This window comes from Pseudomonas sp. (assembly GCF_040514055.1).
Taxonomy (GTDB): Bacteria; Pseudomonadota; Gammaproteobacteria; order Pseudomonadales; family Pseudomonadaceae; genus Aquipseudomonas.
This window is the reverse complement of record NZ_JBEVDL010000026.1, coordinates 56153-113823: the sequence shown is the minus strand read 5'-3', so window position 1 is coordinate 113823 and position 57671 is coordinate 56153. Positions and strand designations below refer to the sequence as shown.

Genomic DNA, 57671 nt, shown 5'->3' with positions numbered 1-57671 from the left:
CATCAGCTCGATGGCGGTAATGCCCAGTTCGGCCAAGCGCTGCAAATGCGTCTGCACCCCCTGAAAGCCTCCCAGGGCTCCGACATGCAACTCGTAGAGCACTGTTTCGGTCCAGGGCCGGCCTTGCCAGTGGCTGTGGCGCCAGGCGTAGGTGGGGTCCACCACCAGACTGGGGCCCTGCAGGCCGCCAGCCTGGGCGCGCGAGGCGGGATCCGGAACCCGCAGTTCTTGATCGATGCGATAGTGGTAGGCCGTGGCCGCGCCACACGGCAGCTGACAACTGAACCAACCGTCCGCCTGCGCCTGCATCGGGTGACGCGCACCTGATTTAAACTCGACCTCGACCTGCCGGGCATTCGGGGCCCAGAGGCAGAATTCGGTAAGATCCTTTCGCAACAGCCGTGCGCCGGCGTGCAGCTCCTGTGGTGCCGGCATAAGCCTATCCCTGACGCAGTAGTTGGAGCGGTGCCGCGCTGAGCAACTGGTCGTACAGCCGGCTGTACGGCTGGATCGACACGCGCCAATGGTAAGGCGAGGCCATCGCCCGGCAGCGCATGGCGCGAAACAGCTCGGGGTGGGCGTAGACGCGAAACGCCCGGTCGATGGCGCTGCGGTAGCTTTCGGCGCTGGAGTCCTCGAAGAGGAAGCCGGTGATGCCGTCTTCGATGCTGTCGGCCAGCCCGCCAGTATTACGGGCGATCGGCAGCGAGCCGAAACACTGGGCGTACATCTGGCTCAGGCCACAGGGTTCATAGCGCGAGGGCATCAGCAGAAAATCGCTGCCGGCAAACATGCGCCTGGCGTCGGTTTCGTTAAAGCCGATACGGGCTGCGATCTGCCCGGGAAAACGTGCCGCCAGCTCGCGCACCGCGGCTTCGACCTTGGCTTCGCCGCGTCCGATCAGGGCGATCTGGCCCCCCTGGTTAACAATGTGTTCCGCCACTTGCAGGGTCAGGTCCAGGCCCTTCTGATGCACCAAACGCGAGACCACGGCGAAGATCGGCCCGTTCGACGGGGCCAGACCGAAGGTCATGCGCACCTGCACCGCATTGGCCTGCTTGCCGGCCCAGTCATTGGCGGCAAAACCCTGGATCAGGTGGGGATCGGATTCCGGCGCCCAACTGTCGTCGATGCCGTTGAGAATACCGGTGAGGCAGCCTTGTTGTTGTTTGTCCCCCAGCAAGCCCTCCAGGCCGCAGCCAAAGGCCGGGGTGGTGATTTCCTGGGCGTAGGTGGCGCTGACCGTGGTGATATGGGTGGCGTACAGAATGCCCGCTTTGAGAAAGGACACCTTACCCGGCTCGTTTGACTCGAGACCGTTGACCGGCAGCCCCAGCTCAACCGAGCAGCGCGCATCGCACAGGCCCTGATAGGCCAGGTTGTGAATGGTGAAGATGCTCGGAGTCGGTTGGTCACGCCAGAACAGGTAGGCGGGGGTCAACGCCGTCTGCCAGTCATTGAGGTGCAACAACTGCGGTGTCCATTTGAGCCCGGCCCTGCCGGCGGCAAATTCAGCCGCCGCCAGGGACAGGCGGGCGAAGCGAATATGGTTGTCCGGCCAGTCCACGCCCTCGTCATCGCCGTAGGGCGTGCCTTCACGGTCGTAAAGCTCGGGGCAGAGCACCACGTAGATCACCAGACCATCGTCAGTGTCGATGCGGCCGATCTTGCAGGCGGGCAGGGCGGCATAGCCCTCGACCTCACCAACGACGCGAATGGCATTGCCACTTTCGAGCACTTGGCGATAACCGGGGATCAACACCCGTACGTCATGGCTGGCCTGCATGGCGCGGGGTATCGCGGCGGACACGTCGCCCAAGCCGCCCACCTTGACCAGGTCGGCAATCTCGGCCGTCACGAACAAGGCCTTTTGCCGCGTGTCGGTACGGGTAACGATTTTCACATGCGGGGCGACTTTTTCGGCCTCCCGGTAGCATGCAGTGATCCTCTTGGATAAGGCCGCATCTCCCATTACATTCTCCTGCGGGATGAATCATCCCTAAGTTGTTCCAGCACCCATCACACCAGCGTCATAGTTTTTAAGGGACGGCCAACGGACAATTTCTACGTTTTGCGTAGCTCTATAGCGGCGTGCCGTCCTAAAAAACTGACTTTTGCGATTCGTATTAGTTTCAGGTTTTTTATGGCGGAACATGGCTAGCTAGACTGCATCAGTTCGCATGCTGAATCGGCTATAACGAGATGTTTTAGTGATATTGCAAATTGCATGACAATAATGCGCTGCTCATGCATTTTGCATTGCCGAAAGCCAGTCGTTGAGCTGCGAGTCAGGCGCCATGGCCATTCCAGGCCGAGGATGATTGGCCTGCGCTTTGCAGAGCGTACCCTCGCTTTGAAAAAACGCAGCCTGTTACTGACTTTTTTGAAGACGCTTGGTGGGCGCTTTGAATAGGGGGAAGTGCCAGGTCAGGCGCAGTCTTCAAAATCATGCTGCGGCGTTTTATATATATGAATCGCACCCGGATTGCCCCTGGTAGTTACCAGCGGCCTAACTAATGTCTGCCTGGAACGATGTCGCCGCACAGGGGGCTGTAATTGCCGCCGTCCTCGTCTCTCTCCCCCCGAAAGTTCACTGCAGCCGTGCGGCTGCCTGCACCGGCTTGTGTCTGCGCTGCACGCTGTACGGCCGGGCGAGCGGTCCAAACGCGCCGCATTGGATCGAACCCAGCCGGTCGGCGACGGTCACACCCCCAAGCGAGGCTTACTGAATTCGGTCACCTTTCCCGAGGAAGCCACACCATGTCCCACGAGCACACCGAGGCACGGGCCCAACAAGTGACGGCCTTTCGCGCCGCCGTTCTCGACAAGTTGACCTATTCGGTCGGCAAAGACCCCGACCATGCGTTTGACCACGACTGGTTCGAGGCGATTGCCCTGGCGGCACGGGATCACCTGGTGGACCACTGGATGGACGCCACCCGCCACAGCTACCGCAAGGGGCAGAAGCGGGTTTATTACCTGTCCCTGGAATTTCTGATCGGCCGGTTGCTGATCGACAGCTTGAGCAACCTGGGTCTTCTCGAGGTCGCCCGCGAGGCGCTGAGCGACTTGGGCGTGGACTTGAATCGCATTCGCAGCCTGGAGCCCGATGCGGCGTTGGGCAACGGTGGTTTGGGCCGCCTTGCGGCCTGTTTTATGGAAAGCATGGCCACCCTGGGGGTGGTTGCCCATGGGTATGGTATCCGCTACGAACATGGCTTGTTTCGCCAGGCGATAGTCGACGGTTGGCAGCAGGAACACACCGAGACCTGGCTGGACTTCGGCAACCCCTGGGAGTTCGAGCGCCCCGAGGTCAGCTACCAGATTGGCTTCGGGGGTGGGGTGGTCGCCCAGAGCGACGCCAGTGGCGCGCTGATACAAGTCTGGAAGCCCACCGAGACCGTCCGTGCCATCGCCTATGACACGCCCATCGTCGGTTGGCGCGGCGCCGGGGTGAACACCCTGCGCCTGTGGCGGGCGCGGGCCGAGGAGGACTTGCACCTGGAGCGGTTCAATGCCGGTGACCATCTGGGCGCGGTGGCTGAAGTGGTGCGGGCGGAAAGTATTTCCCGGGTCCTGTACCCGGCCGACAGCACCGAAGCGGGCCAGGAACTGCGCCTGCGTCAGGAGTATTTTTTCGTTTCAGCCTCGCTGCAGGATTTGCTGCGTCGTCACCTCAATCAACGCGGTAACTTGCACTCATTGCCCGAATTCGCCGCCATTCAGCTGAACGACACCCATCCGTCGATCGCCGTGGCCGAGTTGATGCGCCTGTTGGTCGACGACCACGGCATGGCGTGGGACCAGGCCTGGGAGCTGACTGTCGCGACGCTGTCCTACACCAACCACACCCTGTTGCCCGAAGCCCTGGAGACCTGGGCCGTGGCGCTGATGGAGCGCCTGCTGCCACGGCATATGCAGATCATCTACCTGATCAATGCCCAGCATATAGACGCGCTGCGGGCCCAAGGCCTGCACGATTTCGACTTGCTGCGCTCGGTTTCGCTGATCCAGGAAGACAATGGTCGGCGGGTGCGCATGGGCAACCTGGCTTTTCTGGGATCGCACAGCGTCAATGGCGTTTCGGCGCTGCACACCGACCTGATGCGCGCCACGGTCTTCACCGACCTGCACCGCCTGTATCCGCAGCGGATCAACAACAAGACCAACGGCATCACCTTTCGCCGCTGGTTGCACCAGGCCAACCCACGCCTGACCGAGCTGCTGGTCGACACCCTGGGCGAGACGGTGCTGGATACCCCGCAAACCGCGCTGCGCGCCCTGGAGCCGTTCGCCGAAAAAAGCGCCTTTCGCAAGCGTTTTGCCGCCCAACGCCAGCACAGCAAGGCGGCCCTGGTGGCCCTGGTGCAGGAGCGCCTTGGCATCGCCCTGGACCCGCGGGCGCTGTTCGATGTCCAGGTCAAGCGCATCCACGAATACAAACGCCAGTTGCTCAACCTGTTGCATACGGTGGCGCTCTACCAGGCCATACGGGACGAGCCGGGTGTTGATTGGGTGCCGCGGGTCAAGATCTTTGCCGGAAAGGCTGCCGCCAGTTATCACCAGGCCAAGCTGATCATCAAGCTGGCGAATGACATCGCCCGCACCGTCAATGACGACCCGACGGTGCGCGGGTTGCTCAAGCTGGTGTTCATTCCCAATTACAACGTCAGCCTGGCGGAGGTGATCATTCCGGCCGCCGACCTGTCCGAGCAGATTTCCACCGCCGGCCTGGAAGCGTCCGGTACCAGCAACATGAAGTTCGGCCTCAATGGTGCGCTGACCATCGGTACCCTGGACGGTGCCAATGTCGAGATGTGCCAACAGGTGGGCGCTGACCATATGTTTATCTTCGGCATGACGGTCGAGCAGGTCGAGGCGCGCAAACGCAACGAAGAGTGGAATGTGACGCACTTGGTGGCCGCCAGCTCGCGCCTGTCCGAGGTGCTGCAGGCGATTCGGGGCGGTGTGTTCTCACCGGACGACCCGGGGCGTTATGTGGGGCTGGTGGATGGCCTGCTGGAACATGACCGTTTTATGGTCTGTGCCGACTTCGATGCCTATTGGACGGCGCAGCGGCGGGTCGACGCGCTGTGGCAGACGCCGGAGGCCTGGTGGCGTGCGGCGATTCTCAATACGGCGCGCATGGGCTGGTTTTCCTCCGACCGCACCATTGGTGAATATGCCCGTGAAATCTGGGGCGTCATGCAGTGATTATGGCGTTTTCCGGCTATCGCCTGGCCACACCTGCCCGCTGGACTACGCTTTGCCCTGACGTCGGTGGTAAACCAGGGGGCGAAGAAGGCGATGAGGTTATGCCGCAAGGGAGTCGCACTGCTGGTACTGCTGGTAGGTGGCCTGCTGACAAGGGGGTTGCTCGCAGCCGAACCGGCCAAGACGCTGCGTCTGGCCAGCCTCGAGTGGTTGCCCTACGTGGGCGCGCAACTGCCGGCCCAGGGCTTGTCGGCGAATACCGCGGGTCGTTTGTTCGAGCAGTTCGGGAAGACCCTGGCGGTCGACTATTTCCCCTGGAAGCGGGCAATGCAGATCGGCGGCAGCGACCCGGCCTACGCCGGCTATTTCCCGGCGTACTACACCGATGAACGCGCCCGCCAATGCTATTTTTCCCAGGCCATGGGGCACAGCACGGTCGGCCTGGCTTACCTGAAACAACAACCGCTGGTGTGGCACGACCTGGACGACTTGGCCGCGGTCAAGCTGGCGGTGGTATTGGGTTACTCCAACGGCGAAGCGTTCGACCAGCGGGTCGAGCAGGGGCAGATGAACATCGAGGCGTCGGTCAACGATCGGCTCAACCTGAAAAAACTGCTGGCCTCCCGGGTGCGTGCGGTGGTCATCGACAAGTCGGTGTTGCGTTACCTGTTGATCAGCGATCACGAGTTGAACCTGCAGCGCGAGTCCATCGAATTTCATCCCCAGCCCCTGGCCCTGCTTTCCCTGCACGTGTGTTTCCAACGCACCGCCGAAGGGCTGGAGCATCAACGTCGTTTTGACGCGGCGTTGACCCAGGCTGATCTGGACCGTTGGGAGAGCGAGTATTTCCAGGCCTGGGAAAGCTCATCCCCGGCGGCGGCCGGCCACCCCACGCCGCGACCCTAGGCCAGTGCCTCGCGGGCGTCCATGGAGCATGTAAATGGTCGAGGATAAAGCGCAACGCCAACCCCTGCAGGTGGGTTTGCGGGCGTCGATCGTGCTGGCGGTGGTGGTCGGCTTGACCATTCCGGCGTTGATCAGCAGCTTCCTGACCCTGGGCTATCGCGAACAGGCCCTGACCGAGCGCCTGGCGTCGGAGCAGCTGCGCCTGGTGGATATACTGGCGCTGGGCATGCAGGAACCGCTGTGGAACTTCAACGTGGTCAGCGGCCGGCCCTTGTTCGACTCGCTGCTGGGCGATGAACGTATTGTTGCGATCGAGGTGTTGGACGACGGTGGTCAGGACTTTCTGGTCAAGGAGTTTCCCGAGCGCCGCAAGGGCGCGCAGTTGAAGGTACAGCGCGCGGTGGTCTACAACGACAAGACCATCGGCAAGGTGCAGTTGGAAATCGACAGCGCCCTGCTGGACCATGAAATCGCCATCGGTCGGCGTAGCCTGGCCGCCACCGTGCTCGCCCAGCTGCTGCTGAGCCTGGTATTGATCGTGGCCCTGCTGCAAAGGCGCCTGTTGCAGCCGATCCGGCGCCTGACCCAGGAGTCAGAACGACTGGCCCAGCGCGATTTGTCGACGCCCTTTATCTGGCACCGGCGTGATGAGCTCGGTACCCTCGGCGGCAGCCTCGAACAGACCCGCCAGGCCCTGCAAACCCTGTTCAACCAGATCGAAACGAAAAACCTCGAGCTGCAAGCCGACATCCTGCGCCGTACGCACACTGAGCGGGAGCTGCAATTGCACCGCGACCACCTCGAGGAGCTGGTCAAGGAACGCACCGCCGAGCTGCTGGCGGCCAAGGAGCGCGCGGATGTGGCCAACCAGGCCAAAAGCACCTTTCTGGCCAGCATGACCCACGAGCTGCGCACGCCGCTCAACGCGGTGCTCGGTTATGCGCAAATCCTCAAGCGTGACAAGGGCCTGAGCGAGCGCCAGGCCCTGGGCCTGAATACCATTCAGCAAAGCGGCGAGCATCTGTTGATGTTGATCTCCGACCTGCTCGACCTGGCCAAGATCGAATCGGGCAAGTTCGAGTTGTCGCCCGAAGCGGTCAACCTGGCGGCATTTCTCACCGGCATCGGCAATATCATCCGGGTCAAGGCCGAGCAAAAGCACCTGCGTTTCAGCCTGCAGCTGGCCGACATGCTGCCGCGCACCGTCCTGCTGGACGAAAAACGGGTGCGACAGATCCTGCTCAACATTCTCGGCAATGCCGTGAAATTCACCGACCAGGGGCAGATCAGCCTCAGCGTCACGCTGACCGAGGCGACGCCGCCGCGGTTGCGTTTCGAGGTCCAGGACAGTGGTGTGGGCATGACCGGCGAGCAACTGGAAAAAATCTTCCAGCCCTTCGAACAGGTCGGTGAAGCCCACCGCAAGTTCGGCGGAACCGGCCTCGGCTTGTCGATCAGTCGGCAACTGGTACGCCTGATGGACAGCGACATCGAAGTGCACAGTCAGCACAGTGTTGGTAGCCTGTTCTGTTTCGAGTTGTGGGCACCCGCGGTGGACGGCGATATTGCCGCGCACGACGAACAGGCCATAGTGGTCGGCTACCTCGGACCGCGGCGGAGCATTCTGGTGGTGGACGATGTTCCGGCCAACCGTGAAATGCTCAAGGACCTGCTGGAGGACCTGGGGTTCGAGGTGCGTTTGGCCAGCGATGGCCTCGAGGGTCTCACCCTGGCGCAGCGCCAGCCACCGGACATGGTCCTGATGGACATCGTCATGCCGATCATGGACGGCCTCGAGGCGACCCGGCGCATCCGTGCCACCCCGGGCCTGCAGTCCGTGCCGATCATCGCCATCTCGGCCAGCGTGGCCCGCGAGGACCAGCACCAGAGCCTGCTCGCCGGTGCCGATGATTTCATGCTCAAACCCGTCGATCAAAACCTGTTGCTGCAGAAGATCGGCGTGCTGTTGGCACTGCAGCTGCGCTATGAGGCCCCGGCCGAGGTCGCGACTGTCGCCAGCGGCGCGGTCACCGCCCCCCCTCTGGCGCAGATGCGCGACCTCTACGAACTGGCCTTGGTGGGCAACATGCACGACATCCGTCGCCGGGCCGATGAGATCGAAGCGCTGGACAGCCACTACCAGGCGTTTGCCGAGCGGCTGCGGCAGTTGGCCAAGGACTACCAGTCCAAGGCGATACTTGAATGGGTGCGACAGCATATGGATCTGGGAGAGCGGCCATGAGTGCATTCCTGCTACCGGCCTTGCAGGGGCATACCGTGCTGATCGTTGACGATACGCCGGCCAATGTCGCGGTACTGGCCGACTACCTTGAGGAGCAGGGGCTGCGTGTGGTGGTCGCTCAGGACGGCGAGGAAGGTATCCAGCGTGCGTGCCGGGTGCAGCCGGACCTGATCCTGCTGGATGTGATGATGCCAGGAATCGATGGCTTCGAAACCTGTCGCCAATTGAAGCTGATCGATGCGGTCAAGGAGATCCCCATCATCTTTATGACCGCGTTGACCGACACCGAGAGCGTGGTCACCGGTTTTGCCGTGGGAGCGGTGGACTTTGTCACCAAGCCGATTCGGATCGAAGAGGTGCTCGCGCGCATCAGTACCCACCTGGCGCTGCGGGCCATGCACAAGCAATTGTCGAGCAAGAACCTGTTGCTGCAGCAGGAGATCGAGGAGCGCCTGCGTGGCGAGGAAGCGCTGCGTGAGGTGGGCGTGGAACAGCAGTCGCTGATTCAGAAATTGCAGAATGCCCACGAGCAGCTGTTGCAATCGGAGAAGATGGCTTCGGTGGGCCAGTTGGCGGCGGGCATCGCCCATGAAATCAACAATCCGGTCGGCTTCGTCAATTCCAATATGGGCACCCTGGAGCGTTATGTGCGCACGCTGCTGCAAGTCATCGAGGAGATGGAGGCAACGGTGCGGCGCTCGAGCGCCAGCGTGGAGCTGTTGCCGGAGTTGAACCAGATCAAGCAGCAGGCGGAAATCGACTTCCTCAAGGAGGATATCTTCGAGCTGTTGAGTGAGTCGAACGAGGGTTTGGTCCGGGTCAAGGATATCGTCCAGTCACTCAAGGACTTTTCCCATATGGGCGAGTCGACCTGGGTCGAGGCGGACCTGCACCATGGCCTGGAAACCACGCTTAACATCGCCAATAACGAGATCAAATACAAGGCCAAGGTGATTCGCCAATTCGGCCAGATCCCGCCGGTGAAATGCATCGCCTCCCAGCTCAACCAGGTGTTTATGAACCTGCTGATCAATGCGGCCCAGGCCATGGAGACCCCCGGCACCATCACCCTGCGCACCGGTTGCCAGGATCAGTGGGTCTGGATCGAGATCAGCGACGACGGCAGCGGCATCCCCAGCGAGACACTCAAGCGCATCTTCGAGCCTTTTTTCACCACCAAACCCATCGGCAGTGGCACCGGCCTGGGCCTGTCGCTGTCCTACGGCATCGTGAAAAAACACGGTGGGCGGATCGAGGTGACCAGTGAGTTGGGTAAGGGCACTTGTTTCACCGTCCATTTGCCGGTCAATCCCCAGGAAGCGGCCTAGGGCCTGTTGCGAATACCCGCTAGTCAGGCTGTCCGCGCAGCCCCAGGCGCTTGGCCAGGCGGTGCAGGTTGGCGCGGTCCAGCCCCAGTTCACGGGCGGTGGCCGCCCAGTTGTGACGGTGACGGTCCAGTGCTGCAGCGATCTGCAGGCGTTGAAACGCATCCACGGCCAGGCGCAGGTCGCCACTCGCCAGCGTCAGGGCGGGGCCCGGCGCGCTCGGGGCGCCGCCGGTCGCGGTTGGTAGGTCCAACTGGGTGGCGCAGATGCTCAGGATGCGCGGGTGCTCCGCTTGCGCGGCCAGGGCCTTCAATCCGGCGCGGCTGAGCAGGTGCTCGAGTTCGCGCACATTGCCTGGCCAGTCATGGGCAAGCAGGGCCGCCTGTGCCCGTGGTGTCAGGCGCAGGCCTCGCACGCGCAGCCGCGAGCGGTTTTGCTCGAGGAAAAACCCGGCCAGCAGCAATACGTCCCGGCTGCGCTCGCGCAGGGCCGGAACCCGCAAGGGGTAGACGCTCAGGCGGTGGTAGAGGTCAGCGCGGAAGCGGCCGCTGCGCACCTCGTCGGCCAGGTCGCGATTGCTGGCTGCCAATACCCGCACATCGACCCGATGCTCGCGGTCAGAGCCCAGGCGTTGCAGCTGGCCGCTTTGCAGCACCCGTAGCAGCTTGGCCTGCACGGCCAGCGGCAGCTCGCCCACCTCGTCTAGCAGCAGCGTGCCGCCATTGGCCAGCTCGAACTTGCCGCTGCGCTCGGCAATGGCGCCGGAAAACGCCCCGCGTACATGGCCGAACAGCTCGCTTTCCACCAGGGCTTCGGGCAGGGCGGCGCAATTGAGGCTGATCAGGGGTTGCGCGGCGCGTCGCGACGCCGCGTGAATCGCCTGGGCGACCAGCTCCTTGCCAACCCCGGTTTCGCCGCTGATCAGCACCGTGAGGTCACTGTCGGCGACCAGGGCAATTTCGCCGAGCAGGCGTTTATGCGCAGGGCTCTGGCCGATCAGTTCGCGCGGCGCGGTCAGCGCCTGGCGGTAGTGCTCCGCCAGGCGGTGCTCCTGGTCGGCCTGCCGACGCAAGCGCTGCAGGCGTTCGGTGGCCTTGACCGTGGCGGCGGCGAGGCGGGCGAAGGTTTCCAGGTTGTCCAGGTCGGCCTGGGCGAACTGCGCCGGGTTGAGGGCGTCGAGGGTCAACAGGCCCCAGGGCAGACCGTCGATAAACAAGGGGCAACCCAGGCAGTCGTGCACCTCCAGGTGCCCCTGAAGACCGTCCACCAAGCCGTCGTAGGGGTCGGGCAGGCCGCAATCGGCGGCAAACCGGGTCGGGCCCCGGTGCGCCAGCAGGGCCGCGAACCGTGGGTGCTGGTCCAGCTCGAAACGCCGCCCGAGGGTATCCGTACTCAAGCCGTCCACTGCCAACGGCACCAGTGTCTGACCCTCCAGCCGCAGCAAGGCCGCGGCATCACAGGCCACAAGCCCTCGCAGCTGTCGCAGCAGGCGTCGGTAGCCTTCGTCTTCGGGCAGTTCACGGGACAGGTCGTCCACCAGCGGTAGCAATGCGGCGAGCAGGGTGGAAGTGGTCATTTAGACATGCCGTTGTCGCCATGACACCTATTGTCCGCTGTCATAATGACTCCTAATAAAAAATGCTATTGATTTTAAAGGGGAAATATCCTGGCACGAGTCTTGGATTGAGTACAGCGCTTAGGACTGTACCACCTGAGCCCACGCCCGCCCGCTTTGCGTGCCGGTCGGCGCTCCCCCCAAAAATCCCCGTTGGAGAATGCCTCATGTTGTCTGCCCATCAGCGTCACCTCGTGCAGTCCACCGTCCCGCTGCTGGAAGCCGGCGGTGAACAGCTGATCACGCATTTTTATGGTTTGTTGCTGGCCGAGCATCCCGAAGTGCGGGTGTTGTTCAACCAGACCCACCAGGTCAGCGGCGACCAGCCACGGGCCCTGGCCAACGGCGTGCTGATGTATGCCCGGCATATCGACCGACTGGACGCCCTGGGTCCGCTGGTCGGGCAGATCGTAGCCAAGCACGTGTCGCTGCAGATCCTGCCGGAGCACTACCCCCTGGTCGGCGGGTGTTTGTTGCGGGCGATCCGCGAGGTGCTCGGCGAGACAGTGGCCGACGCGGCAATGCTCGAGGCCTGGGCCGCCGCCTACCAGCAACTGGCCGACCTGCTGATCGGCGCCGAGGAACAGCAGTACGCGGCCAACGCCGCCGTGCCGGGCGGCTGGCGCGGGGCGCGGTGGTTCAAGGTGGCGCGCAAGGTGCGCGAAAGCGAGGAAATCTGCTCGTTCTACCTGCAGCCCGAGGATGGGCAGGCAGTGCCGGGCTATCTCCCGGGCCAGTACATCGGTCTGAAGCTGAACCTGGACGGCGAGGAGGTTCGACGCAACTACTCGTTGTCGACGGCCCCCAATGGCCGGGAATACCGCATCAGCGTAAAACGCGAACCCTCGGGGCGCGCCTCGGCGCACCTGCATGACCGGGTACGGGAGGGCGATCGCCTGGAGCTGTTTCCCGCGGCAGGCGCCTTTGTGCTGCGCGACAGCGGCAAGCCGCTGGTGCTGATCAGTGCCGGGGTCGGGATCACCCCGACCCTGAGCATGCTGGAGGCGGCTTTACCCTCGGGGCGCCCGATTCACTTTATCCACTGCGCGCGTCACGGTGGCGTGCATGCCTTTGGCCCGACGGTCCAGGCCCTGGCCGATCAGCACCCGCAATTGCGCCAGTACGTCTGCTACAGCGAGCCGCGTACCGGGGATGCGCCGGACGCCAGCGGGTTTCTGAGCCGCGCGCTGCTGGCCGACTGGTTGCCCGAAGACCCGGACCTGGAGGCCTATTTCCTGGGCCCCAAAGCCTTTATGGTCCAGGTCAAGCAGCACCTGGCGGCGCTGTCGGTACCGCAGCAGCAGAGCCACTACGAATTCTTCGGTCCGGCCTCGGCACTGGAGGGCTGATCGGTCAACGTGGGGGACAGCAGCGCAGCAGCAGGGCGTACTGCAGGTCGAACTTCCCGGCACCGGCAGGTAGCGCCCATGGCCATCGCCCGGTGCGCTCTGCACCAACTGACCACCGGGGGTTTCCAGGTGCTGCCCCCACAGTTCCAGCTTGCCTCCCGGGCCATCGATTCCAGGTGGTCGCCGACGGCAAAAGTGGTTCTTGACCCGCACTTCGACCAAGCCCCCGCGGCGTTCGCCGGTCAGCTTACCGACGGACTGTCGGCGTTCGGACTGCGAATACCCGGGTTGAGTGTTCTGGTATTCGTCATGCGCATGGCGGCGGTGCAGGAAACCTTCGGTGTAGCGCTGGACCAGGGGTGGCAGGTCATCCATCAGGCTCCGTTCGAAAGATTGCAGGCAGCCGGCGGGCACCGGCAGTTCGGGACCGGGCAAGGTGATAGGCAGGGGCGAAATGGCCGCCGGTCTAGGGAGGCCGGCCCACAGGGGCGTTGATCCGGGTCTATGGCGCGCCGCCCGCTAAGTCGCGGATCCGCGTTGACCGGCCCGCTGCGCCGGGGTTAGAGTCATGCTTCTCACCCAAGGTCATCGGCACCCCATGCCAGCTCTCGTTTTGCGTCAGGCACTCGAATCCAAACGTTGCAAGAAGGACAAACCTTCTCGCGACCTGGTTGCGCCTGGCTGACCCCATAGGTGTTCAACAACCCGGTCGCGATCCCCGCCACCGGGTTTTTTATTGCCCGAATTCAGGAGCTTTCCGATGTTTTATGGCGTTTATACCGCACTGATTACGCCCTTCCGCGAGGGTCGGCTGGATGAGGCGGCGCTGCGCAGGTTGGTGGCCTGGCAGATCGAACAGGGGGTGCAGGGGCTGGTGGCCCTCGGCACCACCGGCGAGGCGCCGACCGTTTCGGCCGACGAATACCAGCGGATACTGCGCTTGGTCTGTGAGGAGGCCGCGGGAAGGGTGCCGGTGATCGCGGGGGCTACGGCCAATGACCCGCGAGAGGCCATTCGTTATGCCCGCGATGCCGAGGATGCCGGCGCCGACGGCCTGTTGGCGGCGGCCGGCTATTACAATCGCCCCTCCCAGGAAGGGCTGTACCGGCACTTCGAGGCCTTGCACGAGGCGGTGCAACTGCCGCTGCTGATTTACAACATTCCGCCGCGCACCATAGTCGAGGTAACGCCCGAGACCATGGCACGCCTGGCGCTGTTGCCACGTGTGGTCGGGGTCAAGGATGCCAGTGGCGATCTCGGACGAATCAGTCTGGAGCGGCAGCGGATTGGTAAAGCCTTCAGCTATTTCACCGGCGACGACCTGACCGCGCTGGCCTATAACGCGGCGGGTGGTGGCGGCTGCATCTCGGTGACCGCCAATGTGGCCCCGGCCCTGTGCGTGCAGCTGCAGGACGCCTGCCGTCGGCACGACTACGCCTTGGCCCTGCGCCTGCACGAGCAATTGGTGCCGCTGCATGTGGCGCTGTTCGCTGAGCCCAACCCGGCCGGGATCAAGTACGCGGCGTCGCTGCTGGGGCTGTGCGACGACGGCTGTCGCCTGCCCATGGTACCGCTGGCGGAGGCTTCGCAACGGTCGATACGCCAAGCGATGCTCGAGCTGCACCTGCTGTCCTGAGGCGCAGGGCGAGGGCTGGCGCCGACGTCCCGAGGGCGGTTGGTTGACCCTGTTGGCGCCGCGTGTTGTTCGCCATGACTGGACGCGCACCCGGGCTGAGCTAGGGTGAACGGAGGTGAGACGGAACGCGGCGACAGGGATGCAGTATGGAGAATTATCTTGTGTTGCCCTTCTGGTTGGCCGGGCAGCACCTCGCAGTGGCGCTGGAATCGGTCGTCAGGGTACTGCCGGCATTGCTCAGCACGCCCTTGCCCGGCGCGCCAGCGAGCATACGGGGTTTGGTCAATGTACAGGGGCGGATTCTGCCGGTTATCGACCTGGCGCTGCGCTTCAATTGGCCGTCCCCCCCTTTACTGCTGTGGCAGCCCTTTATCTGGTTAAGAACCTCTCAGCGTGACCTCTTGCTGCCAGTCGAGCGGGTCGAGTCGGCCGTCATTTGCGTGGCCGAGAATTTTTCACCGGCCGGGCAACCCCAGGTACCCTCCACCTTGCTCAAAGGCGTGCTGCGCACTGCCGGCGGGCTGTTGCTGATTCAGGATGTCGAGCAGTTGTTGTCGACCGACGACGAGCTGGACCTTGACCAGGCGTTGCTGCGTATGGCGGGTGGCAGCGATGACCCGGCTTGAACCGCCGTGCTCGGCACGGGTTCGCGACGTGCTGGTGCACAAGGTGCACCAGCACCTGGGCACGGACTTTTCAGGAGCGCGTTGCACCGACCTGTTGCGGCGGCTGCAGTTGCTGGCGCTCGAGCAGGAGGTCAGCGCCATCGGCGCATGGCTGGAGGCCTTGGCCTTCGCCGAGTGGGATGAGCGCCTGGTGCAGGAGCTGACACCGGCGTTCAGCGTCGGCGAAACCTATTTCCGCCGTGATGCTGAAGCCTTCGACTGGCTTAGCCAGCATTACCTTCAACCCTTGATCGCCCGTCGCCGCGAGGCCGGCCAACGCTACCTGCGCCTCTGGAGCGCCGCCTGCTGCACGGGCGAGGAAGCTTACAGCCTGCTGTTCCTGTTGGATGAATTGCTGGGCGGCGAGGGGCCTGCCTGGACGATCGAGTTGATCGCCAGTGACATCAACCCGCAGTTTCTGGCGCGGGCGGCGCAGGGTTGTTATGGCCAGAATGCCTTTCGCCGCAACGACGAGGGCTTTCGCAGCCGTTATTTCCAGGCCCAGGACCGGGGCTGGCAGGTGCGCCCCGAGTGGCTCGGGCGAATTCGTTTTATCCCGTACAACCTGGCCAATGGTCCGTTGCCCAACCCGGGTTTGCGTCTGGCCGAGGTCGATCTGATCCTCTGTCGCAATGTCCTGATGTATTTTTCCGCCGAACGCTCGGCGCATGCGCTGCAGCGCCTGCTTGGCTGCCTGACGGGCGAGGGATTGTTGTTGCTCAGCGCGGTTGAGGCGGGCCTGGCCACCCAGGCCGGACTTTGCGGATTCTGGGCCGGTAGCAACTACGCCTTGAAGGCCGATGCCCGGCGGCGGACACGGTCGCCAACAGCGCTCGACGGGCCCCCGCTGCCGGCGGCGCCCAGGCGGGTTCGGCGCGACGCCCTGCCGCCTGCCCTTCGCGCCGCGCCGCAGGCGACGGCCGTGCTGGCGCCCCAGGTCTTGCCCGCGGCCTGCGCTGCCCAGGAGCGGCATTGGCAATTGGCGCAACAGGCGGGTGCACAAGGGCAGCCGCTGCGCATGCGACAAAGCCTGCTGGACTACCTCGCGTGTCCGGGCCTGAGCCAGCACCAGCGGCACCTGGCCAGCCTGGAGATGGCCCGCAGTTGGGCCGACCAACAGCAAGGCGACGAAGCCCAGGATTGGCTGCAGCGCGCCCTGGTGCTGGAGAACACTTCGGCCACCGCCTATTGGTTGATGGCGCTGCTGGCGCAGCAAACGCGGGACAGTGCGGCCGCCCTGTTGGCGCTGCAGAAGGCCCTCTACCTGGATCCGGATCTGATCATGGGGCATTTCCTGCAGGCCCAGCTGTTGCGCGAGGCCGGGCGGCTGCCGGCCAGTCACAAGGCGCTCCTGCTGTGTTGCCGGCTGCTGGACAAACAGGCGCCCGAGGCGCTGTTGCCCCTGGGTGACGGGTTGAGCGGCGGGCAGTTGCAACGTTTGTGCGAACAACAGCTGGAGGGTCTAGCCGCATGTCGGAGCCTATAGATACGGCGCAGCGTTGGGCACAGATGCGCGACCAGTTGGACGCCTTCGAGCAACGTATCGCCGCGGGTTTTACGCCGGACCCGCAGGTCCGCGACGCACGCCTGCGGGCCCGTACCCTGGATTGGGCCACACCGCTGCCGATCGAGCAGCCGGATGCCTGGGTGGAGGTGTTGAGCGTCGAGATCGGTGCCGAGACCTATGCCATCGAAACCGAACATGTGGCCGAAGTATTACCGCTCTCGCAGTTCACACCGTTGCCCAACACTCCGCCTTTTGTACTTGGCATCGTCAACGTCAGGGGCCGCATCGTCTCGGTCGTGGACCTGCGGGTGCTGTTCGAGCTGCCGATCAACGGCCTGTCGGACAAGAATTTCCTGGTGATCCTGCAGAGCGCGGACATGGAGTTTGGGCTGTTGATCGACCGGGTGCTGGGCATAGTCCCGCTGGCCCGCGCCTCATTGCAAAGTGGCCTGGCCAACCTGGTCGGGGTGCGGGCGGAATACCTGCTGGGGGTCACGCCACAGCAATGGACGGTGTTGGATGGGGCGCGCCTGTTGGCGGATCCCCAGCTGCGGGTCGAGGCCAGGCCATAAACCACAAGGAGAACGGCATGTTGGGTACCGTCATGAACCTGCGGATCGGTAGCAAGTTGATCCTGGCCTTCGGGGTCCTGATCCTCGGCTTCGGCAGCCTGCTGTTTGTCACCCTGGAACGATTTGTCAGCCTGCAGCAGAGTGAGGAGCGGCTGTTCCAACGCAGCTACGAGCGAATTTCCGCGGTAAAGGAACTGCGCCTGAACCTGCTGGCCCAGCGTGCCGAACTGCAGGCGGCCATCGATGGAACCGGGACCGCCGACCAGACCCGCCTGGAGGCCGAAATCCAGCGCCTGAGCAGTGCCAACGACCAACTGTTGCAGCGTTTGCGCCAGGGCACCCGCGATGACGACGAAGCCCGTGCCCTGCTCGAGGAGCTGCAAAGCGTGCGCGCCTCGGTGAGACAGACACGGACCGATGAGGTGTTGCCGCTGATCCGTAACGGTCAGCGTGAGCAGGCCCAGGCGCTCAACCAGGGGCTACAGCGTGAGCGCCTGGACAAGATTAACGCCTTGGGTCTGCAACTGGTCGAGCTGACCGACCGGCACGTCGCCCAGGCCCTCGACGAGTCGCGTTTGGCCTTGGAGGCCCTGCGTGAACAGATCTTCAGCCTGAGCCTGGCCCTGGTGATCGGCGGTGCCGCGCTGGCGTGGTTGCTGAGTCGGCATATCGCCTTGCCGTTGGCGCGCCTGACCGGTTGGGCCGAGCAGATCGGCCGTGGCGAAATACCGCGGGAAATCAGCAGCGATGCCCGTCAGGACGAGGTCGGCCGACTGGGACAGGCCTTCGTGCGCATGAGCCAGTACCTGCGCGAACTGGTCCAGGAACTGAACGAGGGGATCGCCGTGCTGGCCTCGTCCAGCGAGGAAATCCTCGCGGCCACCACCCAGGTCGCCTCCAGCACCCAGGAGACCGCCACGGCCATCAGCGAAATCGCCACCACGGTGGAGGAGGTCAAGCAGACCGCGATTCTCGCCGGCAACAAGTCGCAATCGGTGGCCGAGAGCACCGAGCGCACCCGTCAGGTCGCCTATGGCGGACGCCAGTCGGTGGAAGAGGCGCTCAAGGGCATGAGCCTGATTCGTGAGCAGATGCAGGCGGTGGCGGAAAGCATCATGCGCCTGGGTGAACAGAGTCAGACCATCGGCGAGATTGTCGCCTCGGTCAGCGACCTGGCCGAGCAGTCGAACCTGCTCGGGGTCAACGCGTCCATCGAGGCGGTCAAGGCCGGCGAGGTGGGCAAGGGCTTTTCGGTGGTGGCCCAGGAGGTCAAGGCGCTGGCGGACCAGTCCAAGCAGGCGACGGCCCAGGTGCGCGGCATTCTGGCGGAAATCCAGAAAGCCATGACCCGCGCGGTGCTGCTGGCCGAGCAGGGCAGCAAGTCGGTGGAAAGCGGCTACGAGCGGGCCCAGGTCAGCGGCGAGGCGATCCGTACCCTGGGCGAAAGCATCGAGGAGTCCAGCGAGGTGGCGCTGCAGATTGCCGCCACCAGCCAGCAGCAGATGATCGGCATGGATCAGATCGCCATTGCCATGGAGAGCATCCGCCAGGCCAGCCAGGACAATGTCGGCGGCACCCGCCAGGTCGACCTGGCGGCCCGCAACCTGCACCAGCTGGGCATGAAACTCAAGGGCTTGGCCAGCCAGTTCAAACTTTAGGCGCGGCAGTGGGAGACACGGATGATAGCTACCCTCGCAAACCTGAGGATCGGCAGCAAACTGCTGCTGATCTTCCTGCTCTTGATGGTCGGTTTTGCGCTTATGTTCTACCTGACCCTGGAGAGTTTCGCCGGGCTGCAGCAACGCGAAGCCCTGGAATTCACCCGCAGCTACCAGCGGGTCTCCGATGTAAAGGAGCTGCGCATCAATATCATGAATCAGCGCATCATCCTGCTGTTGGCCATGCAAGCGGAAACCCCGCCCGCCGAGCGGAGCGACGTGGTAGCGGAAATACAGGCCTTTTCCGCCAACAATACCCGGCTGCTGGCGCACCTGCGCGACGCCCTGGAGGGGGATGGCGAGGGTCGCGCGGTGTTCGAGTCCCTGGAGGAACTGCGCGGTGCCTACGTACAGACCCGTGATAACGAGACCCTGCCCTTGCTGCAGAAGGGCGACCTGGCGGCCGCTCGCGAGCTGGCCCTGGGCATCCAGGCGCAGCGCATGCAGCAGATCCACCGGCTGGGCCAGCAGTTGGCCGAGCTGACGGAACGGCGGGTCCAGGAAACCCTGGCGCACACCCAGGCGGCGTTGCACGCACAGCGCCAGCAGATCCTCTGGCGTGGCGCGCTGCTGGTGCTGTTAGGCGGTGTATTGGCGAGCTTGCTCAGTCGCCATATCGCCCAGCCCCTGGCGCAACTGACCGGTTGGGCGGAGCGCATCAGTGGCGGTGAGATTCCGCGGGAACTGCTCGGCGGTGCGCGCCAGGACGAGGTCGGTCGCCTGAGCCAGGCGTTCGACCGCATGGGCCAGTATTTGCTGAACCTGACGACCAAGGCGGAGAACCTGGCCGCGGGCCAGTTGGACACCAGGGTCCAGCTGGCCTCGGAAGGCGATGTGCTGGGCCGGGCGTTCGCCACCATGGTAGGCAACCTGCGGGGCGTGGTGCTGGAACTGAACGAGGGTATCGCCGTGCTGGCCTCGTCCAGCGAGGAAATCCTTGCGGCCACCACCCAGGTTGCCTCCAGCACCCAGGAGACCGCCACGGCCATCAGTGAAATCGCCACCACGGTGGAGGAGGTCAAGCAGACCGCGATTCTCGCCGGCAACAAGTCGCAGTTGGTGGCCGAGAGCACCGAGCGCACCCGCCAGGTCGCCTATGGCGGACGCCAGTCAGTGGAAGAGGCGCTCAAGGGCATGAGCCTGATCCGCGAGCAGATGCAGGCGGTGGCGGAAAGCATCATGCGCCTGGGTGAACAGAGCCAGACCATCGGTGAGATCGTCGCCTCGGTCAGCGACCTGGCCGAGCAGTCGAACCTGCTCGGGGTCAACGCGTCCATCGAGGCGGTCAAGGCTGGCGAGGTAGGCAAGGGGTTTTCGGTGGTGGCCCAGGAGGTCAAGGCGCTGGCGGACCAGTCGAAGCAGGCCACTGCCCAGGTGCGCGGCATCCTCGGGGAAATCCAGAAGGCCATGACCCGGGCGGTGTTGCTGGCCGAGCAGGGCAGCAAGTCGGTGGAAAGTGGCTACGCGCGGGCCCAGGTCAGTGGCGAGGCGATCCGCACCCTGGGCGACAGCATCGAGGAGTCCAGCGAGATGGCACTGCAGATCGCCGCCACCAGCCAGCAACAGATGATCGGCATGGACCAGATCGCCAGTGCCATGGAGAGCATCCGCCAGGCCAGCCAGGACAATGTCGGCGGCACCCGCCAGGTCGACCTGGCAGCCCGCAACCTGCATCAGTTGGGCTCGAAACTCCAGGGCTTGGCCGGGCAGTTCAAATTGTGAGGCGGTCATGAGCCTGGATCGCGAAGCACTGCGGCAACGCTTGCTGGCCAGTTTCCAGGTCGAGGCCCAGGAACGCCTGGCGGTATTGGCCGACGGGCTGGCCGGCTGGCGCGAGTCCACGGCGAGCGACGATTCCATCGAGTCGCTGTTTCGCGAGGTACACAGCCTCAAGGGCGCGTCACGAGCGGCCGGGCACACGGCCATCGAGCAGCTCTGCCATGCCTGGGAAAGCCTGTTGGGGGCCGTGCGTCACGGACAGCTGGAGCTGTCCAGCGAACGGGTCGAGCTCTGCCGTCATGTGTTGCGCGCGGTGCAACGCTTGCACGAGGGCCAGCCCACGGACGACTTCGAGCACCATCGGCTGATCGAAAACCTGGAAGCGGCGGCGCTCGGTGACGCGTTCAGCCTGCCCCAGGCCAGCGTCGGCCCGCCGGGCGCGATCAATGTCGTCAGCGGCCCCAGCGACCCGAGCACCGTGCGGGTCTCGACCCAGCGCCTGGATGCGTTGTTGTTCCAGAGCGAGACGCTGCTGCAGCATCGGCTCGAGGCCCAGGCCCATGCCCGCCACCTGCGGGCCCACGCCCTGGCATTCGAGCCGCAGCGGCACAAGCAACTGCTGGCCAGCGGTGCGCTCAAGCAGTTGCGCGACGGGCTCGAGCAATTGCCGCCGGAGGGGCGCGATGGGCTGAAGAACCTGCTCGACTACCTGGACTGGAGCCTGTCCCTGCACGACCGGCAACACTTCGAAGCGCTGCGCCTGGCCAAGGCGGCGACCCATCTGGCGCAGGGCCTGACGCAATTGAGCGACGGCCTGTTCGCCGAGTTGCAGGCGGTGTTGCTGCTGCCTGCCAGCAGCCTGGTGGAGGGCCTGCCGGCCATGCTCCAGGACCTGGCCGCCGACGCGGGCAAACGGGTCGAATTGAGCGTGCGCGGCGAAGCACTGCAGATCGACAAGCGCATCCTCGACGAGTTGCGTCCGGTGCTGGTCCATCTGCTGCGCAATGTCATCGACCATGGCCTGGAGTCGCCGTCGCAACGGCAAGCCGCAGGCAAGGCCGCGGTGGGTCAGTTGCAGTTGGAGATGCTGCAGGAGTCCGCCGACCGGTTCGAGTTGCGGGTACGCGACGATGGACGCGGCATCGATACCGAACAGTTGAAGGCGCGTGCGCTGAGCGCCGGGCTGTTGTCCGTCGAGCAGGTCGCAGCCCTCGGTACTGCCGAAGCGCTGCGCCTGATCTTCACCTCCGGGCTTTCCACCAGCGCCATGCTCACCGACCTGTCCGGCCGCGGCTTGGGCATGGCCATTGTGCAAGAGGTGGTCGAGCGCCTGGGCGGACGTATCGAGCTGGAGTCCGAACCGGGACAGGGCTGCTGTTTTCACCTGCACCTGCCGCTAAGCCTGTCGACGTTCCGCGCGGTCATCGTGCGCAATGCCGAACGGGTGTTCGCCATCCCGGCCCTGGCGGTCGAACGCTGCCTGCGGTTGCCGCTGGCGGCGGTGAAGAACCTGGAGAACCGTCCCTCGGTGGTGTTCGAGGAGGCGCTGTTGCCGCTCTGGAGCCTGTCCGAGGTGCTCGGGCTTGGCGACTCCGAACGGCCTGGCAAGGCGCTGTTGCTGTTGGTGTTCAAGGTCCGCGGCGAGCGCTTCGGCCTGTCGATCGACGAGTTGCTGGGCGATCAGGAAATCACCGTCAAACCGCTCGGCCGCCAGTTGTTGCGGGTGCGTAACCTGTTGGGAGCGACCGTGCTGGGCGATGGTCAGCTGGTGCCGATCCTGCATCCGGTCGACCTCTACCGCAGCGCGCTGGAAACCCAGAGCGTCAGCCTCGGCCGCCAGGAGCAGGTGCGTGATACCCGGGTGGTTCGGCGCCTGTTGATCGCCGAGGACTCCTTCACGTCCCGGGGCCTGCTCAAGGCGATACTCGAGGGCGCGGGTTACCGGGTGACCACCGCCAATGACGGTCTGGAAGCCTGGAATACCCTGAAACAGGGGCGTTTCGACCTGCTGGTCAGCGATGTGGAAATGCCCCGGATGGACGGCTTCAGCCTGACCGGCCGGATCCGTGCCGACCGCGAGTTGAGCGGGTTGCCGGTGATCCTGGTGACGGCCCTGCACCAGGCCGAAGACCGCGCCCGGGGACTGGAGGCCGGGGCCAATGCCTACCTGGTCAAGAGCGGTTTCGACCAGGAAAACCTGCTGGACGCCATCCAGCGTCTGCTATGAATCGGGAGGAGCGCCAATGCGTGTGCTAATCGTGGATGACTCGCCGGTGATGCGCCTGCTGCTGGCTTCGGTGCTGAGCCATGAAGGCTACGAGGTGCGCGAGGCCGAGAGTGGCGAGCAGGCGTTGCAGCTGCTGATGGCCTACACGCCGGACATCATTACCATGGATGTCCATATGCCCGGGATCGACGGTTTCGAGACCGTCGCGCGGATTCTCGAGAAGTATGCGTTACCGGTGGTGATCCTCACCGCCAGCGCCGATGTCACCGCCGCCGCGACCGCCATGCGGGCGCTGGAAGTCGGTGCCCTGGCGGTGCTGGAAAAGCCCAGCGGCCCGGATGCGGCCAATTTCAGCCAGCATATCGACGGGTTGCTGCGAACCCTGCGGACCATGGCCCAGGTCAAGATCGTCCGCCGGCCCCGCAAGCCGGTCCTCGCCACCGGCGCGCTGCTGGACGATGCGCAAGACTCGACGCAATGGGTCCGGGCGCATACCCAGGCCTCCACGCAACTGGTCGCCATCGCCGCTTCAGCGGGCGGGCCGGTGGCGCTCAAGACGCTGCTGCAGAAACTGCAGCCGCCCTGTCCCTGGCCGATGGTGCTGGTCCAGCATATCGCCAGTGGTTTCCTGCCCAGTTTCCGTAGCTGGCTGGGCAGCCTGTCCGCGGTGCCGGTGTTTATTGCCGAGCAGGGCCAGACGTTGCTGCCCGGTGCCCTCTACCTGGCCCCGGACGCCCAGCAACTGGGATTTTGTGCGCAGCGCCAGGTGCAGTTGCGCGCGGGTGTGCCGGGGGAGGCGCTGTGCCCTTCGGCGGACCATCTGTTCCGCTCGGTCGCACGGCATTTCGGCCGCCAGGCCATCGGTATCCAGCTCTCGGGCATGGGCCGCGATGGCGCCGAAGGTTTGCTCGAATTGCGCCACAGTGGGGCCCTGACCCTGGTGCAGGACCCCGCCAGCGCGGTCATCGACTCGATGCCGCAAACGGCAATCACCTTGCAAGCGGCGCAGCAGGTGTTGACCCCGGAAAACATCGCCGCGCTGTTGAACACCCTGGCCACCCAGGTCGGGGTGCGTCACACGGAGAAAGGAGGCCCTGAATGCACATCGACGCCGACATTCTGATCGTCGAGGACAGTCCGACCCAGGCGGTCGAACTGCAGTTTCTGCTTGAAGCGGCGGGTTGCAAAGTGCGTGTGGCGGGCAATGGCGTCGAGGCGCTGGCCTGCGTCGCCGAGCAACGACCGACGGTGATAATCAGCGATATCGTGATGCCGGAGATGGACGGCTACGAGCTGTGCCGGCAGCTCAAGGCCCGCGAACAGACCCGCTCGATTCCGGTGATTCTGGTGACGTCCCTGGCCGACGCCCGTGACGTGGTGCATGGCCTGGCTTCGGGGGCGGACAACTTCATCGTCAAGCCCTACGATCACAAGTACCTGCTGTCGCGGATCCGCTACTTCCTGGTCAATATGGAGTTCCGTTCCCACGAGCGTGTACAGATGGGGGTCGAGGTGGTGCTCGAGGGCGAACGGCATTTCATCACTGCCGGCCGCCAGCAGATACTCGATCTGCTGATTTCCACCTACGAACAAGGCGTGCGGCTCAATCATGAACTGCAGGCCAAGCACGACGAGTTGGAGAAAAGCAATTCGTTGCTCAACTGCCTGTTCCACTTCACCAGCAGCCTGACCGATGCCAAGAGCGAGCGGCATGTGCTGGACGCGGCGCTCAAGCGCCTGCTGGAGTTTCCCGATGCGCTGGGGGCCTGGCTGTTGATGGCCAACGGCAGCGGAATCGACCAGATCCCGCAGGTGGTGGGTGTGCGCGGGCGTGGTCCGGACTTTACCGGCGAAAAACTGGCCGCCTGTGCCCAGGGCTGCGCCTGCCGGCATGCCTGGTTCAGCGACGGCCTGAGCGTGCCGAGCAATGTGGCGGGCTGCCCGGCCTTGGCGCGCCATGGTGGCGAGCAGGTGCATGCGAGCATTCCACTGCTGTTGGGCGGTGAGATCATCGGCATGCTCAATGTGGTCAAACTGGGCGCCCAGGCCTGGTCGAAGGAGAACCTCAACGCCCTGGCCTCGATCGGTAAGCAGCTGGCCATGGCCCTGGGCCGCGCCCGTCTGTTCGAGAGCATGGAGTTGCTGGTGGCTCAGCGCACCGAGGCGCTCAGTCGCAACGAGGCGCTGCTGCGCAATATCCTCGACAGCTTGCCGGTGGGGGTGATGGTGGCGGACCAGCAGGGCCAGTTGATCATGAGCAACCCCGAGAGCCGGCTGATCTGGAACGGTGGGCAACCGGGGCGGGCGCTGGGCTGGTGGGCGGATACCGGAGTGCCGCTGGAGGCCGCGGACTGGCCCATGCAACGTGCGGTGCAACAGGGCCTGGCGTCGCGAAACGAAGTGATCGACATCCAGACCGCCGACGGCGCGGACAAGACGCTGCTGAATTCGGCAGTGCCTTTTCACGATACCGCCCAGGCGATCCTCGGTGCCATCGTGGTCATCCAGGACATCAGCGAACAACGTCGGCGCGACCTGCAGACCCGCACGCTGATTCGCGCGGTGGAGGCCAGCGTCAACGCGGTGGTGATCACCGACCACGAGCAGGCGGATCAGCCGATCGTCTACGTCAATCCGTCCTTCGAACGCATCACCGGCTACCGGGCCGAGGAGGCGATCGGGCGCAACTGCCGTTTCCTGCAGGGCGGGCACCGCGATCAAGGCGGCCTGGAGTCGATCCGTCGAACCCTGGGGGCACTGGAGGAGGGTGGTGCCTTGCTGCGCAATGTGCGCAAGGATGGCTCGGAATTCTGGAACGACCTGAAACTCGCGCCGGTGATCAACGACCGCGGCAAGGTCAGCCATTTCGTCGGCATTATCCAGGACATTACCGAGGCCAAGCGCTATCAGGAAGAACTCGAGCATCAGGCCAACCACGACAGCCTCACCGGTCTGGCCAACCGCAACCTGCTCAACGACCGCATTCGCCAGGCCATCGCCTATGCCAGTCGCGGGCACAATGGTTTTACCCTGGCCTTTATCGACCTCGATCATTTCAAGGTGGTCAACGATGGCCTCGGGCACACGGCCGGCGACCAGTTGCTCACCCAGGTGGCGTGCCGCCTGCAGGCCAGCATCAGCGACATCGACACGGTGGCGCGGCTGGGCGGCGATGAATTCATCATCCTGCTGGTCGGCGGCGAAGCCCTTGCCGAGCAAGTGGGCCAGCTGGAGCGAATCAAACAGGCGATTGCCGCGCCGATGATCCTTGACGGCCAGGAGTATTCCGTCAGTTGCAGCATCGGCTTCTGTTGTTTTCCCAGCGACGGCCGTGACGCCGACACCCTGTTGCGCAACGCCGATACCGCCATGTATCAGGCCAAGCATCAGGGCCGTAACCGCCTCTGCGCCTTTATGCCGGCGATGAACGAGCAGGTGCAAAAACGCTTGTCGCTGGAGCGCGATATCCGCCATGCGCTGAACAATCAGGAATTCACCGTGGTCTACCAGCCACAATTGGACCTGCATAACGGCCGGTTGTGCGGTTTCGAGGCCCTGGTGCGCTGGCGCCGCAAGGGCATCATGGTGCAACCCAACGATTTCATTCCGCTGGCGGAGGAAACCGGCTGGATAGTCGCCATCGATTTTTATGTGCTGGATGCGGTGTGTCGCCAATTGCTCCTGTGGCACGACGTCTATTCCCAGGACCTGGCGGTGGCGGTGAATTTTTCCGCCATCAGCCTGGCGACCGCCGACTTCGTCGAGCGGGTACTGGCGACCATGAAGCACTACGACATTACCCCACGCTGGCTGAAGATCGAGCTGACCGAAACCATTCTGATGACCAATGCCGAGGATGCCCTGAGCAAGATGCAAGCCCTCAGTGCCTTGGGCGTGTGTTTTTCCATCGACGATTTTGGCACCGGCTATTCCTCGCTGGGTTACCTCAAGCGTTTTCCGTTCAGCCAGCTGAAGATCGACCGCAGCTTTATCACCGACGTGATCACCGAGCCAGACAGTGCCTCGCTGACTCGTTCGATGATTTCCATCGGCCATAACCTTGGCATCCGGGTGATCGCCGAAGGCGTGGAGCAGGCCGAGCAGCTGAGTTTCCTGCGCACGGCGGGCTGCGATGAACTGCAGGGCTATTACTACTCGCCGCCACTGCCACCGGAAGCCTGCCTGCAGTTCCTGCAGCAGGGCGCCGCGCTGACGCTGCCGGAAAACATCATCGACGGCAGCGAGCGCTATCTGTTGATCATCGATGACGAGCCGGCCATTCTCAGCGCCCTGCAACGGGAGTTGCGCCTGGAGAGCTACCGGATTCTCACCGCCACCCGCACCGAGGAAGCCTTTCGCTTGCTCGCCACCCATCCGGTCGACGTGGTGCTGACGGACATGCGCCAGGTGGACATGGACGGGCTGGAGTGCCTGCGCCGGATCAAGAGCATCTACCCGGAGGTGATCCGCACGGTGCTCAGTGGCTCCGGCGACCTGGGCAAATTGCTGCAGGCGGTCAGCGACGGCACCGTCTTTCGTTTTATCGGCAAGCCCTGGGAGCCGGATGCCCTGCGCGGGCAACTGCGTGACGCCTTTGGCCAGCGTGAGCTGCACCGCGAGAACAAGCGCATGCGCCGCCAGCTGCACATCGAAGGTCCTTGAGCCGGAACTGAAAGGCGCCAGGAGGTTCAACCGAGCAGGCGCGCCGGACGGCCGCGGGGCGCCAGGGAGCGTTGCGCCCAGGCTTGCGCAGACAGGCTCACCGAGCGCGGGCTCCTTTCGCGCAGGCCCCAGGCGTTTCAGCGCAGCGGCAGGAGCCGGACGATGAACAAATTGAGCGAAGTGCTGTTGATCCTCGGCGGTGGCGCCCTGGGCGGGTTGGTGTCGGTCATGCAAGCCTGGGCTGAGCCCACGTCGTTTCCCTTGTCGCTGGCGAAACTCTTCGCGCTGCTGGTCATCCCCATGGTCAAAGGCGGAGTGGCGGCTGGCATAGGCGTTTATGTCCTGACCAGTCTCGACGCCAATCACATCGCCAAGGCGTTTTTCTTCTCGGTTACCTGTGGCCTGGCCTTTCCATCGATATTGAGCAAAGGCGGTAGCCTGGCCGAGAGCGTCACGGCCCAGGTGGCGGTGCACGCGCTGAATGAGAACGTCGACAGCCTGCGGGCGGTATTGGCCAAAGGACCTGCGCTCAACCCCGCCGACCTCGTGTTGATCAAGCAGGCATCGGAAAAAATCATCCTGGCCAATAACCGCGTGCAACGTCCGGCCAACAGCACCGCCGAGTTGGCGGTAAACGACGCCATTGCGTCCCTGGGCAAGGAGGCAACCACTGGCGACACAGGCGCCATCGAGGCGTTGAGGGATATCGGCAGGCTCTCGTTCAAAAGCAGCTTGCCGTTTTCCGCGTTTTCCGCCCTCGGTGAACTGGAAATGCTCAGGTCGAAACCGGAGGTCGATGCGCAAACCAAAAGCCAGGCGGCGATGGCGATCGACGAAATCAAGGAGCTAAGCGGGGAGCAGAACCTGTAACCCGTCCCAAGGCCAGGGCGCCGTTAACCCGAAGGTCCAGTGCAGCAAAAGCACGTAGCGCGGGGGGAGGGATGGGGGGCGCCGAAAACGAAAACGCGGTACATCCGTACTTGTAGAGCGCCAGGCCCTGGGCTAATTTGTCTGACCAGTCAGGAGACGACTCCGGCAGATCAGAAGAGGCGGGCCAGGTGTTGACGCGGTATGCAATTGTAGGCGTGAAGGACAACGCCAGGGAAATTGTCCGTGAGTTGCAGTTTCGACAGGAACAAGGTCTGTCCGGTGGACCCACGGGACCCCGCGCTTTCGCCGACTTGAGCTGCGTGTGCCTGTTCGATTGTTCGCCCCCGGATGGCCTCGCGACGCTGGCCCAGCGCCTGCTCGAGGCGAATACTCCGGCTGATCAGGCGGTCCCGGCCATGGAGTGGGGCCGCGCCGCGCTCTACCTCGATCCCCCGGCAGCCGACCCGTGCCTTGATCCCGTGCCCTGGAACTGCCGCGAGCTGCTGGCAGAACATCGGGTGGACTGGCTGCTCTGTGGCCTGCCGGCAGATGCGCTGGTGGCACGCGCCCGTTATGCCGAGGCCGCTGCGGCGGCTGGCGCGGTGTTCGTCGATTTGTTGGCGGCCGCGCCGCCGGTGCTATTCCCACACTTGTTCGAAGCCCAGGCACGGCGTGCCCCGACAGCCACGGCGCTGGTGGCCGAGCAGGGCCACCTGAGTTACGGCCAGTTGAATGCCCAGGCCAACCGCCTGGCCCATTACCTGATGGCCCACGGCGTAGGGCCGCACACCCCGGTCGCCTTGTGCCTGCAGCGTACCCCCGCGTTGCTGGTGAGCCTGTTGGCCGTGCTCAAGGCCGGCGGTGCCTACGTGCCGCTGGACCCGGCCTATCCGGCCGCGCGCTTACGCCATCTGCTCGACGACAGCGCGCCACGACTGGTCCTGGCCCACGCCGCGACGCGCGAGTGCCTGGCCGGCGCGTTGGTAGGCCTGGACCCCGCGCCGCCGGTGCTCGACCTGGACTCCGAGGTGCAGGCCTGGTCCACGCATTCGCCGGAAAACCCCGGGCTGCAGCTTAGCGGCCTGGCTGGCGAACACCTGGCGTATGTGATTTACACCTCCGGCTCCACCGGGTTGCCCAAGGGCGTGATGATCGAGCATCGCGGGCTGGTCAACCTGGCCCACGCCCAGACCCGGATATTCGCCCCGGGGCCGACCAGCCGGGTCCTGCAGTTCGCCTCCTACAGTTTCGACGCCTCGATCTTCGAGATCGTCATGGCCTTGGCCCATGGTGCCTCGCTGCACCTCGGGCCGGCCGCAGGGCCCTTGGTCGGCGAGGCCTTGCTGGACTTGCTGCGCACGCAGCGGATCACCCATGCGACCCTGCCACCGATGGTCCTCGCCGGGTTGCAGCCCGGCGAGGGCTTGAGCTGCTTGCAGACGCTGATACTGGCTGGCGAAACGCCTGCCCAAGCACTGCTCGACGTCTGGGCGCCTGGGCGGGCACTGTACAACGCCTATGGCCCGACCGAAGCGACGGTCTGGGCGAGCGTGCAGCGCTACCAGCCTGGGTGCCCTCCGACGCGGATCGGCCAGCCGATCGCCAACGTCAGCATCCACCTGCTGGATGAGGACGGCAGGCCGGTGGCGGTCGGTGAGCCGGGCGAGATCCATATCGGCGGTGCCGGTGTGGCCCGCGGTTACCTAAACCGCGAGACGCTGACCGCGCAACGGTTCTGGCTGTACCAGGGCGAGCGTTGTTACCGCAGTGGCGATCTGGCCCGTTACGATGCCGAGGGGAACCTGGAGTTTCTCGGCCGTAACGATTTTCAGGTGAAAGTGCGCGGCGTGCGCATCGAGCTGGGCGAGATCGAAAGCGCCCTGCTGGCCCTGCCCGGGATTGAGCAGGCCCAGGTGATCGTCCGCGAGGACCGACCGGCGGACAAGCGCCTGGTGGCCTATTACCGGGCGCCCGCGGCGCTCGACGCCCAGGCCCTGCGCCACTCGCTGAGCCTGGTGCTGGCCGAGCCCCTGCTGCCGGTGGCCTATGTCTGGCTGGAGCGATTGCCGCTGACCGCCAATGGCAAACTCGACCGCCAGGCCTTGCCGGCGCCGACCGCTTGGGCGTTCGCCAGCGCCCCCCACGTGGCACCTCGAGGGCCACTGGAAAGCACCCTGGCCGAGCTCTGGTGCGAACTGCTGGGCGTGACACGGGTCGGGCGTGACGACGAGTTCCTGGCCCTGGGTGGCAACTCCCTGGTGGCGGTGCAATTGATCCTGCGGATGCGCGAAGCCTTCCATCGCCAGTTGAGCCTCAAGCAGCTGTTCGCCGCCCGCACCCTCGGCCGCCTGGCCGAGGTACTGGCGGACAGCCCTCCGGTGGAGCACCAGCGGGCGAGTTTCAGCGCACCGGCGCTGGACGACCTCGAGCCGCGCCAGGCGCCGTTGTCCTACCAGCAAAGCGCTGTCTGGCTGTTGCAGAAGTTGTCGAACAGCCTGGCCTACCATGCCCAGAGCGTCATCCATATCCAGGGCCAGCTGGATGCGCAGCGCCTGCAGCGCACGCTTGACGATGTGCTCGAACGCCACGAGATCTACCGCACGACCTTTCATGAAGACGAGCAGGGCGAGCCCTTTCAGCAGGTTCACCCTGGCGTCGGCGCGTCCCTGCAATGCCTCGACCTCAGTCGGGAAGCGCCCGATCTGGCGTTTGCCCACCTGCTGGAAGAGGAGGTGCACCGGCCAATCGACACCGGGCGTCTGCCCCTGGTGCGCTGGCTGCTGGTGACCCTGGGCCCCGGGCGGCAGGCGCTGATCCATATCGAACACCACCTGGTACATGACGGCTGGAGCGCCAACCTGTTCCTCCAGGACCTGGTGCAGCTGTACGCCCACCATCAGGGGCTGCGGCCAGAGCCACCGCCGCCGCCCGCGGTGCAGTACCGTCAGTATGCGCACTGGCAGCGGGGACCGGCGGCGCAGCAACGGCATCAGGCATTGCTGGCGTACTGGCAGACCGCACTGGACGGCGCCCCGCACAGCCTGCCGTTGCCCACCGACTTCGCGCGACCGGCACAACTGTCCGGCCGCGGTCGCCAGGTGCGCCTGGAGCTGCCGGCGGACCTCAGTGCGCGGCTGCGCAGCTTCAGCCAGGCCGAAGGGGTGACGCTGTTCACCAGCCTGTTGGCGGTGTTCCAGGTGCTGCTCGGGCGTTACTGCCAGCGCGAGGATTTCCTGATCGGCTCGGCGGTTGCCAATCGCGGCGCGCGGGACCTGGAAAGCTGTATCGGCATGTTCGTCAACAGCCTGGCGCTGCGCGCGGACCTGAGCGGGCAACCGAGTTTTCGCACGCTGTTGGCGCGGGTCGGGCAGACGCTGATGGACGCTCATGACCATCAGGAGCTGCCGTTCGAGCTGCTGGTGCGCGCCTTGCAGCCCGACCGCGGCTTGTCGCGCAATCCGCTGTTCCAGGTCGGCTTCAGTTTCCACGATTCCAAGGTCCCGCCGCTGGCCGGCGACGGCTTCAGCCTGTCGCTCTTTGAGGCGTACAGCAACCAGACGGCCAAGTTCGACCTGGAAATCGTGCTGATTCCGCGCTCGTCCGACCCGGCCAACCCCGACGGCCTGACGTTGCTGTGGAATTACTCGGTCGACCTGTTCGACGCGGCCAGCATGCAGCGCATGAGCGCCAATTACCTGAACCTGCTGCAGCAATGCCTGGCACACCCCGGCCGTGCGATCGGCGCTTATGATTTGGCCAGCCCCGCCGAGCGGCAGCGGCTCCTAGTGGAATGGAATCCTATGCAGACCTTAGTACCCCAGCCGTCCTGCCTGCACCGCCTGTTCGAGGCCCAGGTGGAGCGCGACCCCTGGGCACCGGCGCTGAGCTTCGACGGCAGCACCCTGGGTTACCGCGAACTGAACGGCCGGGCCAACCGCCTGGCCCATCACCTGATCAGCCTGGGCGTTGGCCCGGACGTGCCGGTGGCCCTCTGCCTGGAGCGTTCGCTGGACCTGCTGGTGGGCCTGTTGGCGATCCTCAAGGCGGGGGGCGCCTACCTGCCGCTGGACCCGACGTACCCGACCCAGCGCCTGCAGCATATGCTGGAGGATGGCCGGTCGCCGGTGGTGCTGACCCACGGCGCGGCGCGGCCGGCCTTGACCGCGGCCTTGCGCGGGTTGAGCACGCCGCCGCGGGTACTCGACCTGCAAACGGATGCCACCCGCTGGGCCGAGCGCCCGGCGGAGAATCCCCAGGTGCCGGGGCTGAGCGCCCGTAACCTGGCTTACATCATCTACACCTCCGGCTCGACCGGCACGCCCAAGGGGGTGATGGTCGAACACGCCCAGGTCAGCCGGCTATTCGCCAGCACGCAGACGCGGTTCGGCTTCGACGGTGACGACGTCTGGAGTCTGTTCCATTCCATTGCCTTCGACTTTTCCGTGTGGGAAATCTGGGGAGCCTGGCTCCATGGTGGCCGGCTGCTGGTGGTGCCCCAGGCGATCACCCGCGCGCCCGGAGACTTCTATCGGCTGCTTTGCGAGCAGGGGGTCACGGTGCTCAACCAGACCCCCAGCGCCTTTCGCGGGCTGCTGGCGGCCCAGGGCGATTGCGCCGAGAGCCACCGCCTGCGCCATCTGGTGTTCGGCGGCGAAGCGCTGGAAACCGCCAGCCTGCGTCCCTGGTATGCCGACCCGCGCAACCAGGACACGCAACTGGTCAATATGTACGGCATCACCGAAATCACCGTGCATGCCACCTACCGAGCCCTCAGTGCGGCGGACGCCGAGCGTTCCGGCGCGAGCCCGATCGGTCGGCCGCTGGACGACCTGCGCTGCTACCTGCTGGATGCCCAGGGGCAGCCCGTGCCGATCGGTGTACCTGGGGAGATCCATATCGGCGGCGCCGGAGTCGCACGGGGTTACCTGAACCGTCCAGAGCTGAACGCCGAGCGTTTTATCGACAACCCCTTTGTCGCCGGCGACCGCCTCTATCGCAGCGGTGACCTGGCGCGCTACGACGCCGAAGGCAACCTGGCGTTTCTCGGGCGCAACGACAGCCAGGTCAAGGTGCGGGGCTTTCGCATCGAACTGGGCGAAATCGAGGCGCGCCTGGTGGAGTGTCCCGGGGTGCGCGAGGCACGGGTGATCGTCCGCGAAGACAGCCCCGGCGACCAGCGGCTGGTGGCCTATTACACCGAGGCTGGCAGCGGCGCCGACTCGGTGCAGCAGCTGCGTGCGCACCTGGCCGCGAGCCTGCCGGCGCATATGCTGCCGGCGGCCTATGTGCGCCTGGAGGCGCTGCCACTGACCGCCAACGGCAAGCTCGATCATCAGGCGCTGCCGGCGCCCGATCAGCAGGCAGTGGGTCCGCGGACGTATGTGGCCCCCCAGGGCGCACTGGAGAATACGCTGGCGCAGATCTGGTCGCAGCTGCTGGGGGTCGAACGCATCGGCCGCGACGATCACTTTTTTGCCCTGGGCGGGCATTCGCTGCTGGCCCTGCGGGTTCTGGAGCGGCTGCGCCGGCAGGGCATCGACCTGGAGGCCCGGCTGTTGTTCAGCACCCCGGTGCTGCATGAGCTGGCGGCGCTGGTCGGCCAGGGCCGCCAGGCCGACGCCGTGCCGCCGAACCTGCTGCAGCCGGGTTGCAGCGCCATCCACCCCGACCTGTTGCCGCTGGTGACCCTCGACCAGGGGCAGATCGACGCCATAGTGGCGACCGTGCCGGGTGGGGCGGCCAATGTCCAGGACATCTACCCGCTGTCGCCGTTGCAGGAAGGCATCCTCTTTCACCATATGATGGCGCAGGAGGGCGACCCCTACCTGGTCTGGAACCTGCTGGGGTTTGCCGATCGCGCCCTGCTGGAGCGCTACGTGCATGCGGTGCGGGTAGTGGTCGGGCGCCACGATATCCTGCGTACCGCGGTGCTCTGGAGCGACCTGCCGGAGCCGGTGCAGGTGGTCTGGCGCGAGCCTGGCGACTGGATAGAGGAGGTCGAGCTGGACCCGGCCGACGGCGATATCGCCACCCAGCTGCGCCAGCGATATGACCCGCGTCATTACCGCCTGCCCTTGGGCCAGGCCCCCCTGATGCGTCTGGCGGTGGCCCATGATCCGCAGAACGGACGCTGGCTGGCCCTGCGCCTGTTCCATCACATCATCGACGACAACACCTCGCTGAAACACTTCAATGCCGAGGTCGAGGCCGTGCTGGCGGGCCGTGTGGCGCAGCTGCCGGCGCCGCTGGCGTATCGCACCTTTATCGCGCAACTGCGCCGCAGCCACAACCGTGAGGCCCAGGAGGCGTTTTTCCGGGGCATGCTGGGCACTGTCCGCGAGCCGACAGCGCCGTTCGGCCTGCTCGATACCCAGGGCGACGGCAGTGGCATCCGCGAGGCCCGGTTGGCCCTCGATGGGCCCCTGGCGCAGCGGATAAGGACGGCGGCGCAGGGCTTGGGGGTCAGTCCGGCCAGCCTGTTCCATGTCGCCTGGGCCCAGGTCCTGGCGCATACGGCCGGCCGCCCGGATGTGGTCTTCGGCACCGTGCTGTTTGGCCGCCTGCAGGGCGGCGAGGGCAGCGAGCGGATCATGGGCCCCTTTATCAACACGCTGCCGCTGCGCATCGATCTGGCGGCCGAGGGCAGCGAAGCCTGCGTGCGCCGTACCCACGCCCTGCTGACCGAGCTGTTCGAGCATGAGCAGGCATCCCTGTCGCTGGCGCAACGTTGCAGCGGGGTGCTGGCGCCGGCGCCGCTGTTCACCACCTTGTTGAATTTCCGCCACAGCGATCGCCTCGTCGAAGGCCGCGACCGTGACGGCGAGGCCTGGCAGGGCATCGAGCTGCTGGCCGGGGAGGAACGCACCAATTACCCCCTGGTGATGGCCGTGGACGACCAGGGCGACGGTTTCCGCCTGGGGGCCCAGGTCAGTGCCGCGCTGCAACCCGAGCGTCTCTGCGCGATGATGCAGCGCGCCCTGGAAACCCTGACCGAGGCCCTGGAGGGTAGACCCCAGCAGCGTCCCGATCGGCTCGACGTACTGCCCGCCGCCGAGCGCCAGCGCCTGCTGCTGGACTGGAATCGGGGGGGCGAGCCGCTGCCGCCGCCCCAATGCCTGCACCGCCGGTTCGAGGCCCAGGTGGCGCGGGACCCGCAGGCGACGGCGCTGGTGTTCCAGCACGAGCGCCTGAGCTACGGCGAACTCAACACCGCCGCCAACCGCCTGGCACACCACCTGCGCACACTGGGCGTGGGGCCGGATGTACGGGTCGCACTCTGCTTCGAAACGGGCGTGTCGATGCTGGTTGGGCTGCTGGCGGTGCTCAAGGCGGGCGGTGCCTATGTGCCGCTGGACCCGAGCTACCCCAGCGCACGACTGCGCCAGTTGCTGGAGGACAGCCAGCCGCCGCTGGCCTTGACCCATCCCGCCGCCCGCCCGGCACTGCAAGCCGCGCTGGCGGGGCTGGCGCAGGCGCCACGGCTGCTGGACCTTGAAACCGATGGGCCGGCCTGGGCGCAGTCACCGGGCGACAACCCCGAACCCTGGATACTGGGCCTGACGCCTCGGCACCTGGCCTATGTCATCTACACCTCCGGCTCGACCGGCACGCCCAAGGGCGTGATGGTCGAACACCGCCAGGTGAGCCGGCTGTTCGACAGCACGCAGGCACGCTTCGCCTTCGACCCGCATGACGTCTGGACCCTGTTCCATTCCATCGCCTTCGATTTTTCCGTCTGGGAGCTGTGGGGCGCCTGGCTGCACGGTGGCCGGCTGGTGCTGGTGCCCCAGTCGGTCAGCCGCACACCCGGGGATTTCTATCGGTTGCTTTGCGAGCAGGGCGTCACGGTGCTCAACCAGACCCCCAGCGCCTTCTCCGGCCTGCTGGCCGCCCAGGCCGACTCGCTCCAGGAGCATCGCCTGCGCTGCCTGGTCTTTGGCGGCGAGGCGCTGGAAACCACGGCGCTGCGGCCCTGGTACGCCGACCCGCGCAACCGGGCCACGCAGCTGGTCAATATGTACGGCATTACCGAGATCTGCGTGCATGCCACCTACCGCGCCCTCAGTGCGGCGGACGCCGAACATGCCGGCACCAGCCCGATCGGCCGACCACTGGACGACCTGCGCTGCTACCTGCTGGATGACATGGGGCAACCCGTGCCGATCGGCGTGCCCGGGGAGATCCATATCGGCGGTGCCGGGGTTGCCCGGGGTTACCTGAACCGTCCAGAGCTGAACGCCCAGCGCTTTATCGACAACCCCTTCGTGCCCGGCGACCGGCTCTATCGCAGTGGCGACCTGGCGCGCTACGACGCCGAGGGCAACCTGGCGTTTCTCGGGCGCAACGACAGCCAGGTCAAGGTCCGAGGCTTTCGCATCGAACTGGGCGAAATCGAAGCGTGCCTGGCGGAATGTCCCGGGGTGCGCGAGGCACGGGTGGTCGCCCGGGAGGCTGCGCCGGGCGATGTCCGCCTGGTGGCCTATTACAGCGAAATCCCCGGCGACAGCAGCAGCGTGCAGGCCCTGCGCGAGCGGCTGGCGGCCAACCTGCCGGAACATATGCTGCCGGCCGCCTACGTGCGCCTGGCGGCGTTGCCGCTGACCAGCAATGGCAAGCTCGACCGCCAGGCCTTGCCGGTCCCGGAGGCGAGCGCCTATGTCACCCGTGCGTTCGTCGCGCCGTCCACGCCCATGGAGCGTGCAGTGGCGCAAATCTGGTCCGAGGTGCTGCGCCTGGATCAGGTGGGCATGACCGACAACTTCTTCCACCTCGGTGGGCACTCGCTGCTGGCCACGCGCATCGTCGCCAAGGTCGAGGCGCTGCTGGGGGTCAGCGTGCCGCTGAGCCTGCTGTTCAACGCGCCCACGCTCGAACAGATGCTCGAGTTTATTTTCGCGGAATGTGAGGAGAGTCCCGCCTGAGCCTCTGGCAACAGGTATTTACGAGTAAAGCTGTTCGCTTGGTCAATATTGTTCATGACCAGGTCGCTGGGCCGTTGTAACCCATAAAAATAACGACGCAACAGGGATGGAAGCGAGAGATGGTCAGCAAGAATGCTATGCGTGACATGACGCCGGCGCAGTTTTTTGCCCTGCAGAAACGTTCCAGGATCGCCCCGCTGGAACACCGCGACGGTCCGCTGGCGCTGTCCTTTGCCCAGCAGCGGTTGTGGTTTATGGCCCAGCTGGAGGGCGCCAGCGCGGCCTATCACATCCCCCTGGCCCTGCGTCTGTCTGGCCAGCTCGACCCGGTGGCGCTGCAGGCCGCGCTGCAAGGGGTGGTGGCCCGCCACGAGGCGCTGCGCACCAGCTTTGTCGCCAGCACCGGCGAGCCCGAGCAACGCATCGCCGCAGCCGATACCGCGGTGCAGTGGCACCTGCACGATTGGCGCGACCAGGCGGACGCCGAGGCGCGCCTGGCGCGGCTGACCGAAGCCATGGCGCGCGAGCCTTTCGACCTCGAACGCGGCCCCTTGCTGCGCGCCGGCCTGGCGCTGCTGGACGATCGGACGCAGGTGTTGCTGCTGACCCTGCACCACCTGATCGCCGACGGCTGGTCCCTGGACCTGCTGCTTCGCGAGTGGGGCCAGTTGTACGGGGCCTTCAGCCAGGGGCGGAGCGAGGTGCTGGCGCCCTTGCCGATCCAATATGCCGACTATGCCGCCTGGCAACGCCAGTGGTTGTCGGGCGACGTGCTGGCCCAGCAGCGTGCCTACTGGCGCGACACCCTGGCCGGTGCGCCGACCCTGCTTGCCTTGCCCACCGACCGGCCACGCCCGGCGCAGCAGGATTACCGCGGTGGTTTTGTCGCCCTGCAGCTGGACCCTGAGCTGAGCGCGCGGCTCAAGGCTATCAGCCTGGCCCAGGGCAGCACCCTGTTTATCACCGTTCTGGCGGCCTGGGCGTTGCTGTTGACGCGGCTGTGCGGGCAAACCGAGGTGCTGATCGGCACGCCCAGCGCCAACCGCGCCCGCAGTGAAACCCAGGGCCTGATCGGCTTGTTCGTCAATACCCTGGCGCTGCGCCTGGACGCCTCCGCGGCGCCGACCGTGGCCAGCCTGCTGGAGCAGGCGAGGGCGGTCGCGCTGGGCGCCCAGGAGCACCAGGACCTACCGTTCGAACAGGTGGTGGAGCTGCTCAATCCGCCGCGCAGCACGGCGCACACGCCGCTGGTGCAGGCGATGTTCGCCTGGGAAAACGACGACCCGGCGTCCTTGTCGTGGCCGGGGCTGGAGCTGCAGCGCCTGGCCAGCGGCGAACCTATGGCCAAGTTCGACCTGACCCTGGTCCTGGGTGAGCGGGACGGGATCGTCAGTGGTGGTCTGGAATACGCCACGGCCCTGTTCGACGCGGCCACAGTGGCGCGGTTCGGCGAGTACCTGCGTGTCCTGCTGCAGCAGATGCTCGAGCAGCCCCAGGCGCCGCTGGCCTCCTTGCAGCTGCTCGGAACGGACGAGCGTGAACAGCTGTTGGTGACGCTCAATCGCACCGAACTCGCCTATGCCCAGGCACCGGCCGTGCAGTGCCTGATCGAGGCCCAGGTGCGCCGCGACCCCGCGGCCACCGCCCTGGTCTTTCAGCAGGCGCGCCTCAGCTACGGCGAGTTGAACGCGGCGGCCAATCGCCTGGCGCATCACCTGCGCGAGCTGGGTGTCGGCCCGGACGTACGGGTGGCGCTGTGTTTCGAACGGTCACTGGCCATGGTGGTCGGCCTGCTGGCCGTGCTCAAGGCCGGGGGCGCCTATGTGCCGCTGGATCCCGCCCACCCGCCGGCGCGCCTGGGCCATCTGCTGGCCGACAGCGCACCGCGCCTGGTGCTGACCCATGGCCCGGCGCGTGCAGCGTTGGCGGCGGCCCTGCAGGGCTCGGTCGAAGCGCCGCCGTTGCTCGACCTGGACGCCGATGCCGGTAGCTGGGCCGGGGCGTCGCCGGACGACCTGGCGCCCGAGCAGATCGGCCTGACCCCCGGGCACCTGGCCTATGTCATCTACACCTCAGGCTCCACCGGCCTGCCCAAAGGGGTGATGGTCGAGCACCGCAACCTGCTGGCGGTCTGCGCGGCCTGGCCGGCGCTGTACCCGTTGGGGCCGCAGGGCGTGCACCTGCAGATGGCCAGTTTCGCCTTCGACGTCTTCAGCGCCGACCTGCTGCGTGCGCTGGCCTTCGGTGGCCGGCTGGTGCTGTGCCCCCACGAGCAACTGCTGGATCCGCCCGCCCTGTACCGCCTGCTGCGCGAGCAGCAGGTGTCCTTCGCCGACTTCGTGCCGGCGGTGCTCAATCCCTTGCTGGCCTGGGCCGACCACGCCGGCGAGAACCTGGCGTTCCTGCAGACCCTGGTCTGTGGCTCGGACAGCTGGACCGCGCCCCAGGCACGGCTGTTGCGCCGCGTCTGTGGCGACCGGGTACGGCTGTTCAATGCCTACGGGGTGACGGAGGCGACCATCGACAGCAGCTACTGCGCGCTCGACGAACGCCTGATCGAGGGCGCGGCCGTACTGCCGATCGGCCAGCCGATCGCCAATACCCGACTGTACCTGCTGGATGCCTGGGACCAGCCGGTACCGACCGGGTCGGTGGGCCAGTTGCATATCGGTGGCGCCGGGGTGGCGCGCGGCTACCTGGGGCGGGCGCAGCTGACCGCCGAGCGTTTTATCGACAGCCCCTTCGTCGCGGGCGATCGGCTGTACCGCACGGGCGACCTGGCGCGTTATCGTCCGGACGGCCAGCTGGAGTTCCTCGGCCGTAATGACTTCCAGGCCAAGGTTCGTGGCTTGCGCATCGAATTGGGGGAGATCGAGGCGCAGCTGGCCAACCTCGACGGGGTCCGCGACTGCCTGGTGCAGCTGCGCGAGGACAGCCCCGGTCATCCGCGGCTGGTGGCCTATTTCAGCACGCAGCCTGGCCACGAACCCGAGGTGCGCACCTTGCGCACCCAGCTGGCGGCCCTGTTGCCGGACTACATGGTGCCGGGCGCCTATGTGCGCTTGCCGGCGCTGCCGTTGACGGCCAACGGCAAGCTGGACCGCACGGCGTTGCCGGCGCCCGACGGCGCGGCGCTGGCGACCAGCCCCTATCAGCCCCCCCAGGGGCCGCTGGAAACCCAGCTGGCGGCGATCTGGGCGGCGTTGCTGGAGCAACCGCGGGTCGGGCGCGACGATCACTTTTTTGCCTTGGGTGGCCATTCGCTGTTGGTCATGCGAGTGATCGCGCAGGTGCGTCAGGCCCTGGGGCTCGAAGTCCCGGCGGCGGCGCTGTTCGCCGCGCCGCGCCTGGCGGATTTCGCCGAGCGGGTAGGGGCCAGCGGCGCAGCCGTGCAGCCAGCGATCGCGGTGGTCGATCGCCAGGCCAGCCTGCCGCTGTCCTTCGCCCAGCAACGGCTGTGGTTTCTGGCCCAGCTGGACGGCGCCAGCGCGGCCTATCACATGCCGTTGGGACTGCGCCTGCGCGGTCACCTGGACCCCGCGGCCCTGCACGCGGCGTTGCGCCGGCTGGTGGCGCGCCACGAGGCGTTGCGCACCACCTTCTTCGCCCTGCAGGGTGAGGCGCAGCAACGGATCGAACCCGCCGACTGTGGCTTTGCCTTGCCGCACCATGACCTGCAGGGGCAGGCGGATACCGAGTCACGCCTGCTGGCCGTGGCCCGCGAGGAGGCCCGTACGCCATTCGACCTGGGCGCGGGGCCGCTGATCCGTGGGCGCCTGGTGAGCCTGGCCGAGGACGACCACGCCTTGCTGCTGACCCTGCACCATATCGTCTCCGACGGTTGGTCCATGGGCGTACTGGTCCGCGAGCTCGGCCAGCTGTACAGCGCCTTCCTGAACGACCAGCCGGATCCGCTGCCGGCCCTGGCGGTCCAGTATGCCGACTACGCGGCCTGGCAGCGCCAATGGTTGACGGCGGCGCGTTTGAGCGAGCAGAGCGCCTATTGGCGTGCGACCTTGCAGGGTGCGCCGGCGCTGCTGGAATTGCCCAACGACCGGCCACGTCCGGCGGTGCAGGACTACCGTGGCGGTTATCTCGCCCTCGAGCTGGATCCGTCGCTGACGGCGCGGCTCAAGGCCTTCGGCCTGGCGCAAGGCAGCACGCTGTTTATGACGCTGTTGGCCGGCTGGGGGCTGGTCCTGGCACGCCTGGCGGGCCAGCAGGAGGTGGTGGTCGGCACCCCCAGCGCGAACCGCATGCGCAGCGAGCTGGATGGCCTGATCGGTTTCTTCGTCAACACCCTGGCGCTGCGCCTGGACCTTTCCGATCGCCCCAGCGTGGCCCAGTGGCTGGCGCGGGTTCGCCAGGTGGCGCTGGACGCCCAGGCCCACCAGGACCTGCCGTTCGAACAGGTGGTGGAGCAGCTCAACCCGCTGCGCAGCCTGGCGCACAGCCCGCTGTTCCAGGTGCTGTTCGCCTGGGAGCAGGACCCGGGCGGCGAGCTGCAGTTACCCGACCTGAGGGTCGAGTGCCTGGACAACCCGCAGCCGGTGGCCAAGTTCGACCTGATGCTGGCCCTGAGCGAGCGCGACGGCCGCATCGTCGGTGGCCTGGAGTACGCCACCGCGCTGTTCGATGCCGCCACGGTGGCGCGCTTCGCCGAGTATTTTCGACGGGTCCTGGAGCAGCTGGTGGAGGACCCCGCGCGGGCGGTGGTCGACCTCGACCTGCTCGACCCGGCGCAGCGCCAGCGGATCCTGGTCGCGTGGAATGCCACGCAGCGCGATCGCCACGGCGTGCCCGGGGTCGTGCAGCGCTTCGAAGCCCAGGTGGCGCGCCAGCCACAGGCGCTGGCCCTGCAGTTCGAGCAGCAGCGCCTGTCCTATGGCGAGCTGAACCAGGCGGCCAACCGCCTGGCGCACTGGCTGATCGGGCAGGGGGTGCGGCCCGACGACCGGGTCGGCCTGTGCCTGGAGCGCTCGCCGCAGATGGTCGTTGGCCTGCTGGCGATCCTCAAGGCCGGCGCGGCCTATGTGCCCTTCGACCCGGTCTACCCGCCCGAGCGCCTGGCCTATATGTTCAGCGACGCGGCGCCGAAGCTGCTGCTGACCCAGGCGCACCTGCGGGCGGGCCCGGCGGCCGCGATGGCCAGTGGACCGCGGGTCTGCCTGGACAGCGAGGCCGCCGCCTGGGCGGGGTGCGCCAGCACCAACCCGGTGGTGGCGGTGCTGCCCGGGCACCTGGCCTACGTGCTCTACACCTCCGGCTCCAGCGGCTGGCCAAAAGGCGTGGCGCACAGCCGCCAGGCGCTGGACAACCTGATCGCCTGGCAACTCGAGGACGGCCCTGCCGAGGGCCCGGCGCCCGCGCGGGTGCTGCAATTCGCCTCACTGAACTTCGACGTGTCGTTCCAGGAAATCTGCAGCGGCCTGTGTCAGGGCGCGGGCCTGGTGTTGCTCAGCGCGGAAGATCGCCAGGACCTCGGCCGCCTGCGCCAGGTGCTGGTGGAGCAGGGCGTGCAACGGGCGTTCCTGCCGTTCGCCGTGCTGCAGCAACTGGTCGCCCTGAGTCCGGCCGATGCGCCGATGCCCGCGGGAGGCTGCGAGATCGTTACCGCCGGCGAGGCGCTGCAGGTCAACGATGAGCTGCGCGCCTATGTACGCGGCCTGGGCGGCCGCTACCTGTACAACCAGTACGGACCGACCGAAACCCATGTGGTCAGCCAATACGCCCTGGCCTGCGAACGGGCCGGCGACTGGCCGGGCGCGCCGCCGATCGGCCGGCCCATCGCCAACGTCCGGCTCTATGTGCTGGACGAGGCGCTGAACCCGGTGCCGGTCGGCGTGGTGGGCGAGTTGTACATCGCCGGCGCCTGCCTGGCCCGCGGTTACCTCAACCGTCCGGAACTGACCGCCGCGGCCTTTTTGCCCGATCCCTTCGCCGGGGTGCCCGGCGCCCGCATGTACCGCAGCGGCGACCAGGTGCGCTGGCTGGCCGACGGCAACCTGCAGTACCTGGGACGCCTCGACCAGCAGGTCAAGCTGCGGGGTTTTCGCATCGAGCTGGGCGAAATCGACAGCGTCCTGCGCCGTCAGCCCGGGGTACGCGATGTGGCCGTAAGCCTGGAGCAGGACCCTGGCGGGGAGCCGCGCCTGGTCGCCTACCTGGTGGGCGAAGCCTCGCCCGAGGCGCTGCGCAAGGCGCTGCCCAGCCAGCTGCCGGAGCATATGATTCCCACAGCCTGGGTGCCGTTGGCGCAGCTGCCGCTGACCGCCAACGGCAAACTCGACCGCCGCGCCTTGCCCGCCGTCCCGGCGGCCGACGGGTCGGCGACCTACAGTGCCCCACGCACGGCCGCGCAAGCGCAGATGGCGCGGATCTGGGCCGAGGTGCTCAAGCGCGAGTCGGTGGGTGTGCTGGACAACTTCTTCGACCTGGGCGGCCACTCACTGCTGGCCACCCGACTGGTCTATGCGATCAACCAGCGCATGGGCGCCCAGTTGTCGCTTAGCAGCCTGTTCAAGACCCCGCGTCTGGCCGACCTGGCTGCCCAGCTGGAGGCCAGCCGGGACACTCTGGCGGAGCGGGAGCCGGATTTTGCGCCGCTTGCCGTCGACCTCGCCGGACGGTATCAACCCTTTCCGCTGACCGACATCCAGCAGGCTTACTGGTTCGGCCGCGAAGCCACCGTCAGCCTGGGTGGCGTCAGTGCCCATGGCTACGAGGAGCTGCGTATCGAGAACTTCGATGCGCAGCGTTTCGAACGGGCGCTGAACCGCCTGATCGCCCGCCATGACATGCTCAGGGCGGTATTCCTTAGCGACGGGACCCAGCAGGTGCTGGAACAGGTGCCGGCGTACCGGATGCCGCGGGAAGACCTGCGCGGGCTGTCCGCCGAGGTGGTGGCGCAGCGCCTCGAGGCCAACCGCAGCCGGCTGTCGCACCAGGTGCTGGATGCCAGCCGCTGGCCGTTGTTCGAGTTCGGCCTGACCCTGCTGGACGACTCGCTGTGTCACCTGCATATCAGCCTCGACGCGCTGATCGTCGATGCCGCCAGCAGCCAGATCCTCGCCCGCGAGCTGATGGCTTTTTACCTGGAGCCGGACCTGGTGCTGGCCGAGCCCGGGCTGCGTTACCGCGACTATGTGTTGGCCGAGCACGCCTTGCGCCAGTCACCGCGTTATGAGCGGGCCCTGGCCTATTGGCGCGGGCGCGTGGCCAGCCTGGCGCCCGCGCCGGAGCTGCCCCTGGTGCGCCAGCCCGAGAGTATCGAGCGGCCGCATTTCACCCGCCGCGACCGCGATATGCCCGCGGTCCAATGGACTGCCATCAAGGCGGCCGCCAAGCAACTCGGCATCACCCCCTCGGTGGCGCTGCTGACCGCGTTTTCCCAGGTGCTGGCACTGTGGAGCCGGCAACCGCGCTTCACCTTGAGCCTGCCGCTGTTCAACCGCTTGCCGCTGCACCCGGAGGTCGACAGCCTGATCGGCGATTTCACCTCCCTGGTGCTGCTGGAGGTGCAGATGGCCGGCGACCGTTCCTTTATCGAGAAGGCGCGGGCGATCCAGGAGCAACTCTGGCAGGACATCGATCATGCCGCGGTCAGCGGCGTGCGGGTGCTGCGCGAACTGTCCCAGGCCCGTGGCGCGCAGCAGACGGCGATGCCCATTGTGTTCAACAGCACCCTGTCGGAAGCGGCCGTCGAGCAGGCCGAATACAACCTGACGGATGCGCTGCAGGCGCAGAACGTGCACAGCATCACCCAGACCCCGCAGGTCTGGATCGACCACACCCTGCTCGAGCTCGAAGGCCGCCTGCTGTTCAACTGGGACAGCATCGACGAGCTGTTCCCCGAGGGAATGGTGGCGCAGATGTTCGCCACCTATAACCGGCTGCTCGATTGCCTGGCGCAGCCCGATGCCTGGCAGGCCAGGACCCCGGAGCTGCTGCCCGAGGTGCGGCTGCCCGCCGCGTTGGCCGAGCCCGCGCCTCAGCCGCTGCTGCACGAATTGTTCGAAGCCCAGGCCCTGGCCACCCCGCAGGCCCTGGCGGTGATCGCGCCGGACCGCCAGCTCGACTACGGCGAACTGCGCCAGCGCGCCCGTCAGCTCGGTGCGCAGCTGCAGGCCCGTGGGGCAGGGCCCAACCAACTGGTCGCGGTGATGATGGAGCGCGGCTGGGAACAGGTGGTCGCGACCCTGGCGGTGCTTTACGCCGGCGCTGCCTACCTGCCACTGGATCCGAACCTGCCGACCGAGCGGGTCGCGCATATCCTGCTGCGGGCCGAGGTAACGCTGGTGCTGACCCAGTCGGCCCTCGGGCCACGGCTGCAGTTGCCGGCGGCGGTCAGCTCGATCGCCGTCGACCAACCCGCGTCCCGGCAGGACGGCCAGCTGCGTCCGGTGGCCGTGGCGGCCACCGACCTGGCTTATGTGATCTACACCTCCGGCTCCACCGGTGTGCCCAAGGGGGTGATGATCGACCACCGCGGTGCGGTCAACACCCTGCTGGACATCAACCGGCGTTTCGCCGTGGTTCCCGGCGACCGGGTGCTGGCCATCTCCTCGCTGAGTTTCGACCTGTCGGTCTACGACCTGTTCGGCACCCTGGCCGCAGGGGCGGCGGTGGTGCTGCTGGCGCCCGAGCCGGCACTGGACCCGGCCCACTGGCTGGCGCTGATCGAGGCCCACGGGGTCAGCCTGTGGAACTCGGTGCCGGCCCTGCTGGGCATGCTGGTGGAGTATGTCGAGACCCAGGGCCTCGGGCTGCCGGCCTGCCTGCGCCTGGCCCTGCTGTCCGGCGACTGGATCCCGCTGACCCTGCCGCCACGGGTGCACGCCTTGCGTCCCGCGCTGCAGCTGATCAGCCTGGGTGGGGCGACCGAAGCCTCGATCTGGTCGATCGGCTTCCCGATCGATCGGGTCGACCCCGAGTGGCGCAGCATTCCCTACGGCCAGGCGCTGGAGCACCAGTGTTTCCATGTGCTCGACGACGACCTGCAGCAGCGGCCAGTGGGGGTGCCGGGGCAGCTGTATATCGGCGGCATCGGCCTGGCCCAGGGTTACTGGCGCGACGCCGCGCAAACCCAGGCGAGTTTCCTTGTCCACCCCCTGAGCGGCGAGCGGTTGTACCGCACCGGCGACCTGGGACGGCAGCTGGCCGATGGGCAGATCGAGTTCCTCGGACGGGAGGACAATCAGGTCAAGGTGCAGGGCTACCGTATCGAGCTGGGCGAGATCGAGGCGGCGCTGGTCCGTCACCCGGGTATCCAGACCGCGGTGGTGCGGGTGCTGGGCAGCGGCCAGGCAGAAAAACGCCTGGCCGCCTATGTGCTCAAGGCCGATCCCGAGCTGGGCGCGGCGGACCTGGCGCAGTACCTGGCGGGCAAGTTGCCCGGGTATATGCTGCCGTCGTCCTTTACCTTTCTCGACAGCCTGCCGCTCTCGGCCAATGGCAAGGTCGACAAGAACCGCTTGCCCGAACCGACCTTGCAGGCCGAGGAGGGCCCGAGCCTGGCCATTGAGGGGCCGCTGGAACAACGCCTGGTGGCGATAGTCGAGGGTGTGCTCAAGCGCGACGGGATCGCCGCCAGCGCCAACCTGCTGAACCTGGGCGCCACCTCGATCGATATCGTGCGCATCGGCAACGCCCTGTCCAGCGAACTGCAGTTCCGTCCACACCTGGCGCACCTGCTGGCCCAGCCGACCTTGCTCAACCTGCTGGGCCTGTACCGTGCGCACCGCGCCGGTAGCGGGCAATTGGCGCCTGCCGCCCCAGCTGCCGCGCCGATCGAGGCGCTGATCGAGGACCCTGAGGCACGCCAGGCCTTCAAGGCCCGTGAACCCGGCCGCCGGGCATTCGCCGCCCCGGGCCTGGCCCTGGCACGGCCCAGCGCCGCGGGGTTCGCCCAGCGTTTCGCCGACTATCGCTCGGTGCGTCATTTTTCCCCGCAGCCCGTGGCCAACCTGGCCTTTGCCGAACTGCTGGCCTGCCTGTCCCAGGGCCGTCTCGAGGGGCAGGTCAAGTACCAGTTCCCCTCCGCTGGCGGGCTCTACCCGATCCAGGCCTATCTCTATGTCAAAGCCGGACGGGTGGAGGGCGTGCCGGGCGGTGCCTACTACTACGACCCACAGCAGCACCGCCTGTTGGCTCTGGGCGAGGGGCGGGCGCTGGACCCCGAGACCTACGATTACTTCGTCAATCGGCCGGTGTTCGAGGCGGCGGCGTTCGCCCTGTTTTTTATCGGCGAGCTGGCGGCGATCCAGCCGCTGTACGGCGAGCGCAGCCTGGATTTCTGCCATATCGAAGCCGGGGCCATGGCCCAGCTGCTGAGCATGGTGGCGGTCGAGCAACGCCTGGGGCTGTGTGGCATGGGCTCGATCGACGCCGCGCCCTTGCAGGCGCTGTTCGAGCTGGGCGCCAGCCACCGGCTGATCTATTCGATGGTCGGCGGGGTGCGCGACGAAGCGGTGGTGGGCCACCCCGGCGAGGCGCTGGGCGCAGGCCCTGCAGACCCTGACCGCGACCTGGAGGAGATCGAGGTATGACCGCCCACGAACTGCTGGAGCTGTTCAGGCAGCATGCTGTCGGGCTGGAAGTGGACGGCGACAAGCTGCGCTGCAAGGCACCCCGCGGGTTTATGAACGCCGAGCGGCTGGACGCCCTGAAACGGCACAAGGTCGAGCTGATCGGCCTGCTCGGCAGCACCGATGCCATTACGCCGCGGGCGCCCGGCGCACTGCTGCCGTTGTCGTTTTCCCAGCGGCAACTGTGGTTTCTCGACCAGTTGGAGCCTGGCAACCCTTTTTACAACATCCCCACGGCACTGTGGCTCGACGGGCCGCTGGACGTCGACGCCTTGACTTGGGCGCTGAACGCACTGCGGGAACGCCATGAGATCCTGCGCACCACCTTCGCCACGGTCGATGGCGAGCCGCGTCAGGTGGTCCACCCAAGCCTGCAGACGGCACTGCCGCTGACCGACCTGAGCGCGCTGCCCGCGGCGGAACGCGAGCGCCAGGCCCAGGCGGCGGCCCAAGCCGATGCGGCGCGGCCCTTCGACCTGGCGCGGGGGCCGCTGATTCGCAGCGTGCTGTTGCGACTCGGCGAAAGCCGCCACCTGTGGTTGCTCAACCTGCACCATATAGTCGCCGACGGTTGGTCGATGGCCATCCTGTTGCAGGAGCTGGCCAGCCTCTATGGTGCCTTCCTGGAAGGACGCCCCTCGCCGTTGCCGGCGTTGCCGATCCAATATGGCGATTACGCCTGCTGGCAGCAGCAACGCCTGCAGGGCAGTGCCCTGCAGGCACCGCTCGCCTATTGGCGCGAGTACCTGCGCGATGCACCGGCGCTGCTGGACCTGCCGACCGATCGACCGCGGCCGCCGGTCCAGGGTTACCGGGGCGCCACCTGGGTCACCGGGGTCGATGCCGCGTCGCTGGGTGAATTGCGCGGGCTCGCCCGGCAGACCCAGGGCACGCTGTACAACCTGTTGCTGGCGGCCCTGGCAGTGCTGCTGGGGCGCTACAGCGGCCAGCGCGACGTCTGCATCGGCAGCCCCTTCGCCAACCGCACCCGGCAGGAGCTCGAAGGCCTGATCGGGCACTTCGTCAACACCCAGGTGATTCGCACCCGCCTGGACCCGCAGCAGAGCTTCGCCGAGCTGCTGCGTGAGGTGCGCGGCCAGGTGCTGCAGTTGCACGCGTACCAGGAGGTGCCCTTCGATCGGGTGGTCGAGGCCGTCAACCCACCCCGGCAGACCAGCCATTCGCCGTTGTTCCAGGTCATGCTGGTGCTGCAGAACACCCCGGGAGGGGCGCTGCAGTGGCCTGGCCTGAACCTGTCGGCCCTGGTCGCCAGCGGCGCCGTCGCAAAATTCGACCTGACGCTCGAGGCGGTCGAACGCGATGGCCAGTTGCAGCTGAGCTTCGAATACAACACCGACCTGTTCGATGCGACCAGCGTCGAACGCCTGGCGGCGCACTACGTGCGGCTGCTGGCCGAGGTCGGCCGCGACCCCAAACGGCCGTTGGGCCAACTGTCGCTGCTGGACGAGGCGCAGCAACAGCGGCAACTGCTGGAGTGGAACCGCAGCGAACGGCCCTTTGCCCGTCAGGTGTGCCTGCACCAGCTGATCGAGGCCCAGGTTCGCCGGGCACCCGACGCCGTGGCGCTGAGCCAGGCGGGGCAAGGCCTCAGCTACGCCGCCCTGAACAGCCAGGCCAACCGCCTGGCGCATCACCTGCGCGCGCTCGGCGTCGGTCCGGACGTGCGGGTGGCACTGTGCCTGGAGCGCTCGCCGGAACTGCTGATCGGCCTGCTGGCGGTGCTCAAGGCCGGTGGCGCCTACGTGCCGTTGGACCCGGAGTACCCGCTGCAACGGTTGCGCCATATGCTGCTCGACAGCGCCCCGCGGGTGCTGTTGACCCATGGCGCGGCGCGTGCCGCCGTGGCGGCCGCGCTGGATGCGGCGCGCTGGCCGGTGACCCTGCTGGACCTGGAACAGGACGCCAGCCGCTGGGCGCACGCGGCCACGGACGACCTGGCGCCCGCGGCCATTGGCCTGACGCCCGCGCACCTAGCGTATGTGCTCTACACCTCGGGGTCGACCGGTGTCCCCAAGGGGGTGATGGTCGAGCACCGGGCCTTGGTCAACCTTGTGCAATGGACGAGCGAGCTGTGCCCGCTGGGGGACCAGGGGCGTGTGCTGCAGAAAACCCCCTGCAGTTTCGATGCCTCGGTCTGGGAGTTTTTCTGGCCGCTGGCCAGTGGGGCCGAGCTGGTCCTGGCCCGTCCCGACGGCCACCGCGATCCGGGTTACCTGATCCAGGAAATCCGCGCGCGGGACATTCGGGTGATCCAGTTCGTGCCGGTGATGTTGCAGCTGTTTCTGCAGCACGACGAGGTGCTGCAGTGCCGCAGCCTGACGGAGGTCTTCTGCGGCGGTGGCGAACTGACGCCGGCGCTGGTGCGCTTGTTTCGCGAACGCCTACCCTGGGCGCGCCTGCACAACGTCTACGGCCCCACCGAAGCCACGGTCGACAGCACGGTCTGGACCCTCGAGCCCGGGGCACCGGTACCCGCTGCGGTGATCCCGATCGGCAGGCCGATCGCCAATGCACGGGTCTACCTGCTGGACGATCAGGACCTGCCGGTGCCGATCGGCGTGACCGGCCACTTGCATATCGGCGGCGCCGGGGTGGCGCGCGGTTACCTCAACCTGCCGGCGCTGAGCGCCGAGCGCTTTATCGACAGCCCCTTCGTGGCCGACGATCGCCTGTACCGCAGCGGTGACCTGGCCCGCCAACGGACTGACGGCAACCTGGAGTTTCTCGGGCGCAACGACCTGCAGGTGAAGATTCGCGGCTTTCGTCTGGAACTGGGCGAGATCGAGAGCAACCTGCTGCAGTGTCCCGGCGTACTGCAGGCGACCGTGCTGGTGCTGGGCGACACCCCCGAGCTGCAGCGGCTGGTCGCCTGTTGCGTCGCGGCCGCCGACATTGCGCTGGACAGTTCGGCCCTGGCGGCCTTTCTCGCCACTCGGCTGCCGGACCCTATGCTGCCTCGGCACTACCTGTGGGTCGCGGCGTTGCCGTTGCTGCCCAATGGCAAGCTCGACCGGGCGGCGCTGCTACGCCTGGCCGAGCAGGAGCTGGCGCTCAAGCAAGTCAACCTGAGCAGTCCGCGCGACGGCATCGAGCTGCGCCTTTACCAGATATGGAAAGACCTGCTGCTGGCGCCGCAGATCGGCATTCGCGACAGCTTCTTCGACCTCGGCGGCAGTTCCATCTCGGCGATCAAGATGGCGCATCAGGTGGCGCAGGCCTTTGCCATCGAGGTGCCGGTGCGGGTCGTCATCGGCCATCCGAGCATCGAGGCCCTGGGCGGCTGGATCCGCGCCGGGGCCAATCCCGAGGCGGCCCAGAGCAACCTGATCGAGTTCCGTCCCGGCAGTGGCGCGCAGCGGGTGGTGTGCATCCACCCGGCGGGGGGTACGGCGTTCTGCTACCTGTCGCTGGCCAAGGTTTTGCCCGAGGACATCGGCGTCTATGGCGTGCAGTCGCCGGGCTTGAACCCCGGCGAGGCCACCGAGCCCAGCGTCGAGGCCATGGCCGAGGCCTACCTGCGACTGATCGAGCCGCTGCTCGACGGGCCCCTGATCCTCACCGGTCTGTCCTTTGGCGGCCTGGTCGCCTACGAGATGGCGCGCCGCCTGGCGCTGGCCGGACAGCCCCAGGTCAGCCTGGTGCTGCTCGATACCCAGGGCTCGGACGACCCCCAGTACCGGGCGCAGATGGCGCCGGTCGACATGGCCGAGTTTCGCGCCAAGCTGGTCAAGTTCAACGGCATGTACCCCGGGATCGACGACGCCCAAGTCGAACGCTATTTCACCCTCTACAACCACAACCGCTTGTGCGTGGCGACCTACGCCTGTCCACCGGCCGCCGGGCGCATCGTGCTGGTCCAGGCCCAGGAGGGCCGGCCGCGTGCGGCGCTGCATGAGCTGCGGCGGTTCTGGCGCCGCCGGGCCGCGGGTGGCTACCGGGTCAAGCTGGTGCGCGGCGACCACTGGGACATGCTGGAAACCGCGGAAGTGCTGAGAGTCGGCAAGACCATTCAACAGGAGCTGTTGCGCTTCTCTGCGCCGATCGTTCGGCAGGCGCTGTATCCCGTTTCGCAGGAGGCGTAAATGCAAGCCGCGTTATCCCAAGTGCCGGCCCAGGCCGGCCTGATTGCCCGTTTCGACGCCCAGCAGGCGAGGGCGCCCGACGCCCTCGCCGTCATCGACCCGGCCCGACGCCTCAGTTACGCCGAGCTGGCCCAGGCCAGCCGGCGTTTCGCCGCTGCCCTGACGGCACGCGGGGTACGCCCGGGGCAAAGCGTGGCGCTGGCGCTGCCGCGCGGCTGGCCGCTGCTGGCCGCGGTACTGGGGGTGCTTCGGGTCGGTGCCGTGGTGGTGCCGCTGGACCGCAGCAGCCCGCCGGCCCGCCAGGCCTTTATGCTGCAGGATGCCGGTTGCGTGGGCTGGGTGCAGGCCGGCGCGGAGCTGGACGCCGTGTTGCCGGCCGGGTGTTGGCAGGCCCCGGTCGAGCACCTGCTGGACCACTGCCTTGACGGCTGGCTCGAGCCGTCGCTGCCGCCGCTGGACATCGCCTTCCTGTTCTATACCTCGGGCACCACCGGCCAACCCAAGGCGGTGGAAGTCACCGAGGCCGGCCTGCTGCGTCTGGCCCAGCCGGGGTATATCCGCATCGACGCCGGCGACCGGTTCGCCTGCCTGTCCAATCCGGCTTTCGATGCTCTGAGCTTCGAGTTATGGGCACCGCTGCTCAATGGCGGCTGCTGCGTGATCATCGCGGACGCGACGCTGCGGGACCCCGCGCGCCTGGCGGCGCATGTGGCGGCCGAGCAGGTCGCCACGCTGTTTATCACGGTGTCGCTGTTCAACTTGCTCACCGTCCAGCAGCCCGACTGCTTCGCCCAGGCCCGCCAGGTGCTGATCGGTGGCGAGCAGTTGAACGCCGCCGCGGTGCGCGCCTGGTACCGGGCCAACCCCGGCAGCGAATGCCAACTGTTCAACGGCTATGGTCCGACCGAATGCACCACCTTCGCCTTCTGCCACGCGATCCCGCGTGATTTTGCCGGGGCCGTCGTGCCCCTGGGACGGCCCTTGGCCGACACCGGCTTCAGGCTACTGGTGGACGGGCAGCGGGAGGCGCGGGAAGGCGAGGAGGGCGAGCTTTACCTGAGTGGTGGCGGCCTGGCCCGCGGTTACCGCAACCGCCCCGACGAGACGGCGCAGCGTTTTGTCCGACTTACCTGGTTGGACCAGGGGCGCACTCGGTACTACCGCAGCGGCGACCGGGTCCGGTTGAACGCGGCCGGCCTGCCGGAGTACCTGGGCCGGGTCGACCGGCAAATCAAGGTGCGCGGCTTTCGTATCGAACCGGGAGAGATCGAACAGTGCCTGCTGGAGCACCCCCAGGTGCTGCAGGTGCATGTCTGCGCTCGGCGTCTCGAGGCCGAGGCGCATGAACTGCTGGCATTCCTGGTGCTGCGCGGGTCGCTGGCCCACGAGGCCCTCGCCACGTACCTGCAGACGCACCTGGCGCCCTTTATGCGGCCGCATCGGCTGTTTGTGCTCGAACGCCTGCCCTTGACGGCCAATGGCAAGGTCGATTCGGCGCAGCTGCTGGCCGCCGGGCACCGGCCGTGGCAGGCCGAGCACGAGCCGTCCGGCACCGCGGACCAGCTGTGCCTGCAGTGGCTGCTGCAACGCTCGGCGCAGCTGCTGGGGCTGCCTGCCCTGGCTCCCCAGGACAGCTTCGTCGGCAGCGGCGGCGATTCCCTCAAGGCGCTGCGCCTGCGTTTCGAGATCCGCCAGCACTGGCAGCGCGACCTGGAGGTGACGAGCCTGCTCGATGACTCCTTTGCCAGGCTGGCCGAACGGCTTGCCGAGGCCCTCGCGGGTGCGCCGGATGCCCTGGCCCAGCCGCCAGCGCCGCCGCGGTGCACCACCGGTCGCGGCGTGGCCACGGCCGAGCAAACCCGCCTGTGGTTCGTGCAACAGCGCGCGCCCGCGGCCACGGCCTACCACGTGCCGCTGATGCTGAGCCTCGAGGGGCCGCTGAACCTGCCGGTGCTGCAACGGGCGCTGGACGCCCTGGTGGCGCGCCATGAGGGGTTGCGCATGGCGTTCGAGGCGGGCCCCGAGGGACTCGAGCAAGTGGTCCGCGAGCACGGCGCGGTGTGCCAGGTCGTGGCCCCGCAACGCTTCGAAATGGGCCAGTGGCAGGCGTTCGCCGAGTTATTGTTTGCCAGCCCCTTCGACGTGCGCAGCGGCAGGCTGTTTCAGGCCTACCTGCTGCCCCTGGCGAGCGAACGGCACGTGCTGTTGCTGCACCTGCATCACCTGATCGTCGATGGCTGGTCGCTGAACCTGTTGTTCGACGAGCTCGCCATGCTTTACCGCCACGGCTGCGCGGGGCAGGCGCCCGCGCCCGTGGCCGACGGGCTGGGGACCCTGGAATTTGCCCAGTGGCAGCGCCAGTGGCGCGCCCAGCCTGGCTACCGGGCGCAGCGCGAGCGCCTGGTCCGGCTGCACCGGGACCAGGGGCAACCGGCGCCGGCCCTGCTGCCGCGTCAGAGTGCCGAGGACCTGGAGGCGCGGCTGTACCCCGTCACCCTCGGCCCGGATCGCCGCGTCGCCCTCGACCGCCTGTGCGCGCAGCTGTGCTTGACACGCTTCGAGCTGCTGTTCGGCCTGTTCACCTGGAGTCTCTACGGCGTCACCGGACACGCACGCCTGCGCATCGCCAGCCCGGTGTCGAACCGTCCGCTGGCCGAGTTCGAAGCGGCGACGGGCATGTTCGCCAACACCCTGTTGATCCCCAGTACGCTCGACCCGCGGCTCGACCTGCGCGAGCTGCTGCGCCGCCAGAGCCAGCTGCTGCGGGCGGTGCTGGCCTGCCAGGACGTGGCGCTGAGCGACCTGGTGGAGGACCTGCAGCTGTCCAGTCAGGCGGCCAGCGCGCCGTTCGACTGCATGTTCGTGCTGGAGAACACCGACTATGCCGGCCTCACGCTGCCGGACGTGACGGTGCGCCTGGAATTGCCGCAACGGCTCCAGGCCAAGTGCCCGTTGACCCTGCTGGTGGTCGATGGTGCCCAGGGGCTGGACTGCTGGTGGGAGTACCAGCTCGCCTATTTCGACCGGCAACAGCTGCAGGCCCTGGCCGGGCTGTTCGGGCAGGGGCTCGACCTGCTGCTGGAGCAACCTGAAGCCCGCCTGGCCGACCTGGTCGAGCCGTACCGCTGCCAGCTGCCGGCCGCCAGCGAAGGGCCGACCCAGGTGCCGGGCTTTGGCGCGATCGCCGACTGGTTCGAACACCAGGTCCGCAGCAGCCCCGAGGCGACGGCGCTGGTCGACCGCAGCCAGGCGATCAGCTACGCCCGCCTGGACCGGCTGGCCGATGGCCTGGCCGGGCAGTTGCTGCAGCGCCAGGCCTGGCCGGCCAGCGCCGCCACCTTGTCGGTGGCCCTGTACCTGGAACCCTCGGTCGAGCAGGTGGTGGCGCTGCTGGCCCTGGCCAAGCTGAATGTCACCGCCATTGCGCTCGACCCGGCCTATCCTCCGGCCCTGTTGCAGCAAATCCTGGCGCAGGCGCGTCCCCATGCCGTGCTGTTCAGCGCGGCCACCGAGGGCCCCCTGTCGGCCCTCGACACGCAGGGCATGGCGCGGTACCCGGTGACGCTTACCGAGTCCGTGGCGCCGCCCCCGGCGTACGGCCCGCGGGGACTGCGGCCGCTCTACACCCTGTTCACCTCGGGTTCGACCGGGCGGCCCAAAGGTGTCAGCGTACCGGACCGGACCCTGTGCAACCTGTTGCAGTGGCAACGGGGCGACGGCGGGTTGGCGGCGAGCGCCAGCACCCTGCAGTTTTCCATGCTGGCGTTCGACGTGTCCTTCCAGGAAGTCTTCAGCACCCTCTGTGGCGGCGGTTGCTACCACCTGATCACTCCGGCCTGGCGTCTCGATGCGGAGGCCCTGCTGGTCTACCTGGCGAGCGCCGGCATCCAGCGCATCTTTATGCCTTACGTGGCGCTGCAGCAGGTGGCCAGCAGCGCCGTGGCCCATGGGCGCTACCCGTCGCAGTTGCGCGAGGTGATTACCGCCGGCGAGCAACTGCTGTGCACCGAGGCGATCCGCCAGTGGTTCACAGGGATGCCCCAGGCCCGCCTGTTCAACCATTACGGGCCCACCGAGACCCATGTGGTCAGCGCTTATCGGCTGGGCGCGGAACCCGGCCGCTGGCCCGCGCGCGCGCCGATTGGCCAGGCGGTGGCCAATGCCCGACTGCTGCTGGTCGACGAGCAGGACCGGCCATTACCGGCGGGCTGCAGCGGTTACCTGCTGGTGGCCGGGGCGATGGTAAACCGCTGTTACCTGGACGACGACAGCCTTAACCTCAGTCGCTTCGTCAGTTTGCCCGATCCCGATAAGAACGGGGCTGTGCGTCTCTATTACCGCACGGGCGACCGCGTCCAGCTCGATCACCAGGGCCAGCTGCATTACCTGGGCCGGGACGACCAGCAGGTCAAGCTCAGTGGCCAGCGCCTGGAGCTGGGGCAGATCGAGGCCGCGCTGATGGACGATCCGGCGGTGGTCGATGCAGTGGTGCGTTGCCAGGACGAGCCGCCGGCGCTGGTCGCCTACCTGCAGCTCCAGGGACCGGCACCCAGCGCCGAGACGCTGGACGCCCTGCTGGTACGGCAGTTGCCCGCCCATGTGCGCATCGAGCACTACCGTCGGCTCGACACCTGGCCGCGCACCCCCAGTGGCAAGGTCGACCGCAAGGCGCTGGACCCGGCCAGCGGAGTGCCGCTGCCCCGTGGCCTCGCCCAGCGGCAGGGCCACGGGGTGCCGCCGACGGGGCTGGAGCAGCAGTTGAGCGCATTGTTCGAGGAGGTGGTGGGACGTCCCATCGGCCTCGACCAGCGCTTCTTCGACGCCGGCGCCACCAGCCTCGGTCTGATGCGCCTGAAGCTGCGTTGCGATACGAGCCTGGCCACCCCGTTGAGCATGGCCGACCTGTTCGAACAGGTCACGGTCCGTCGACTGGCCGCGCACCTGAGCCGTCAGGCGAGCGGTGCGCCACGGCCGGCGCCATGCCTGGTGCCGACCACAGCCGGCAGTCACGACGGAGCCTTGGCGATCGTCGGCATGGCGCTCAAGGTGCCCGGGGCCGATGACCTGGAGGCGTTCTGGCGCCTGGTCATCGAGGGCGAGCGGGGCATCGAGCTGTTCCCCGCCGCCGAGGGCTGGGTCGGCGCGCGCAGCCAGCTCAAGGGGCTGGTCGACTTCGACCCGGCCTATTTTGGCATCAGTCGCCAGGAAGCCCGTCTGATGGACCCGCAGCAGCGCCATTTGCTGATGGGCTGCGTGCATGCCTTGCAACAGGCGGGCGTGGACCCGCGCCGGACCACCCAGCGTATCGGCCTGATCGCCAGCGCTGGCGAAAACACCTACTTCCAGCGGATGCTGCGCCAGGCCGGCGAGGGTGAGTTGCCGGACGGCTTCCAGCTGGCCCTGCACCACGACAAGGATTTCCTCGCTACCAAGGTCGCCTATCACCTGGACCTCAAGGGGCCGGCGCTCAGTGCCCAGGCCGCCTGCGGCAGCTCGCTGATCGCGGTGCACCTGGCCGGCCACCTGCTGCGCCAGGGGGACAGCGACCTGATGCTGGCCGGCGGGGTGCTGATCGACACCAGCCTGACCCAGGGCTACCGTTACCGGCCGCAGCATATCCTGTCCCGCGACGGCATCTGCCGGCCCTTTAGCGAGGACGCCAGCGGCACCATCGGCGCCAGTGGCTATGCCGTGGTGGTGCTGAAAACCCTGGCGCGGGCGCGGGCCGATGGCGACCGCATCTATGCCCTGGTCGAGGGCTCGGCGCTGAACAACGACGGCCAGGACAAGCTCAGCTACACCGCGCCGTCGGTGGCCGGGCAGGCCGCGGTGAT

The 57671-nt window shown here is 66.7% G+C and carries 23 protein-coding genes (2 of these 23 running past the window's edge); 20 read left to right on the top strand and 3 right to left on the bottom strand.

Annotated elements, in window-relative coordinates:
* Together treZ and glgA are read right to left on the bottom strand one after the other, a co-directional pair.
* On the bottom strand, positions 1 to 435 hold the beginning of the coding sequence (gene treZ, locus ABWY06_RS06605; protein WP_353924765.1) for a malto-oligosyltrehalose trehalohydrolase. It extends 1335 nt beyond the left edge of the window; the window shows 435 of its 1770 coding nt (coding positions 1-435); the start codon lies at positions 433 to 435; its stop codon lies beyond the left edge, outside the window.
* 4 nt (positions 436 to 439) lie between these two features.
* Entirely contained in the window at positions 440 to 1972 is a 1533-nt protein-coding gene (glgA, locus tag ABWY06_RS06600; protein ID WP_502948158.1) for a glycogen synthase GlgA, read from the bottom strand.
* 788 nt (positions 1973 to 2760) lie between these two features.
* Between glgA and ABWY06_RS06595 the strand changes: the two genes are divergently transcribed.
* The 4 genes from ABWY06_RS06595 to ABWY06_RS06580 all read left to right on the top strand — a co-directional run bounded on the left by ABWY06_RS06595 (position 2761) and on the right by ABWY06_RS06580 (position 9690).
* Positions 2761 to 5214 carry a glycogen/starch/alpha-glucan phosphorylase gene (locus ABWY06_RS06595; protein WP_353924763.1) on the top strand — a complete coding sequence of 818 codons (2454 nt, stop codon included), beginning with the start codon at positions 2761 to 2763 and terminating at the stop codon, positions 5212 to 5214.
* Positions 5215 to 5307: 93 nt separating this feature from the next.
* Entirely contained in the window at positions 5308 to 6120 is an 813-nt protein-coding gene (locus ABWY06_RS06590) for a substrate-binding periplasmic protein (RefSeq protein ID WP_353924762.1), read from the top strand.
* A gap of 34 nt (positions 6121 to 6154) precedes the next feature.
* On the top strand, positions 6155 to 8362 hold the full coding sequence (locus ABWY06_RS06585) for a response regulator (RefSeq protein ID WP_353924761.1): 2208 nt from the start codon (positions 6155 to 6157) through the stop codon (positions 8360 to 8362).
* On the top strand, positions 8359 to 9690 hold the full coding sequence (locus tag ABWY06_RS06580; RefSeq protein WP_353924760.1) for a response regulator: 1332 nt from the start codon (positions 8359 to 8361) through the stop codon (positions 9688 to 9690). The genes ABWY06_RS06585 and ABWY06_RS06580 overlap by 4 nt, the downstream gene beginning before the upstream one ends.
* A gap of 19 nt (positions 9691 to 9709) precedes the next feature.
* Here ABWY06_RS06580 and norR read toward each other — a convergent pair whose 3' ends face one another.
* Positions 9710 to 11263, bottom strand: coding sequence for a nitric oxide reductase transcriptional regulator NorR (norR, locus tag ABWY06_RS06575; RefSeq protein WP_353924759.1), 1554 nt, complete (start codon positions 11261 to 11263; stop codon positions 9710 to 9712).
* 206 nt (positions 11264 to 11469) lie between these two features.
* Here norR and hmpA point away from each other — a divergent pair, with 206 nt between their 5' ends.
* The 16 genes from hmpA to ABWY06_RS06495 form a co-directional block, all read left to right on the top strand.
* Entirely contained in the window at positions 11470 to 12651 is a 1182-nt protein-coding gene (gene hmpA / locus ABWY06_RS06570) for an NO-inducible flavohemoprotein (RefSeq protein WP_353924758.1), read from the top strand.
* Positions 12652 to 12729: 78 nt separating this feature from the next.
* Positions 12730 to 13146, top strand: a complete 417-nt coding sequence (locus tag ABWY06_RS06565) for a hypothetical protein (RefSeq protein WP_353924757.1) — start codon at positions 12730 to 12732, stop codon at positions 13144 to 13146.
* 265 nt (positions 13147 to 13411) lie between these two features.
* Positions 13412 to 14287, top strand: a complete 876-nt coding sequence (gene dapA, locus ABWY06_RS06560) for a 4-hydroxy-tetrahydrodipicolinate synthase (RefSeq protein ID WP_353924756.1) — start codon at positions 13412 to 13414, stop codon at positions 14285 to 14287.
* A 146-nt stretch (positions 14288 to 14433) separates the two neighbouring features.
* A complete protein-coding gene (locus ABWY06_RS06555) occupies positions 14434 to 14913 on the top strand; it encodes a chemotaxis protein CheW (protein WP_353924755.1) in 480 nt (159 codons plus the stop codon).
* Positions 14900 to 16438: a CheR family methyltransferase gene (locus tag ABWY06_RS06550; protein ID WP_353924754.1), complete on the top strand. Its 1539-nt coding sequence runs from the start codon at positions 14900 to 14902 to the stop codon at positions 16436 to 16438. Before ABWY06_RS06555 ends, ABWY06_RS06550 begins: the two co-directional genes overlap by 14 nt.
* Positions 16423 to 17031: a chemotaxis protein CheW gene (locus ABWY06_RS06545; RefSeq protein WP_353924753.1), complete on the top strand. Its 609-nt coding sequence runs from the start codon at positions 16423 to 16425 to the stop codon at positions 17029 to 17031. The genes ABWY06_RS06550 and ABWY06_RS06545 overlap by 16 nt, the downstream gene beginning before the upstream one ends.
* Before the next feature lie 17 nt (positions 17032 to 17048).
* Complete coding sequence (locus tag ABWY06_RS06540) at positions 17049 to 18689, top strand: methyl-accepting chemotaxis protein (RefSeq protein ID WP_353924752.1); 1641 nt, start codon at positions 17049 to 17051, stop codon at positions 18687 to 18689.
* Between the two features lie 21 nt (positions 18690 to 18710).
* Positions 18711 to 20471 carry a methyl-accepting chemotaxis protein gene (locus ABWY06_RS06535; protein ID WP_353924751.1) on the top strand — a complete coding sequence of 587 codons (1761 nt, stop codon included), beginning with the start codon at positions 18711 to 18713 and terminating at the stop codon, positions 20469 to 20471.
* Positions 20472 to 20478: 7 nt separating this feature from the next.
* On the top strand, positions 20479 to 22695 hold the full coding sequence (locus ABWY06_RS06530; protein WP_353924750.1) for a hybrid sensor histidine kinase/response regulator: 2217 nt from the start codon (positions 20479 to 20481) through the stop codon (positions 22693 to 22695).
* A 16-nt stretch (positions 22696 to 22711) separates the two neighbouring features.
* On the top strand, positions 22712 to 23818 hold the full coding sequence (locus ABWY06_RS06525) for a chemotaxis protein CheB (RefSeq protein WP_353924749.1): 1107 nt from the start codon (positions 22712 to 22714) through the stop codon (positions 23816 to 23818).
* Positions 23794 to 27357, top strand: coding sequence for an EAL domain-containing protein (locus ABWY06_RS06520; protein ID WP_353924748.1), 3564 nt, complete (start codon positions 23794 to 23796; stop codon positions 27355 to 27357). Before ABWY06_RS06525 ends, ABWY06_RS06520 begins: the two co-directional genes overlap by 25 nt.
* A 162-nt stretch (positions 27358 to 27519) precedes the next feature.
* Positions 27520 to 28227, top strand: a complete 708-nt coding sequence (locus tag ABWY06_RS06515; protein ID WP_353924747.1) for a hypothetical protein — start codon at positions 27520 to 27522, stop codon at positions 28225 to 28227.
* A gap of 320 nt (positions 28228 to 28547) precedes the next feature.
* Entirely contained in the window at positions 28548 to 37148 is an 8601-nt protein-coding gene (locus ABWY06_RS06510) for a non-ribosomal peptide synthetase (RefSeq protein ID WP_353924746.1), read from the top strand.
* Between the two features lie 119 nt (positions 37149 to 37267).
* A complete protein-coding gene (locus tag ABWY06_RS06505) occupies positions 37268 to 47695 on the top strand; it encodes a non-ribosomal peptide synthetase (RefSeq protein ID WP_353924745.1) in 10428 nt (3475 codons plus the stop codon).
* Positions 47692 to 51837 carry a non-ribosomal peptide synthetase gene (locus ABWY06_RS06500; RefSeq protein WP_353924744.1) on the top strand — a complete coding sequence of 1382 codons (4146 nt, stop codon included), beginning with the start codon at positions 47692 to 47694 and terminating at the stop codon, positions 51835 to 51837. Before ABWY06_RS06505 ends, ABWY06_RS06500 begins: the two co-directional genes overlap by 4 nt.
* On the top strand, positions 51838 to 57671 hold the 5' portion of the coding sequence (locus ABWY06_RS06495; RefSeq protein WP_353924743.1) for a hybrid non-ribosomal peptide synthetase/type I polyketide synthase. 3382 nt of this gene lie beyond the right edge of the window; only the first 5834 of its 9216 coding nucleotides appear in the window; the start codon lies at positions 51838 to 51840; its stop codon lies beyond the right edge, outside the window. It abuts the gene before it with no gap.

Bases quoted from the DNA above. Each gene is read 5' to 3' on its own strand.
- glgA (WP_502948158.1), bottom strand. From the start codon at position 1,972: ATGGGAGATGCGGCCTTATCCAAGAGGATCACTGCATGCTACCGGGAG.
- ABWY06_RS06595 (WP_353924763.1), top strand. From the start codon at position 2,761: ATGTCCCACGAGCACACCGAGGCACGGGCCCAACAAGTGACGGCCTTT.
- ABWY06_RS06590 (WP_353924762.1), top strand. From the start codon at position 5,308: ATGAGGTTATGCCGCAAGGGAGTCGCACTGCTGGTACTGCTGGTAGGT.
- ABWY06_RS06585 (WP_353924761.1), top strand. From the start codon at position 6,155: ATGGTCGAGGATAAAGCGCAACGCCAACCCCTGCAGGTGGGTTTGCGG.
- ABWY06_RS06580 (WP_353924760.1), top strand. From the start codon at position 8,359: ATGAGTGCATTCCTGCTACCGGCCTTGCAGGGGCATACCGTGCTGATC.
- norR (WP_353924759.1), bottom strand. From the start codon at position 11,263: ATGACCACTTCCACCCTGCTCGCCGCATTGCTACCGCTGGTGGACGAC.
- hmpA (WP_353924758.1), top strand. From the start codon at position 11,470: ATGTTGTCTGCCCATCAGCGTCACCTCGTGCAGTCCACCGTCCCGCTG.
- ABWY06_RS06565 (WP_353924757.1), top strand. From the start codon at position 12,730: ATGGCCATCGCCCGGTGCGCTCTGCACCAACTGACCACCGGGGGTTTC.
- dapA (WP_353924756.1), top strand. From the start codon at position 13,412: ATGTTTTATGGCGTTTATACCGCACTGATTACGCCCTTCCGCGAGGGT.
- ABWY06_RS06555 (WP_353924755.1), top strand. From the start codon at position 14,434: ATGGAGAATTATCTTGTGTTGCCCTTCTGGTTGGCCGGGCAGCACCTC.
- ABWY06_RS06550 (WP_353924754.1), top strand. From the start codon at position 14,900: ATGACCCGGCTTGAACCGCCGTGCTCGGCACGGGTTCGCGACGTGCTG.
- ABWY06_RS06545 (WP_353924753.1), top strand. From the start codon at position 16,423: ATGTCGGAGCCTATAGATACGGCGCAGCGTTGGGCACAGATGCGCGAC.
- ABWY06_RS06540 (WP_353924752.1), top strand. From the start codon at position 17,049: ATGTTGGGTACCGTCATGAACCTGCGGATCGGTAGCAAGTTGATCCTG.
- ABWY06_RS06535 (WP_353924751.1), top strand. From the start codon at position 18,711: ATGATAGCTACCCTCGCAAACCTGAGGATCGGCAGCAAACTGCTGCTG.
- ABWY06_RS06530 (WP_353924750.1), top strand. From the start codon at position 20,479: ATGAGCCTGGATCGCGAAGCACTGCGGCAACGCTTGCTGGCCAGTTTC.
- ABWY06_RS06525 (WP_353924749.1), top strand. From the start codon at position 22,712: ATGCGTGTGCTAATCGTGGATGACTCGCCGGTGATGCGCCTGCTGCTG.
- ABWY06_RS06520 (WP_353924748.1), top strand. From the start codon at position 23,794: ATGCACATCGACGCCGACATTCTGATCGTCGAGGACAGTCCGACCCAG.
- ABWY06_RS06515 (WP_353924747.1), top strand. From the start codon at position 27,520: ATGAACAAATTGAGCGAAGTGCTGTTGATCCTCGGCGGTGGCGCCCTG.
- ABWY06_RS06505 (WP_353924745.1), top strand. From the start codon at position 37,268: ATGGTCAGCAAGAATGCTATGCGTGACATGACGCCGGCGCAGTTTTTT.
- ABWY06_RS06500 (WP_353924744.1), top strand. From the start codon at position 47,692: ATGACCGCCCACGAACTGCTGGAGCTGTTCAGGCAGCATGCTGTCGGG.